The organism is Pseudomonas sp. M5 (assembly GCF_016907075.1).
Taxonomy (GTDB): Bacteria; Pseudomonadota; Gammaproteobacteria; order Pseudomonadales; family Pseudomonadaceae; genus Aquipseudomonas; species Aquipseudomonas putida_E.
Map to the genome: position 1 here is coordinate 670,686 of NZ_JAFBBH010000001.1, position 57,671 is coordinate 728,356.

Annotated in this window: 50 protein-coding genes (2 of these 50 cut by a window edge); 34 read left to right on the forward strand and 16 right to left on the reverse strand. The window is 63.7% G+C overall.

Annotated features, from left to right (window positions below):
• The 4 genes in view from lexA to JOE27_RS03175 are tightly spaced (at most 6 nt apart) and all read left to right on the forward strand, a layout consistent with a single transcriptional unit that may run on beyond the window.
• Positions 1-400, forward strand: the 3' portion of a protein-coding gene (gene lexA / locus JOE27_RS03160) for a transcriptional repressor LexA (RefSeq protein ID WP_174141489.1). The gene continues 218 nt to the left of window position 1, outside the view; only the last 400 of its 618 coding nucleotides appear in the window; its start codon lies off the left edge, out of view; its stop codon occupies positions 398-400.
• Positions 400-1,020: a translesion DNA synthesis-associated protein ImuA gene (gene imuA / locus JOE27_RS03165; RefSeq protein ID WP_046787694.1), complete on the forward strand. Its 621-nt coding sequence runs from the start codon at positions 400-402 to the stop codon at positions 1,018-1,020. Before lexA ends, imuA begins: the two co-directional genes overlap by 1 nt.
• A 6-nt stretch (positions 1,021-1,026) precedes the next feature.
• Positions 1,027-2,445 (forward strand): DNA polymerase Y family protein, encoded by a 1,419-nt coding sequence (locus tag JOE27_RS03170; RefSeq protein WP_115275014.1) that lies wholly within the window; start codon positions 1,027-1,029, stop codon positions 2,443-2,445.
• A complete protein-coding gene (locus tag JOE27_RS03175; RefSeq protein WP_204917837.1) occupies positions 2,442-5,522 on the forward strand; it encodes an error-prone DNA polymerase in 3,081 nt (1,026 codons plus the stop codon). The genes JOE27_RS03170 and JOE27_RS03175 overlap by 4 nt, the downstream gene beginning before the upstream one ends.
• A 55-nt stretch (positions 5,523-5,577) precedes the next feature.
• Here the strand turns inward: JOE27_RS03175 and JOE27_RS03180 are convergent, their stop codons facing one another.
• Both JOE27_RS03180 and JOE27_RS03185 read right to left on the reverse strand, forming a co-directional pair.
• A complete protein-coding gene (locus JOE27_RS03180) occupies positions 5,578-6,399 on the reverse strand; it encodes an aldo/keto reductase (RefSeq protein WP_115275012.1) in 822 nt (273 codons plus the stop codon).
• A complete protein-coding gene (locus JOE27_RS03185) occupies positions 6,387-7,292 on the reverse strand; it encodes a LysR family transcriptional regulator (protein WP_204917840.1) in 906 nt (301 codons plus the stop codon). The genes JOE27_RS03180 and JOE27_RS03185 overlap by 13 nt, the downstream gene beginning before the upstream one ends.
• A 139-nt stretch (positions 7,293-7,431) precedes the next feature.
• Here JOE27_RS03185 and JOE27_RS03190 point away from each other — a divergent pair, with 139 nt between their 5' ends.
• The 4 genes from JOE27_RS03190 (at position 7,432) to JOE27_RS03205 (ending at position 11,309) form a co-directional block, all read left to right on the forward strand.
• Entirely contained in the window at positions 7,432-8,130 is a 699-nt protein-coding gene (locus JOE27_RS03190) for a CoA transferase subunit A (RefSeq protein ID WP_046787715.1), read from the forward strand.
• 35 nt (positions 8,131-8,165) lie between these two features.
• Positions 8,166-8,822 (forward strand): CoA transferase subunit B, encoded by a 657-nt coding sequence (locus tag JOE27_RS03195; protein WP_046787689.1) that lies wholly within the window; start codon positions 8,166-8,168, stop codon positions 8,820-8,822.
• A gap of 147 nt (positions 8,823-8,969) precedes the next feature.
• Positions 8,970-10,388, forward strand: coding sequence for a TIGR00366 family protein (locus JOE27_RS03200; RefSeq protein WP_012314293.1), 1,419 nt, complete (start codon positions 8,970-8,972; stop codon positions 10,386-10,388).
• Positions 10,389-10,532: 144 nt separating this feature from the next.
• The gene (locus JOE27_RS03205) at positions 10,533-11,309 is read left to right on the forward strand and encodes an AraC family transcriptional regulator (RefSeq protein ID WP_046787688.1); all 777 of its coding nucleotides are present in this window, start codon (positions 10,533-10,535) and stop codon (positions 11,307-11,309) included.
• A gap of 19 nt (positions 11,310-11,328) precedes the next feature.
• On the opposite strand, the gene JOE27_RS03210 is transcribed toward JOE27_RS03205, so the two are convergent.
• A complete protein-coding gene (locus JOE27_RS03210; protein WP_125923049.1) occupies positions 11,329-11,910 on the reverse strand; it encodes a LysE family translocator in 582 nt (193 codons plus the stop codon).
• A 256-nt stretch (positions 11,911-12,166) separates the two neighbouring features.
• Here JOE27_RS03210 and JOE27_RS03215 point away from each other — a divergent pair, with 256 nt between their 5' ends.
• Positions 12,167-13,738, forward strand: a complete 1,572-nt coding sequence (locus JOE27_RS03215; RefSeq protein WP_046787686.1) for a TerC family protein — start codon at positions 12,167-12,169, stop codon at positions 13,736-13,738.
• Here JOE27_RS03215 and rarD read toward each other — a convergent pair.
• Both rarD and JOE27_RS03225 read right to left on the reverse strand, forming a co-directional pair.
• Positions 13,701-14,588, reverse strand: a complete 888-nt coding sequence (gene rarD, locus JOE27_RS03220; protein ID WP_115275009.1) for an EamA family transporter RarD — start codon at positions 14,586-14,588, stop codon at positions 13,701-13,703. The genes JOE27_RS03215 and rarD overlap by 38 nt on opposite strands.
• Positions 14,589-14,620: 32 nt before the next feature.
• Positions 14,621-16,207 (reverse strand): EAL domain-containing protein, encoded by a 1,587-nt coding sequence (locus tag JOE27_RS03225; RefSeq protein WP_196998084.1) that lies wholly within the window; start codon positions 16,205-16,207, stop codon positions 14,621-14,623.
• Between the two features lie 297 nt (positions 16,208-16,504).
• On the opposite strand from JOE27_RS03225, the gene hppD reads away from it, so the two are divergent.
• Complete coding sequence (gene hppD, locus JOE27_RS03230) at positions 16,505-17,581, forward strand: 4-hydroxyphenylpyruvate dioxygenase (RefSeq protein WP_046787683.1); 1,077 nt, start codon at positions 16,505-16,507, stop codon at positions 17,579-17,581.
• A gap of 16 nt (positions 17,582-17,597) precedes the next feature.
• Here the strand turns inward: hppD and JOE27_RS03235 are convergent, their stop codons facing one another.
• Together JOE27_RS03235 and JOE27_RS03240 are read right to left on the reverse strand one after the other, a co-directional pair.
• Positions 17,598-18,404, reverse strand: coding sequence for a CSS-motif domain-containing protein (locus JOE27_RS03235; RefSeq protein ID WP_115275007.1), 807 nt, complete (start codon positions 18,402-18,404; stop codon positions 17,598-17,600).
• A 134-nt stretch (positions 18,405-18,538) separates the two neighbouring features.
• Complete coding sequence (locus JOE27_RS03240; protein WP_204917842.1) at positions 18,539-19,222, reverse strand: type 1 glutamine amidotransferase domain-containing protein; 684 nt, start codon at positions 19,220-19,222, stop codon at positions 18,539-18,541.
• Positions 19,223-19,556: 334 nt separating this feature from the next.
• Here JOE27_RS03240 and JOE27_RS03245 point away from each other — a divergent pair, with 334 nt between their 5' ends.
• On the forward strand, positions 19,557-21,545 hold the full coding sequence (locus JOE27_RS03245; RefSeq protein ID WP_204917844.1) for an ATP-binding protein: 1,989 nt from the start codon (positions 19,557-19,559) through the stop codon (positions 21,543-21,545).
• Between the two features lie 5 nt (positions 21,546-21,550).
• Here JOE27_RS03245 and JOE27_RS03250 read toward each other — a convergent pair whose 3' ends face one another.
• The 5 genes from JOE27_RS03250 to mexE form a co-directional block, all read right to left on the reverse strand.
• On the reverse strand, positions 21,551-23,164 hold the full coding sequence (locus JOE27_RS03250; protein WP_119688950.1) for a response regulator: 1,614 nt from the start codon (positions 23,162-23,164) through the stop codon (positions 21,551-21,553).
• A 92-nt stretch (positions 23,165-23,256) separates the two neighbouring features.
• Complete coding sequence (locus JOE27_RS03255; protein WP_204917846.1) at positions 23,257-24,312, reverse strand: tetratricopeptide repeat protein; 1,056 nt, start codon at positions 24,310-24,312, stop codon at positions 23,257-23,259.
• 200 nt (positions 24,313-24,512) lie between these two features.
• Positions 24,513-25,928 carry a TolC family protein gene (locus JOE27_RS03260; RefSeq protein WP_115275002.1) on the reverse strand — a complete coding sequence of 472 codons (1,416 nt, stop codon included), beginning with the start codon at positions 25,926-25,928 and terminating at the stop codon, positions 24,513-24,515.
• Complete coding sequence (locus JOE27_RS03265; protein ID WP_012314307.1) at positions 25,925-29,104, reverse strand: efflux RND transporter permease subunit; 3,180 nt, start codon at positions 29,102-29,104, stop codon at positions 25,925-25,927. The genes JOE27_RS03260 and JOE27_RS03265 overlap by 4 nt, the downstream gene beginning before the upstream one ends.
• Positions 29,105-29,116: 12 nt before the next feature.
• Positions 29,117-30,358: a multidrug efflux RND transporter periplasmic adaptor subunit MexE gene (gene mexE / locus JOE27_RS03270; protein ID WP_115275000.1), complete on the reverse strand. Its 1,242-nt coding sequence runs from the start codon at positions 30,356-30,358 to the stop codon at positions 29,117-29,119.
• 230 nt (positions 30,359-30,588) lie between these two features.
• Between mexE and JOE27_RS03275 the strand changes: the two genes are divergently transcribed.
• Positions 30,589-31,710 carry an MFS transporter gene (locus JOE27_RS03275; RefSeq protein WP_204920610.1) on the forward strand — a complete coding sequence of 374 codons (1,122 nt, stop codon included), beginning with the start codon at positions 30,589-30,591 and terminating at the stop codon, positions 31,708-31,710.
• Between the two features lie 139 nt (positions 31,711-31,849).
• Here the strand turns inward: JOE27_RS03275 and JOE27_RS03280 are convergent, their stop codons facing one another.
• A complete protein-coding gene (locus tag JOE27_RS03280) occupies positions 31,850-32,329 on the reverse strand; it encodes a GNAT family N-acetyltransferase (protein WP_204917848.1) in 480 nt (159 codons plus the stop codon).
• 128 nt (positions 32,330-32,457) lie between these two features.
• On the opposite strand from JOE27_RS03280, the gene JOE27_RS03285 reads away from it, so the two are divergent.
• From JOE27_RS03285 to JOE27_RS03295, 3 genes are all read left to right on the forward strand, one after another.
• Positions 32,458-33,087: a LysE family translocator gene (locus tag JOE27_RS03285; RefSeq protein ID WP_174141504.1), complete on the forward strand. Its 630-nt coding sequence runs from the start codon at positions 32,458-32,460 to the stop codon at positions 33,085-33,087.
• A gap of 21 nt (positions 33,088-33,108) precedes the next feature.
• Positions 33,109-33,981, forward strand: a complete 873-nt coding sequence (locus tag JOE27_RS03290; RefSeq protein ID WP_204917850.1) for an alpha/beta hydrolase — start codon at positions 33,109-33,111, stop codon at positions 33,979-33,981.
• 281 nt (positions 33,982-34,262) lie between these two features.
• Positions 34,263-34,523 carry a DUF1652 domain-containing protein gene (locus JOE27_RS03295; RefSeq protein ID WP_046787672.1) on the forward strand — a complete coding sequence of 87 codons (261 nt, stop codon included), beginning with the start codon at positions 34,263-34,265 and terminating at the stop codon, positions 34,521-34,523.
• 79 nt (positions 34,524-34,602) lie between these two features.
• Here the strand turns inward: JOE27_RS03295 and JOE27_RS03300 are convergent, their stop codons facing one another.
• On the reverse strand, positions 34,603-34,890 hold the full coding sequence (locus tag JOE27_RS03300) for a hypothetical protein (protein ID WP_161871970.1): 288 nt from the start codon (positions 34,888-34,890) through the stop codon (positions 34,603-34,605).
• A 312-nt stretch (positions 34,891-35,202) separates the two neighbouring features.
• Here JOE27_RS03300 and mnxG point away from each other — a divergent pair, with 312 nt between their 5' ends.
• The 19 genes from mnxG (at position 35,203) to JOE27_RS03395 (ending at position 56,536) form a co-directional block, all read left to right on the forward strand.
• A complete protein-coding gene (mnxG, locus tag JOE27_RS03305) occupies positions 35,203-41,100 on the forward strand; it encodes a manganese-oxidizing multicopper oxidase MnxG (protein WP_204917851.1) in 5,898 nt (1,965 codons plus the stop codon).
• A gap of 18 nt (positions 41,101-41,118) precedes the next feature.
• Positions 41,119-43,101: a cytochrome D1 domain-containing protein gene (locus JOE27_RS03310; RefSeq protein ID WP_204917853.1), complete on the forward strand. Its 1,983-nt coding sequence runs from the start codon at positions 41,119-41,121 to the stop codon at positions 43,099-43,101.
• The gene (locus JOE27_RS03315; protein WP_204917855.1) at positions 43,098-43,754 is read left to right on the forward strand and encodes an SCO family protein; all 657 of its coding nucleotides are present in this window, start codon (positions 43,098-43,100) and stop codon (positions 43,752-43,754) included. Before JOE27_RS03310 ends, JOE27_RS03315 begins: the two co-directional genes overlap by 4 nt.
• Complete coding sequence (locus tag JOE27_RS03320; protein WP_046787667.1) at positions 43,751-44,416, forward strand: SCO family protein; 666 nt, start codon at positions 43,751-43,753, stop codon at positions 44,414-44,416. The genes JOE27_RS03315 and JOE27_RS03320 overlap by 4 nt, the downstream gene beginning before the upstream one ends.
• 110 nt (positions 44,417-44,526) lie before the next feature.
• Complete coding sequence (locus JOE27_RS03325) at positions 44,527-46,053, forward strand: ABC transporter substrate-binding protein (protein WP_204917857.1); 1,527 nt, start codon at positions 44,527-44,529, stop codon at positions 46,051-46,053.
• Between the two features lie 12 nt (positions 46,054-46,065).
• Entirely contained in the window at positions 46,066-46,707 is a 642-nt protein-coding gene (locus tag JOE27_RS03330) for a SurA N-terminal domain-containing protein (protein ID WP_204917859.1), read from the forward strand.
• Between the two features lie 237 nt (positions 46,708-46,944).
• Positions 46,945-47,478: a response regulator gene (locus tag JOE27_RS03335; RefSeq protein WP_204917861.1), complete on the forward strand. Its 534-nt coding sequence runs from the start codon at positions 46,945-46,947 to the stop codon at positions 47,476-47,478.
• A 57-nt stretch (positions 47,479-47,535) separates the two neighbouring features.
• A complete protein-coding gene (locus JOE27_RS03340) occupies positions 47,536-49,245 on the forward strand; it encodes a GspE/PulE family protein (protein WP_080952182.1) in 1,710 nt (569 codons plus the stop codon).
• The gene (locus JOE27_RS03345) at positions 49,226-50,020 is read left to right on the forward strand and encodes a hypothetical protein (protein ID WP_046787663.1); all 795 of its coding nucleotides are present in this window, start codon (positions 49,226-49,228) and stop codon (positions 50,018-50,020) included. The genes JOE27_RS03340 and JOE27_RS03345 overlap by 20 nt, the downstream gene beginning before the upstream one ends.
• 1 nt (position 50,021) lies before the next feature.
• Positions 50,022-50,564: a PilN domain-containing protein gene (locus tag JOE27_RS03350; protein ID WP_012314325.1), complete on the forward strand. Its 543-nt coding sequence runs from the start codon at positions 50,022-50,024 to the stop codon at positions 50,562-50,564.
• Positions 50,551-51,114 (forward strand): type 4a pilus biogenesis protein PilO, encoded by a 564-nt coding sequence (gene pilO / locus JOE27_RS03355; RefSeq protein ID WP_046787662.1) that lies wholly within the window; start codon positions 50,551-50,553, stop codon positions 51,112-51,114. The genes JOE27_RS03350 and pilO overlap by 14 nt, the downstream gene beginning before the upstream one ends.
• Positions 51,114-51,611, forward strand: coding sequence for a hypothetical protein (locus JOE27_RS03360; RefSeq protein ID WP_204917863.1), 498 nt, complete (start codon positions 51,114-51,116; stop codon positions 51,609-51,611). The genes pilO and JOE27_RS03360 overlap by 1 nt, the downstream gene beginning before the upstream one ends.
• On the forward strand, positions 51,608-53,485 hold the full coding sequence (locus tag JOE27_RS03365; RefSeq protein WP_115274983.1) for a secretin N-terminal domain-containing protein: 1,878 nt from the start codon (positions 51,608-51,610) through the stop codon (positions 53,483-53,485). The genes JOE27_RS03360 and JOE27_RS03365 overlap by 4 nt, the downstream gene beginning before the upstream one ends.
• Entirely contained in the window at positions 53,482-53,955 is a 474-nt protein-coding gene (locus JOE27_RS03370) for a type II secretion system protein (protein WP_039601768.1), read from the forward strand. Before JOE27_RS03365 ends, JOE27_RS03370 begins: the two co-directional genes overlap by 4 nt.
• A 5-nt stretch (positions 53,956-53,960) precedes the next feature.
• On the forward strand, positions 53,961-54,335 hold the full coding sequence (locus tag JOE27_RS03375; protein WP_039601767.1) for a type II secretion system protein: 375 nt from the start codon (positions 53,961-53,963) through the stop codon (positions 54,333-54,335).
• Positions 54,310-54,837 (forward strand): type II secretion system protein, encoded by a 528-nt coding sequence (locus tag JOE27_RS03380; RefSeq protein WP_046787659.1) that lies wholly within the window; start codon positions 54,310-54,312, stop codon positions 54,835-54,837. Before JOE27_RS03375 ends, JOE27_RS03380 begins: the two co-directional genes overlap by 26 nt.
• Positions 54,834-55,241: a curli production assembly/transport protein CsgE gene (gene csgE / locus JOE27_RS03385; protein ID WP_046787658.1), complete on the forward strand. Its 408-nt coding sequence runs from the start codon at positions 54,834-54,836 to the stop codon at positions 55,239-55,241. The genes JOE27_RS03380 and csgE overlap by 4 nt, the downstream gene beginning before the upstream one ends.
• Entirely contained in the window at positions 55,238-55,651 is a 414-nt protein-coding gene (locus tag JOE27_RS03390; RefSeq protein WP_012314333.1) for a curli assembly protein CsgF, read from the forward strand. Before csgE ends, JOE27_RS03390 begins: the two co-directional genes overlap by 4 nt.
• Before the next feature lie 33 nt (positions 55,652-55,684).
• Positions 55,685-56,536 (forward strand): CsgG/HfaB family protein, encoded by an 852-nt coding sequence (locus JOE27_RS03395; RefSeq protein WP_046787657.1) that lies wholly within the window; start codon positions 55,685-55,687, stop codon positions 56,534-56,536.
• A gap of 90 nt (positions 56,537-56,626) precedes the next feature.
• Here the strand turns inward: JOE27_RS03395 and JOE27_RS03400 are convergent, their stop codons facing one another.
• Together JOE27_RS03400 and alkB are read right to left on the reverse strand one after the other, a co-directional pair.
• Positions 56,627-57,349 (reverse strand): ribonuclease, encoded by a 723-nt coding sequence (locus JOE27_RS03400; protein WP_115274981.1) that lies wholly within the window; start codon positions 57,347-57,349, stop codon positions 56,627-56,629.
• Between the two features lie 113 nt (positions 57,350-57,462).
• Positions 57,463-57,671: the 3' end of a DNA oxidative demethylase AlkB gene (alkB, locus tag JOE27_RS03405; RefSeq protein WP_046787656.1), read on the reverse strand. It continues 436 nt past the right edge of the window; the window shows 209 of its 645 coding nt (coding positions 437-645); its start codon lies off the right edge, out of view — the gene reads right to left on this strand; it ends in the stop codon at positions 57,463-57,465.

The following is a 57,671-nucleotide window of genomic DNA, read 5'->3' on the forward strand; positions in this document are numbered from 1 at the left end:
ACCCTTGCGCCGCCCGGAAATTCTCGAAGTGCCCGTGTTGGGCCAGGTGGCTGCAGGCGCGCCGATTGGCCCCGACCTTGGCATTCACGAGCAGTTGCTGATTGACCCCAGCCTGTTCCGACGCACACCGGACTACCTGCTCAAGGTGCGCGGCGACTCCATGATCGATGACGGTATCTTCGACGGTGACCTGGTGGGCATCCGCCAGCAAGGCGAGGCCCGTGATGGCCAGATCGTGGTCGCCCGCCTCGACGGTGAGGTCACCATCAAACGCCTGCAACGCCAAGCGGGCGGCTACCGGCTGCTGCCACGCAACCCTGCCTATGCGCCGATCGATGTGGGGCCTGAGCGCGAATTCTTCATCGAAGGCGTGTTCTGCGGCCTGTTGAGGCGCGACTGATGGGCGCGGTGGTCGATCTTGACCGGTTGCTGGACCAGCGCCAGGTCTGGCGCGGCCGGCAGGCCCGGGTACGGCCGACCGGGTTGCAGCCCACTGGCCATGCGGCGCTTGATCAACGGTTGCCGGAGGGTGGCTGGCCCGCGGCTGCGCTGAGCGAGTTGCTGCTGGCCAGCCCCGGGTGTGGCGAACTGCAACTGCTGTGGCCCTCGTTGGCCCGGCTGACCGCCGATAGCGGGCGAGTGGTGCTGGTGGCGCCCCCTTTCATTCCCTACGCACCGGCCTGGCAAGCGGCCGGGGTGGACTTGCGCTGGCTGGTCCAGGTCGATGCCGAACAGGCCGACGCGCTCTGGGCTGCCGAGCAGTGCCTGCGCTCTGGCAGTTGCGCCGCCGTGCTGTGCTGGCCGGAGCGTGCCGATGACCGTGCGCTGCGGCGCTTGCAGGTGGCGGCAGAAACCGGGCAGGCGCTGGCTTTTGCCTGCAGGCCGCAACAGGCCGCGCACAATCCATCACCGGCCGCGGTGCGCATCGCCATCGACGCGCGGCCCGCACAATGGCGTGTGCTCAAGTGCCGGGGCGGTTTACCGCCGGCTGCAGCCATAGCCTGTGCCGGGCAGGGTTGATGCAACATGCTCTGGGCCTGCATCTTATTGCCACAGTTGGCGCTGGACTCGATCCTGCGTGAACGCGATGACGCCGATGCGCCACTGGTGCTGATTGGCGGGCCTGTGCAGCGGCGTGTGGTGCAAGCCGTAAACCCCGCTGCGGCGGCGCTCGGTCTGCGCGCTGGGCTAACCCTGACGGCCGCCCGCGCCTTGGCCGACGGTTTCACCTGTGTTGAAGCAGACCCGGCGCGCATCGAGCAACTGCAGCAATTGCTGGCGGCCTGGGCCTACCGCTTCAGTGCCCAGGTCAGCCTGCACTACCCGCGTGCCTTGTTGCTGGAAGTGGGCTCCAGCCTGCAACTGTTCGGCCCCTGGCCGGTATTCGAGGCGCGCCTGCGCGGGGAACTCGCAGCCCTGGGGCTGCGTCAGCGGATTGTCCTGGCCACCAACCCGGTGGCGGCGCGCATGCTTGCCAACGGCCATGACGGGCTGGCATTGAGCTGCCCGCAAGAAACCCGGGCGGCGCTTGCGCGCATGCCCATTGCGCGGGTGGGTTTACCGCAGGACGCCGCCGAAGCGTTCGCCCGCATGGGGCTGCATCAGCTCGGCCAGGTACTGGCCTTGCCGCGTGATGCATTGGCCAGGCGCTTCAGTGCCCAGGTCCAGTTGCACCTGGACCAGTTGCTGGGCCTGCGTACGCTTGGCTTGGGTTTCTATCAGCCGCCGGACCGTTTCGAAACGCGACTGGAGCTCAACTTCGACGTCGAATCGCACCAGGCGTTGCTGTTCCCGTTGCGGCGCATGCTCAACGACCTGGCCGCTTTCCTCGCCGGGCGAGACTGCGGTGTACAGCGGTTTTGCCTGTACCTGGAGCACGCCGAGGGGCCGGACACGCAACTGCAGGTCGGCTTACTGGCTGCAGAACGTGATGCGGCAATGCTCTTCGAGCTGGCGCGCGGGCGCCTGGAGCCTCTGCGCATTCCGGCACCGGTGCGTAAACTGCGCCTGGTGGCCGATGACTTGCCGGCTTTCGTGCCCCAGCACCACGCGCTGTTCGACCCACGCGCCCAGCAGGCCCAACCCTGGGAGCAACTGCGTGAGCGCTTGCGTGCCCGGCTTGGCGACGACGCGGTCAAGGGCCTGCGCGCTGAAGCCGACCACCGCCCCGAATGTGCCTGGCAGTCCGCCGAGCAAGGCGGGCAGGGCAGCCTGCCCGCCTTGCCTGGGAGCCGCCCAGGCTGGCTGTTGCCCCAGCCAATGGCACTGGACGCCAGCGTTCACAGGGTGCTGGGCCAGGCCGAGCGTATCGAGTCGGGCTGGTGGGATGGCGGTGATGTGCGCCGCGACTATTACCGCATCGAAACCCGAGAAGGCCTGCGCGGCTGGGCCTATCGCGACCTGGCCCAGCCCGGCCCCTTGTGGCTGCAGGGCTGGTTCGCATGAGCGCACCGGGCTACGCCGAACTGCATTGCCTGTCCAACTTCAGCTTCCAGCGCGGTGCATCCAGCGCCGAAGAGCTGCTGCGCCGGGCTCGGGAACAGGGTTACCAAGCCCTGGCGATTACCGATGAGTGCACCCTGGCCGGCATCGTGCGTGCCTGGCAGGCTGCCAAAGCGCAGCAGATACGCTTGATCGTCGGCAGTGAAGTGCGCCTGCACGACGGCCCGAAGCTTGTGTTGCTGGTACAGGACCTTAGTGGTTACCAGAACCTGTGCGCCTTGATTACCCGCGCCCGTCGGCGAGCGGAGAAGGGCAGCTACCAATTGTTCCGTGACGACCTGCGCGAACTGCACCAAGGGCTGCTGGCGTTATGGCTTGCCGAGGACTCCAGCGACCTGGTCACCGGCCAGTGGCTGCATGCCCTGTTCGGCGAACGCTTGTGGCTGGGTGTGCACCTGCATCGGGGCAGCGATGACCAGGCCCGCCTGGCCCGGCTGCGCGGCCTGGCTGGGCAACTGGGCATTCGCGCCGTGGCCTGCGGTGATGTACACATGCACATACGCGGCCGGCGGGCCTTGCAGGATTGCATGACCGCTATCGGCCAGCATTGCAGCGTCGCCGAGGCAGGTCGGTTTCTCTTCGCCAATGGCGAGCGTCACCTGCGTACGCTCGAGCAACTGGCCGAGCTTTATCCGCCCGACCTGCTGAGCGAAACACTCTGCATTGCCGAACGCTGTCAGTTCGACCTCGGTGAATTGCGCTACCAGTATCCGCGTGAACTGGTGCCCGAGGGGCAAACCCCGGCCAGTTGGTTGCGCCAGCTGTGCGAGCGTGGCCTGGCGCAACGCTGGCCGTCGGGGCCGAGCGACAAGGTGCGCGAGGTGCTGGCCAAGGAGCTGGCCTTGATCGCAGAGCTTGGCTACGAAAGCTACTTTTTGACCGTGCACGATATCGTCGCCTTTGCCCGCAGCCAGCACATCCTTTGCCAGGGCCGCGGTTCGGCAGCCAACTCGGTGGTGTGTTTCGTGCTGGGTATCACCGAGCTCGACCCGATGAAGCATCGTCTGCTGTTCGAGCGTTTTCTGTCACGCGAGCGCAACGAGCCACCGGACATCGACGTCGACTTCGAGCACGATCGTCGCGAAGAAGTGATCCAGTACGTGTTCCGGCGTTATGGCCGGCACCGCGCAGCGCTCACCGCAGTGGTCAACACCTATCACGCCGCTGGCGCGGTGCGTGATGTCGCCCGTGTGCTGGGTTTGCCTGCCGATCAGGTCGATGCCCTGGCCAAGTGCTGTGGCCGCTGGAGCGATCGCATCCCGGACGAGCAACGCCTGGCCGAGGCCGGCTTCGAGCCCGGCAGCCCTTCGTTGCGGCGCATTCTGGTGCTGGCCGCGCAGCTGATAGGTTTTCCCCGTCATCTGTCTCAGCACCCAGGCGGCTTCGTCATTTCCGAGCAACCGCTGGACCACCTGGTGCCGGTCGAAAACGCCGCCATGGCTGAACGCACGGTCATCCAGTGGGACAAGGACGACCTGGACATGGTCGGCCTGCTCAAGGTCGACGTGCTCGCCCTGGGTATGCTCAGTGCCTTGCGCCGCTGTTTCGACCTGCTGCAGCAGCACCGGGGCCGGCACCTGACCCTGGCGACGATCCCCCCCGAAGACCCGGCCACCTACGCGATGATCAGCCGCGCTGAGACCATGGGCGTGTTCCAGATCGAATCACGCGCTCAGATGGCCATGCTGCCGCGGCTCAAGCCCACCACCTTCTATGACCTGGTAATCGAAGTCGCGATCGTGCGCCCGGGGCCGATTCAGGGCGACATGGTCCACCCCTACTTGCGCAGGCGCTTGAAGCAGGAGCCGGTGACCTACCCATCGCTCAAGCTCAAGGAAGTCTTCGAGCGCACCTTGGGCGTGCCGCTGTTCCAGGAGCAGGTCATGGAACTGGCCATGGTGGCGGCAGACTACAGCCCCGGCGAGGCTGACCAGTTACGCCGCAGCATGGCCGCCTGGAAGCGCCATGGCGGCCTGGAGCCACACCGCGAACGGCTGGTGCAGGGCATGCTGCGCAACGGCTACGACCTTGCGTTTGCCGAGCGCATATTCGAGCAGATCAAGGGTTTTGGCAGTTATGGCTTCCCGGAATCGCACGCGGCCAGTTTCGCCTTGCTGTGCTATGCCAGCAGTTGGCTCAAATGCCATGAGCCGGCGATTTTCACCTGTGCGCTGGTCAATAGCTGGCCGATGGGCTTCTACAGCCCCGACCAACTGTTGCAGGAGGCACGCCGCCAAGGGATCGAGGTACGGCCGGTGGATGTAGGCCACAGCCAGTGGGATTGCACACTGGAGCCAGTCGCCGAGGGTGCCTTGGCCATCCGCCTGGGGTTGCGGCAGATCCGCGGTTTCGCCGAAGCCGATGCTCGGCGGCTCGAAGCGGCGAGGGCGGTCAGGCCGTGGCGCGATGTCGAGGACCTGTGCTTGCGTGCCGGCCTCGACAGCAAAGCCCGCGCCCGGCTGGCCGATGCCGGTGCGTTGCGCGCCCTGGCACATGATCGCCACCAGGCACGCTGGCAGGTCGCGGCGGTGCAGCCGCAACTGCCCCTGTTCGCCGAACTGCAGGCAACGCCCGAAGCCGCGGTGGCATTGCCTGTGCCTACTGTCGGCGAAGACCTGGTGGCCGACTACGCCACCTTGGGCACCACGCTGGGGCCCCACCCGCTGACGTTGCTGCGCCAGCGCCTTCGGGTGCTGGGCTGTCGCAGCTCGCAGGAACTGGCGGGCGTTGAGCATGGCGATGCAGTCGCCGTGGCTGGGCTGGTGGTGGGGCGGCAACGGCCACAGACCGCCAGCGGGGTGACGTTCGTGACCCTTGAGGATGAATTCGGCATGGTCAATGTGGTGGTTTGGCGCGAGCTAGCCGAACGGCAGCGGCGCGCGCTGGTGGGGTCTCAATTGCTCAAGGTGAGTGGCCGCCTGGAACAGGCGAACGGGGTGCGGCACCTGATTGCACGGCGGTTGGAGGATGTCAGTGTGTTGCTGCAGGGGCTGGATGTGAGGAGCCGGGACTTCCATTGATTTGGCCGGCGAACGGGCTGCAAAGCAGCCGCAGTCGCCGTTGTTGGCCGAGTTGTCAGACCATTGCCAGGTGCTGTTTGCGTGTTGGCGCCGGGAATGCCCTGTCAATGGCCCGCAAGTCCTCACTGGTCAAAGTCAAGCCTGCGGCGGCCGCATTCAACCGTACGTGCTCCGGCGACACCGCCTTGGGAATCGCTATGACCCCGTCTTCGCGCGTCACCCAGGCCAGGCAGACCTGCGCCGGGGTGGCGCCATGGCGCTCTGCAATCTCGTGCAATAGCGGATGCTGCAGCAGCTGCCCGGCCTGGGCCAACGGGCAGTAAGCCATGGTCGGCAGCCCGCGTTGCCGGCTCCAGGGCAGCAGGTCGAACTCGATGCCACGCTGCACCGGGTTGTACAGCACCTGGTTGGTGGCGCAATCAGGGTTGTCCAGCTCGCGCAGGTCGTCGACATCGAAGTTGGAAACACCCCAGTGGCGAATCTTGCCCTGTTCGCGCAAGCGCTCGAACGCCTCGACGGTTTCTTCCAGCGGGTATTGGCCACGCCAGTGCAGCAGGTACAAGTCGATGACATCGGTGCCCAAGCGAGTGAGGCTGCGGTCACAGGCAGCGGGTACGCCGCGCCGGCTGGCATTGTGCGGGTACACCTTGCTGACCAGAAAGACCTGATCGCGCCGCCCGGCAATGGCCTGCCCGACCACTTCCTCGGCGCCACCTTCGGCATACATCTCGGCAGTATCGATCAGGTTCATGCCCAGGTCGATGCCTTGTTGCAGGGCGGCCACCTCGTCAGCCCTGCGTGCCGGGTCTTCGCCCATGTACCAGGTGCCCTGGCCAATGGCCGGCACATTGCAACCTGCCAGTTTCATGTAACGCATGTCACCTCCGGAGTCTGTGTGTGGGAAAGCAGTACCTCGAGCAGCGCCTGAGCTGCAGTGGAAAGTTTATGGTCGCTCAAGGCAATTACGCCGATCCGCCGTTCTACGGTGGGCGCTACCAGGGTAATGCAACGCGCGCCAAGCTCCTGCATCTGGTTGATGCACAGCGCCGGCACCGCACTCACGCCCAGCCCACTGGCGACCATGCGGCCAATGGTCGAGAGCTGGTGGCTTTCGAACGCCACCGCCAGCTTGCCGTGCAGTGCCGCCACGTTCTGTTCCAGCAGCAGGCGCACGGCCGAAGGGCGCTGCAGGGCGATGAAATCCTCGGCCAGCAACTGCGCCCAGCTGATTTCGGCCAGCTCGGCTAACGGGGAGTCGGTGGGCACCACGGCAACGAAACGGTCCAGGTACAGCGGGTGGAAGCGCAGGCCGTCGGTGTTTTCCGGTTCGAAGCCGATGCCCAGTTCGACGCGGCGGTGGCGCACCAGTTCCAGTACCTGCTCGTTGATCACGTCGTGCACCGTGACGTTGACCTTCGGGTAACGTTGGCGAAACACCTTGAGTGAGTGGGGCAGCAGGTTGCCGGCAAAAGCCGGCATGGCCGCCACCGACACCCGCCCCAATTGCAGGGTGAAACGCTGGCGCAGCATCTCCTCGGTGTCGTCCCAGTCGGCCAGCAGGCGCCGGGCCAGTGGCAGCAGTACCTCACCTTCGGCCGTAAGGCTGACGCTGCGCGTGGTACGGGTGAGCAGGGCGCCGCCAAGGTTGTCCTCCAGCGCCTTGATGGTCAGGCTCAATGCCGGTTGCGAGACATGCAGGTGTTCGCCGGCCTGGGCAAAACTCTGGTACTTGGCCACGGCGACGAAGGCGCGCAGTTGCTTGACGTTCATGGCGGGCTCACAGGTTGTTTTGAAAAAGTTATCAATCGATGACGAAAACAAAATTAACAAATCAGTCGCCAACGGTGAAGATGCCTGCACACGCTCACCGACAGCCTCGTCGGTCAACAACTACAAAAGGCGGATCAGCATGGCCGGACTGGACAAGCGCGTAGCAACCTATGAACAGGCCCTTGAAGGCCTGACCGACAACATGACGGTACTGGCCGGCGGCTTCGGCCTGTGCGGCATCCCGGAAAACCTCATCGCCGAAATCAAGCGCCGTGGCGTCAAGGGCCTCACCGTGGTTTCCAACAACTGCGGCGTCGATGGCTTCGGCCTGGGCGTACTGCTGGAAGAGCGGCAGATCCGCAAGATGATTGCCTCCTACGTAGGCGAGAATGCCGAGTTCGAGCGCCAGTTGCTCAGTGGCGAGCTGGAAGTGGAACTGACCCCGCAAGGCACCCTTGCCGAAAAAATGCGCGCCGGCGGCGCCGGCATTCCGGCCTTCTATACCGCCACCGGCTATGGCACGCCAGTTGCCGAAGGCAAGGAAGTGCGCGAGTTCAAGGGCCGCAAATACATCCTGGAAGAATCGATCACCGGTGACTTCGCCATCGTCAAAGGCTGGAAGGCTGACCACTACGGCAACGTGGTTTACCGCAACACTGCTCAAAACTTCAACCCGCTGGCTGCCACCGCCGGCAAGATCACCGTGGTCGAAGTGGAAGAGATCGTCGAGCCAGGCGTGCTGCTGCCCAGCGAGATCCACACCCCCGGCATCTTCGTCGACCGGGTCATTGTGGGCACCTTCGAAAAACGCATCGAAAAGCGCACCGTCAAGGCCTGAGCGCCGTCCTCCAGAACAACAAAGAGATTCTCACCATGGCACTGACCCGCGAACAGATGGCACAACGCGTCGCACGTGAACTGAAGGACGGCTTTTACGTCAACCTCGGCATCGGCATCCCCACCCTGGTGGCCAACTACGTCCCTGCTGACATGGATGTGATGCTGCAGTCGGAAAATGGCCTGCTGGGCATGGGCGAATTCCCCACCGAGAGCACGATCGACGCCGACATGATCAACGCCGGCAAGCAGACCGTCACCGCCCGCCGCGGCGCCTCGATCTTCGATTCGGCACAATCGTTCGCCATGATCCGTGGCGGCCATGTCGACCTCACCGTGCTCGGGGCCTTCGAAGTGGACGTCGAGGGCAACATCGCCTCGTGGATGATCCCGGGCAAGCTGGTCAAGGGCATGGGCGGCGCCATGGACCTGGTAGCCGGGGCCGAGAACATCATCGTCACCATGACCCACGCCTCTAAGGATGGCGAGTCCAAGCTGCTGCCGCGCTGCAGCCTGCCGCTGACCGGTGCCGGCTGCATCCGCAAGGTGCTCACCGACCTGGCCTACCTGGAAATCGACAACGGCGCCTTCATCCTGCGCGAAACCGCGCCCGGGGTGAGTGTTGAAGAAATCATCGCGAAAACCGCCGGCAAGCTGATCGTGCCGGATGATGTGAAGGAAATGACCTTCTGATACACCCCCCAGCCCTGTGGCAGCGGCGGCAGCTACGAATGCGATGGTCAATGCACCAACGCTTTCGCCGGAGCCGTCGTTGCCACAGGGTTTTGTGCGTTGTGCTTGAAACGTAGCCCCCCATAAAACCAATAAAAGGAAGTTACCGTGGCCGCTGAAATCCAAGACAGCCGCTCCGCCCGCTTTGCCCTGCGTTGCTCCAACTGGGCCGAGCGCTGGTTCCCTGATTCCTGGGTGTTCGCTGCCCTGGCAGTGGTGCTGGTATGCCTCGGCGCCATGGTCATGGGCGCCAAACCTACCGATACCGCCAAGGCCTTTGGCGATGGCTTCTGGAGCCTGATCCCTTTCACCATGCAAATGGCCTTCGTGGTCATCGGCGGCTACGTGGTGGCCAGCTCACCCCCTGCCGCACGGTTGATCGACCGCCTGGCGCGGGTGCCGAAGAACGGCCGTTCGGCGGTGTGCTGGGTGGCGCTGATCTCGATGCTGGCATCCTTGCTCAACTGGGGCCTGTCCTTGGTGTTCGGTGGCCTGCTGGTGCGCGCGCTGGCACGGCGCAGTGACCTGAAGATGGACTACCGCGCCGCCGGTGCCGCTGCTTACCTGGGCCTGGGGGCGGTCTGGGCCTTGGGCCTGTCGTCTTCAGCGGCGCAGTTGCAGGCCAACCCGGCCAGCCTGCCGCCGTCCATTCTGTCGATAACCGGCGTGATCCCGTTCACCGAGACCATCTTCCTCTGGCAGTCCGGGGTGTTGCTGGCCGCGCTGGTCATCGTCTCGCTGGTGATCGCCTACGCGACCGCACCCGGCCCGAACAGTGCGCGCAGTGCCGAAGACTGCGGCGTCGACCCCAGCTTTACCGCGCCGCCCGCACCCCAGCGCACTCGCCCGGGTGAATGGCTGGAATACAGCCCGATCCTGATCCTGCTGATGGTGGCACTGGCCGGCGGCTGGCTGTACCAGGAGTTCGCCACCAAACCGGCCATTACTGCAATCTCCGGGCTCAATACCTACAACCTGCTGTTCATCATGCTCGGTGCCTTGCTGCACTGGCGCCCACGCAGCTTCCTCGACGCCGTGGCGCGTGCGGTGCCGACCACCACCGGTGTGTTGATCCAGTTCCCGCTGTACGGCTCGATCGCCGCCATCCTCACCCAGGTGAAGGGGGTCGACGAGCAGACCCTGGCCCACCACATCTCGTTGTTCTTCACCCAGATCGCCACCCATGACACCTATGCCGTGCTCATGGGCGTGTACTCGGCGGTGCTGGGGTTCTTCATCCCCTCGGGCGGTGGCAAGTGGATCATCGAGGCGCCCTACGTGATGCTGGTGGCCAACGACCTGCAGTACCACCTGGGCTGGGCAGTGCAGATCTACAACGCCGCCGAAGCGCTGCCGAACCTGATCAACCCGTTCTACATGCTGCCGCTGCTGGGGGTGCTGGGCCTGAAGGCACGTGACCTGATCGGCTTTTCGTTCGTGCAACTGCTGGTGCATGTGCCGCTGGTGCTGGTGCTGCTGTGGGCGTTGGGTACGACTTTGCAGTACGTGCCGCCGGTGATGCCTTGAGCTGAACTTTCATAGAAGGCGCGGCTGAACACACCTTTTACGGGTGTGTATCATGGCGAGCCGGGTACGAAGCGTGGCTCTTGTCGCGCAGGCGTTAGCGTCTGAGCACAGGCCCGGCTACAGCAGCAGGTGAGGGCAGGGGCGATGATTGAGGTGTCGCGGTTCTGGCGGGATTCGGCGTTGCCTTTTGTAGAAGCAAGGCGCGTTGGGGATGGGCGTCAGGTGTGCTATGCCGCCCATTCCCATGAGAGCTTTTCGCTCGGTGTGATCACCGGGGGGCGCAGCACCTACCTGAGTGGGACCAGCCAAGTCGAAGTGGGCGCTGGTACCACGGTGCTCATGAACCCCGGTGTGGTCCACACGTGCAATCCGATTGCAGGGCAGGGGTGGTCGTACCTGATGCTGTTCGTCGACATGCCGTGGCTGAAGGCGCTGGGTTTCAACTTGCCGGCGCAAACCTGCAGTACCTCGCCGGCACTGTACAGTGCCGTGCTGCAAGTGTTTGCCGACCTGTTCGACGGCAACCTGGATGACCGAGAGGCCCGGCTTGCGTGTTTTTTCAATGCACTGCCAGACTACCTGCAGGCTGCTACCGGCAAAACGCAAGCCCATCACCCGCAGCTGGAGGCGGCAGCTGCGTTCATCCGGGCCCACCGCACCGACCCGCTGACGCTGCAAGACATCTGTGCCGCCAGCGGGTTGTCCCGCTCTTATCTGATCCGTGCCTTTGCCCAGCGTTTCGGCTTGACGCCGCATGGCTACCTGCTGGATCAGCGCGTGCAGTATGCCCGCGCGCAACTGCGCACGGGGCGGGCGATTGCCGAGGTGGCACTGGAGGCAGGGTTTGCCGACCAGGCGCATCTGCAGCGTGCGTTCAAGCAACATCTGGCGGCGACACCCGGGCATTATCGCAAGGCCTGAAGGCCCGGCTCAGCGAGCATCAAGCGAGCAGATACAGCGCACTGATCACCAGCAGTAACGCCAAGCCTCGGTTGAACATCTGCAGGTAGCGCGGCTTGCGCAAGTACTGCTGAATCATGCTGCCTGCCCAAGCCCAGCTGGCCACCGAAACAAAACAGATCGGCCCATAGATCCAGGTGAACAGCCACAGCATCTGCTGCTCGCCACCGGTATAGGCAGCCACGCCCGCCACCGCCGCCAGCCAGGCCTTGGGGTTCAGCCACTGCATGGCTGCGCCCTCCCAGGCCGAAGGTGCACGTTGCTGCTGCTCACCACCCAACTGGCCGTCATCACTGGCCAGCTTCCACGCCAGGTACAGCAGAAACGCCACGCCGCCCCAGTGCAGCGCCACGCCCAGCAACGGCCAGCGCAACAACAGGGCGTGCAAGCCCAGGCCCACCAGCACCAGCAGCAGGCAAAAGCCCAAGGTCGCCCCGGCAACATGCGCGAGGCTGGCGCGCAGGCCGTGACGTGCGCCGCTGCCAAGGGCGACGATGTTGACAGGGCCGGGCGAAATCGATGCTGCTAGCGCGAAAGCAGCCATTGAAAGGTACAGGCTCATCGGGAATGTCCGTGTGAAGGGGTGTTTGCCATGCTGCCCAGAAGCCAAACCAAGATATTGAAGAAAAGTCCCCCAAAACTGCGTACAGGTTTTGTAATAGTTTGGCGCTATCAGAATATTGTTCTGCTCTTGTAGGATCATTTTCCCTATTTTCTATCCAGGTCCCCATGAGCACCTTCGCGGAACCCCCCAGTTTTCGGCCGTCCTGGCCATCCTTTCCCCGTCTTCGTGACGCTTGCTTCGTGAGTACCCGCTAATGGAATGGCTAGCCGACCCTACGGCCTGGCTGGGCCTGTTGACGCTTATCGTCCTCGAGCTGGTACTGGGTATCGACAACCTGGTGTTCATCGCCATTCTGGCCGACAAACTGCCGCCGCATCAGCGCGATCGCGCGCGTGTGATCGGTCTGAGCCTGGCGCTGATCATGCGCCTGGGCTTGCTGGCGAGTATCTCGTGGATGGTCACCCTGACCGCGCCGTTGTTAGAGGTGTTCGGCAAGAGCTTCTCCGGCCGCGACCTGATCATGCTGTTCGGCGGTGTGTTCCTGCTGTTCAAGGCCACCATGGAATTGCACGAACGCCTCGAAGGCCATGTCACGCAGGCCAGTGGCGCGGTGCGCCATGCCGCGTTCTGGCCCATCGTGGCGCAGATCGTGGTGCTCGACGCCGTATTCTCGCTGGATGCGGTGATTACTGCCGTCGGCATGGTCGAACACCTGTCGGTGATGATGATCGCAGTGATCTTCTCGATCGGTATCATGATCGTCGCCAGCAAGCCGCTGACCCGCTTCGTCAATGCCCACCCGACGGTCATCATGCTGTGCCTGGGCTTTTTGATGATGATCGGCTTCAGCCTGACCGCCGAAGGCTTGGGCTTCCATATCCCCAAAGGCTATCTGTATGCGGCCATTGGTTTCTCGATCCTCATCGAGCTGTTCAACCAGCTCGCCCGTGCCCGCCGCAAGCAAAGCCTGCAGCAGCATCGGCCATTGCGTGAGCGTACCGCGCACGCCGTGCTGCGCTTGCTCGGCGGGCGCAGGGTGGAGGCTGACGAGGTCGGCGAGGAGATCGCTGACCTGGTCGCCGGTGGTGAAGAGCATGTGCTGTTCGACCGCCGCGAACGGGTGATGATCAGTGGGGTGCTGAACCTGGCCGAGCGGCCGATCCGCACGGTAATGACTGCCCGTACCGAAGTCGACGTCCTCGACCTGGCGCAGCCTGCTGCAACCATTACCGAGGCGTTGGCCAACTCACCTTACTCGCGCCTGCCGCTGATTCGTGACGGCCGCATCGATGAGCCGCTGGGCTTCGTGCACAAGAAGGAACTGCTCAAGGAGCTGCTCTCGGGCAACCAGCCGGACCTGGAGCGCATGGCCCGGGCGCCGCTGAACCTGCTGGAGAGCTTCAGCATTCTCAATGCGCTGGAGCAGATGCGCGGGCAGTCGACGCACATCGCCTTCGTGGTGAACGAGTTCGGTGACTTCACCGGCCTGCTGACTATGACCGATATCCTCGAGTCGATCGCCGGTGAGCTGCCTGATGCCAGCGAGGTGGAAGGCCCGGCGATCGTCGAGGACGGTGATGGCTTCGTCGTCAGCGGTGCGCTGAACCTCAGCCAGGTGCAGGCGCGCACCGGCTTCAGCGCGCGTGCCACCGAAGACTATCAGACCCTTGCCGGCCTGGTGATGAGCCTGCTCGACCGCCTGCCGGTGGTCGGTGACCACCTGGCCTGGAACGGCTGGAGCATGACTGTGGTGGCGGTGGAGGAACGGCGGGTGCGCCAGGTGCGGCTCAAACCGAACGGCGACGTTGGCGCAGCAGGTGCCTGAAACCCTCAAGCACCAGCACCAGGACCGCGGCCCAGATCGGCAGGTAAGTCAGCCACTGATCCGGGCCGATGGTTTCGCCCAGCAGCAGCGCAACGCCCACCAGCAGCACCGGTTCGACATAACTGAGCAGGCCGAACAGGCTGAACGGCAGCAGTCGGCTGGCCAGCACGTAGGCGATCAGGGCTGACGCGCTGATCGCACCCAGCAGCGGAATCAGGCCGTAAAGGCCTGGGTGCGTGAGCAGGTCAGCGCTGGACAACGGCCCCTGGATGACGAAGTACAGGGCCCAGGGCAGCAACAGGCACATGTCGCACCACAAACCGCCCAGGTGGTCGGTGCGGCAGCGTCGGCGCAGCACGAAGTAGACGGGGTAGCCGACCATCACCAGCATGGTTTCCCAGGCAAAGCTGCCGTGCTGGTAAAGCTCATGCGCCACGCCCAACGCAGCGCAGGCCACTGCCACTTTTTGCAGGCGTGACAGGCGTTCGCCGTAAACCAGGCGGCCCGTCAGCACCATCGCCAGCGGCAGCAGGAAGTAGCCCATCGATACCTCGAGGCTGCGCCCGTGCAGGGGCGCCCAGAGGAACAGCCACAGTTGCACGCCCATCAGCCAAGAGGTGCCGACCATGCCCAGCAGCAGCACTGGGGTCTGGCGCACGCGCGCCAGCAAGTCACCGACCCGTTTCCAGTCTTTGCTGGCCAGCATGAACAGCGTCAGGCAGGGCAGCGTCAGCAGCGTGCGCCAGCCGAAGATCTCTTCGCCATCGAGCGGGGTGAGCAGGGAGGTATAGAAGTACATCACGGCGAACAGGCAGGAGGCCATGACCGAACAGAGAATGCCTTTTGACACGAATGCCTCGAATAGCGGGATGGGCGGCTGGATCAGCCGCGCATGATCTCAGGGGCCGCGTCATGCGGCAACTGTCTCACGCCGGGGCGCGTGGCCAGTGCCTGAAGAAATTGCGCGGCCGGCATTGGCCTGGCGAACAGATAGCCTTGCTGAAAATCCACGCCATAACGGGCCAGATAGTCGCGCTGCACTTCGCTTTCCACGCCTTCGGCGACGATGCCCAGGCCTAGCTTCGCCGACAGCTCGATGATGCTGTCAAGGATGTGTTGCGACAGTGCATCACCTCCGATCATTGCCACGAAGCTCTGGTCGATTTTCAGGTAGTCGACCTTGAACTGGCGCAGATAACTGAGGCTGGACTGGCCGGTGCCGAAGTCATCCAGTGCGATCATCACGCCCATTTCGTGGAGTTTTTCGAACAGTTCGAGGGTTACCCCGGTGGCCTCGATCAGTTTGCGTTCAGTCAGCTCCAGCGTCAGCACCACGCGCCCGGGGGGGAAGTGCTCGAGGAATGAGCGGCAGTCGTCGATCAGGGCGAGGTCACGGCAGTGATCGGCCGTAATGTTGATGCCGATATGGAAGCCGTCTTCCAGCAACGCAGCGTAAGGCGCCAGGCTGTGCGCCGTGTGCTGCATCAGCGCACGGGTCATGTCGACGATCTGGCCACTGTGTTCGGCATAGGGAATGAACAGGTCGGGGCGCACCAGGCCCTCGTGCGGGTGGTTCCAGCGCATCAGCACTTCGGCGCCAGCCCAGCGATAATCGCCTTTGCGCACCACCGGCTGGAAGTACGGCAGGAACTCGTCAGCTTCCAGCGCACGGCGCAGTTCGGCGCGTGGTGAGTTGGCGCGGCGGATCTGCCAGCGGCATGCGCAACCTGCCGCCATGCCGAGCAACAGCAGCAAGCTGAGCAGTGCCGGGTAGCGGCTGCGCAGCACTTCGCCTCGCTTGTCGGCGGCATAACCGCCGTGAACGCTGAAAGGGTAGTGCGTCGATCCGAGCGTCACGTCGCCAATGGCTGCGGTGGGCGGTAGGCCTTGATGCACCACGCCATCCTTGCCCATCCACGCCGTGCCGACACGCAATTGCAGCGCCTCGCTGGGGCCGATAAGGCGCAGTGCGGTCAGCAGATGGTCGCCATCCACGGTGGTGATGGCGCCTCGGTCGCCGTCACTGGCCCGATACACCAGCAACGGGTGCCCGGGTGTCACCGAATTGCCGTCCATCAGCCACAGCTTGCCATCGGTGTAGTCGCGGGCGTCTACCGGCTCGTCGAACTCGCCGAACAGAGAGGTGCAGTACAGCGTGTCTTGCCGGAACAGGTTGGTCGAACGCACAAAGGCGTTGCGCGTCACTTGCCCACGCAAGGCCAGTTCGACTTGCCCGCACGGGCTGCCAGCCAACGGCAGCAAGGCCTGAGCGGCACCGGAAAGGCTGTCGAGAATATGCTCGACCTGTTCGACCACTTGCCGCGTGGTGGCCTGGCTGCTGGCGCGCAGTTCGCGCTCGATTTGCCAGTTCATCACGATCAGGCCGAACGCCAGAGGCAAGATGCCAACGCCCCAGGGGAGAAGGGTGCGCCAGCTCCAGCGGGCGGGACTTTTACTGCGCAGGGGCATGTTGGCGTAATCTTTACATGAAATGACTGAGGATAGCCGTTTGTCGGCGCGGGCGGAGAACTAATGCGCGACAAAGAAATTTACGCACTGTAGAATCGGTTTACGATTACAACAATAAGGTCTTTCTTCATTGAAGGATCAACCCCACCGAGAATGGGACTATATGACAAACCAAGGGTTCAAGCTGATCATTGGTGACTTCCTCGCCAGAAGCGTGCGCGGCATCCCCTGCTCGCCGCCATTTTCGTACCACATCCCACGCACTCAATAATTTTCGCTGCAGATGAGGACACGAACATGGCTGATATCTTCGACAATCCTATGGGCCTGATGGGCTTTGAATTCATTGAACTGGCTTCGCCAACCCCTGGCGTTCTGGAGCCGGTGTTCCAGATGCTCGGTTTCACCAAGGTGGCGACACACCGCTCCAAGGACGTGCACCTTTATCGTCAAGGTGGCATCAACCTTATTCTCAATAACGAGCCGAAAAGCATCGCCTCCTACTTTGCAGCCGAGCATGGTCCGTCGGTGTGCGGTATGGCGTTCCGGGTACGCAACGCTCATGAAGCCTATGCCCGTGCCCTGGAGTTGGGCGCCCAGCCAGTCGAGATCGAAACCGGCCCGATGGAACTGCGCCTGCCGGCGATCAAGGGCATCGGCGGCGCTCCGCTGTACCTGATCGACCGCTTCGAAGAAGGCAGCTCGATCTACGACATCGATTTCAACTTCATCGAAGGCGTCGACCGCCACCCGGCGGGCGCAGGCCTGAAGATCATCGATCACCTGACCCACAACGTGTATCGCGGCCGTATGGCTTACTGGGCCGGCTTCTACGAAAAACTCTTCAACTTCCGAGAGATTCGTTACTTCGACATCAAGGGCGAGTACACCGGCCTGACCTCCAAGGCCATGACCGCTCCGGATGGCATGATCCGCATCCCGCTCAATGAAGAATCGTCCAAAGGGGCGGGGCAGATCGAAGAATTCCTGATGCAGTTCAACGGTGAGGGCATCCAGCATGTGGCCTTCCTCACCGATGACCTGCTCAAGACCTGGGATGCGCTCAAGGGCTACGGCATGCGCTTCATGACTGCGCCGCCGCAGACCTATTACGAAATGCTCGAAGAGCGCCTGCCAGGGCACGGTGAACCGGTCGACCAATTGCAGGCTCGCGGCATTCTCCTGGACGGCGCTTCCGAGGCAGGCGACAAGCGCCTGCTGCTGCAGATTTTCTCTGAAACCCTGCTCGGGCCGGTATTCTTCGAGTTCATCCAGCGCAAAGGCGATGACGGCTTTGGCGAAGGCAACTTCAAGGCGCTGTTCGAGTCGATCGAACGCGACCAGGTTCGCCGAGGCGTGCTCGACGTTCAATAAGTGAAGTGTACCGCCGTCATGCTTTTCGGGCGGCGGTACAGTCACGCTTACCCCATTGCCTGAACAGCCCCCAGTAGAAGATCGAACCGGTGATGATGCCGATCAACGCAAGTGACGGCAGGATCTGCATCAGCATCTGGCGCCTTTCATCAGCGGCAAAGCCGTCGGGATAGCCGACCTTCACGGTGTAGCCGTACTTGTCCGATTTCCCGCTCATGAAGAACTCGGATTGAGAGGGGCGGGCAGGGTCTCGGCTGTCGCCATCTGCCCAGATGTAAAAATCTTGGAACTCCAGCAGCAACACCAGCCCGGTTTGAAATGCACGCAGTTCGTTGCGCAGCTCCATGCCGTAGGTTGACGCTATCACACCCAGATTTTCGCGGCGAAGCTGGTAGGCGACAAGCACTGCATTGGGCGCTGCAGGAGAATCGAAGATCAGTTGTACCGGTGCCTCGGAGCCAGTCGCAAACCTGTTTTTCGCACGGGGAGGAACCAGAGTGTCACAGTAGATACGGGCATCGGTGGTCAATGCCAGCGCTCGCAGGTAACGGACGTCTTGAACCTGTTTCAACAGGTGCGCCTTGGCTGTCTCGCAAGCGCTGCCAGCCAGCGGCATTGCCACCAAAGCAGCGTCGTGCAAGCGGTTAAGGGACATATCAATGGAAAAGATGGCTTCCTTCAACGATACGCGAGCCGTCTCTTTGAGCTTGTTGTCATGCTGATAGACCATCACCATCAAGCCTGACGCAACAGGTATCAAACTGATCGCCAGTGTCAGCAGCAGCGCCATCATGCTGCGACCGAGAACCCTGAATTTTGACATGGGACTGCAGCCCTCCTGATCCGAGTTGTCCGGGATGGACAGTTGACCGAAGAGCCTATGTATTCAGGGGTGCCCCTACTGTAATCCGCAACCGTGTCTGACTGAGGATTTGCATTGTCGAGACGTAAGAAGGATTACCCATTGAGCGTCTGAATTACCTTCTCTGCCAGTAAACGCGTAGAGGCGGGGTTTTGTCCCGTGATCAGGCGGCCGTCACAGACTACAAAAGGCTTCCAGGGATCATCATGCTTGCTGTAAATACCCCCTCGTGCTCCCAGTTCGTTCTCGGTGAGAAACGGCACCACCTCCTCGAGTTCGGCAAGCTTTTCTTCAGTATTGGAAAAACCGGTGACCTGGCTGTCCTTGAGCAGCAACTTGTTATCGCTGAGCTTGATGTTCAGCAGGCCTGCCACCCCGTGGCAGACAGCGGCCACAACGCCATTCTTTTCGTATATCTTGCGCGCCAGCTCCTGCAATTTCGGGTTGTCAGGGAAGTCCCACATAACGCCATGGCCACCGGTGTAATAGATGGCACAGTATTCGTCTGCTGTGACCTGGCCGGGGCTTAGCGAGGCGCCCAGCCGGTTCATGAAGGCCTTGTCGTTGTAATAGCTCCAATCCAACTCGGGGGCCATCTGCAGGCTGTGCGGATCGATTGGCACGTAGCCGCCGCCGGGGCTGACGTAGTCGACCGTAAAACCTGCCTGCTGAACCACATCGACAAAATGCACGGCTTCACCCAGCCATAAACCGGTTGCCCTGCTCAGGGTCGGATATTTGGCGGTATTGGTCAGCACCACCAGAATTTTCTTGCTCATTACTACACTCCTGCCTGTAATCAAACGGGAAGTCAGCTCATGGCACGCAAAGCCTATAGAGCATAGCTGGCGTTTGCGGGCAAGCGTATGGGGAGTGGCCTTGTGCTGCTTCCTGCGCTGGCCGATGTTGTTTGCACTGCCCGCTCTTGGGTGCCAGAGTGCAGGCGTGGTGCCAAAGGCCTATTGCAGCAGTTAACCGGGGAGCCGATGATGCAGGATCACTTCGTCAGTCTTGAGCAACAGTGGAACCATCACCTTGGTCGCTAACAGCACACCTTACGATCCCTCGCCGAACGGCGTATTACTGACCCCTACAAAAGAGTCGGCTGGTGGCATGAGGGAGAGGATCGTGCAGTTCGACTGGCGGCATACGGACCTTGGGCCCTTGCCGCACTGGGAGCCTTCGTTGCGCATTGCGATCGACATGATGCTCCTTTCCTCTTTCCCCAGTGCCGTGGTCTGGGGGCCCAATATGACCGTTGTTCACAACGATTCCTATGTGGCGCTGCTGGGTGGCCTGGATCAGGCACTGGGCAGGCGCTTCGATTCGTTGTGGAGCAACGTTTGGGACGATATCGGTCCATGGGTGTTCAAGGCACTGCAGGGTGGTACCAGTTTTGTCGATGATCAGCCTTATGAGATCAAGTGCGCAAAGACGGGGGGGCAGGCGTGGTACGTCTTCAGTTATGCGCCAATCCGTGACGAGCACCATGAAGTTGTAGGTATGCTTCACACCGTGATCCAGAGCTCCGCCGGTGTGACCGCACATGGCAAGTGGCGCGAGCAGGCGCAGACATTCGAGCGTCAGATAGCGCGATACATGGCTGACCGCGACTACATGTGGCGCCTGTCGCGCGATGCCATGATCACCGTGAGCCTGGACCTGAAGATGCTGGCAGCCAACCCGGCCTGGCATCGCGCCCTGGGCTGGAGCGAGGTTGAGGTGCGGGGCATGTCGATCCTGGAACTGGTTCATCCGGCCGACAGGGATGAAGTTGAAGCGGCTGCAATCGATTTCGTCAACGACAGAGGGCCTGCAGAGCTCGAAACACGTGTGCGCCATGTCGACGGGCATTACCGCTGGTTCCACTGGAGTGGCAGCTTCGACGGCTCGGTGCTGACTGCCGTTGGGCGAGACATTACAGGCGACCGTGAGGCGGCCATGCGTCAGTCTCAGGTCCTGCTGCGCAACACCCAGAGGCTGGAGGTGGTCGGTCATCTGGCCGGGGGCATGGCCCATGAGATGAACAACCTGTTGTCGGGTATTGGCGGCAGCCTTGAATTGTTGCAGCGGCGTTTGAGCCAGGGGCGCATGGAGCGTATTGACAGTTACGTGGCGTTGGCGCGCGACTCGGTGCAGCGGGCCATGAACCTGACCCACCGCCTGTTGGTTTTCTCCCGCCATCAGCCTTTGGCCCCGGCACCGCTGGACATGAACCGCCACCTGGCTGCCATGGAACCGATGTTGCGCCATGCAGTTGGCACTGAAATGAGTTTGTCCTGGGAACTGGATGTCGACCCATGGACCGTGTGTCTGGATGTCGGCCAATTGGAAAGCAGCCTGATCAACCTGTGCGCCAATGCGCGAGAAGCCTGCCTGGGCCGCGGCAACGTTGCGATTCGCACGATCAACACCAGGCTGGCCTCGGCCTTCCCTGAAGAGGGCGGTCTGGCGCCAGGTGACTATCTTGGCTTGCAGATCATGGACGATGGCCATGGCATGCCGGCCAAGGATGTGGCCAAGGCCTTCGAGCCATTTTTTACCACCAAGCCCACTGGGCGCGGCTCAGGGATGGGGCTGGCGATGGTGCATGGCTTCGTCGGCCAATCTGGCGGTTACGTATGGATCGAGTCGTCACCGGGCCAAGGTACGAAGGTCTGCATGCTCTTCCCCCGATGCCTGGAAGCGATACCGCAAACGCCTGCTGCGGCGATGCCCCAGGTTTCCCTGGCCAGTGGGCGGCGTGTGTTGTTGATCGACGACGAGCATAACCTGCGCACGGTCATGGGCGAGTATCTGCGCGAGCGAGGTTTTACGGTGAGTGATGTGGCCGACGCCAATACCGCGATGGAGCGCTTTCGTCACGATGGCCCGTACGATCTGGTCATCACCGACATCGGGCTACCTGAAGGCTTCAGTGGGCAGCAATTGGCCAAGGTCATGCGTACGGTCAACCCTTGCCAGAAGATGCTGTTCATCACCGGCTATACCGATCAACCGCTGGAACCTGGCCTGTTGCAAGTGCCAGGCACGGCGCTGCTGATCAAACCCTTTGAATTGTCGACCTTGGCCAACCAGGCACTGCTGTTGCTGGACGACTGAGCCCGTCAGGTCTCACCGAGAATCTGCATTACTCGGGCATGAAATTGCGCCAGTTCGAATGGTTTGCACATCAGTTGCATGCCGGCACCGAGAAAACCCTCCCGGGCCATTGCCGTTTCGGTGTAGCCAGTGATGAACAATATGGGCAGGTGAGGGTGCAAGGTACGGGCGATCTCTGCCAGTTGCCGCCCGTTCATCCCCGGCAGGCCAACGTCACTGACCAGCAGGTCGATTGCCTTGGATGAGCGCAATACCTGCAGGGCCTCACTGGCATTGCAGGCACTGCAACACGGGAAACCCTGCTCCTGCAGGGTCTGGCACAACAACTGGCGCACATCCGGATCATCCTCGACCACCAGTACCGTGCGGCCGCCACCCTGTGAACGTGGTGGGGCTGCTTGCACCTGGGTTTGCTCCTGCTCCAGGTGGCGCGGCAGGTAAAGGTCCACGCGGGTACCTTGGCCTATCTGGCTATGCAGTACCACATGCCCCTGGGACTGTTTGCTGAAGCCGTAGACCATCGAAAGGCCCAGGCCGATACCTTGGCCCACCGGCTTGGTGCTGAAGAACGGCTCGAAGGCATGTTCGAGCGTGCTCTGCGACATGCCTTGGCCTTCGTCAGTGACGCTCAGGCACGTATAGTCGCCCACCGCCAGGCTGCCATCGGCGAACTGCGTCGCTGCTACCTCTCGATTGCTGGCTTCTACACGCACCTTGCCACCGTTGGGCATGGCTTCGCAGGCATTGAGCAGCAGGTTGTCCACGGCTTCTTGCAATTGTGTGTCGTCGCCGGCCACTGGCCAGGTGTGTTCAGGTATTTGCAGTTGCAGTAATACGCCATGCTGCAGTACGGCCTCCAGCCGTTGTGGCTGCAGCAGCGCCCGTAAGTCGATGCGACGGCTGTGCAGCGATTGTCGGGACGAAAACGCCAACAGCCGATGGGTGAGGCGCGCTGCACGCGAAACGGCTTCCTGCCCCCTGCTGAGCAGGCCTTCCAGCCCCTTGGTGCTGCCTTGTTTCAACCGCCTGTCGATCAGTTCGAAGCTCCCCCCGATACTGGTCAGCAGATTATTGAAATCGTGAGCCACCCCCCCGGCCAATTGCCCGATGGCGTCCATCTTGCGGGTCTGGTGCATAGCCTGCTCGGTGCTGTGCTGTGCCTCGCTGTGTCCATCCAGGCGTTGCTGCAGATCGACTAACTGGTCGCGAGCCAGGTATTGCCGGCGACGTTGACGCAGCGCCAACTTGATCAGTTCAAGCAACTGTTCATCTTCGAACGGAATAGCCAGCAGTGTCAGGTTACCCAGTGGATGGTCGGCGGGCGTACAGGGGCTGGCTGAGGCTTGTGGGGTTTGCGTGAGCAGCACGATGGGGAGGTCCGACCAGGGCGGTTGCTGGTCGATAAAAGCCTGCAGCAGTTCATTTTGGCTGCTGTTGAGCGTGTGTTCGTCGACGACCAGCAAGCCTGCGCCTCTGTCCAGCCCGTCCCGCAGATGGGTGATGTCGCGCGAACACACGCAATCGATGCCAGCGCTCGTCAGAAACGTCGAGGTGTGCGTGGCAAGTTGCCTGGGTGCCAGAATCAAGGCACGTTCGTCCAGCGACAGCGAGCTGGCCAATGTGATTCTCCTTAAGGGCTGCCATGCCTGGCCAAGCCGTGAGTGGTCCGTTACCCACTGGACCGCAGGCAAACCCCCAGGGTTCAACGTATCTAAAGTCCTTGCTGCAGAAATGGGTCATCCGGGTTTTGCCGCTCCAGTTCGGCAAGCAGCACCTGAACGTTCTGCAATTGACCTGTTTCTTTCCAGTATCGAATCAGCAACACCCGTGCCCGCCGGTTGGCCGGTTGCCGGCTGAGCAGGGTTTCAAGCTGCTTTTGCGCTGCATCGGACTGTTCCAGGTCGTGCAGGGTCACTGCCAGGTTATAGCGATAGTCGGCATTGTCCGGCTCCAGCTCGACCGCGCGGGACAACGCGAGCAGGGCGAATTCGCGCTGGCCATGGCGGATCAGCCAGCGCCCCAGTTCGTGTTGCAGGAAGGCCGAATCCGGTCGCAGCGCCAGTGCCTGGGCCAGTACCTGCCGGGACTGGTCGTGATGGCCTTGACGTTCGAGCAAGCGTACCTGGGTCGCCAGGGCGTCGAGGTTGTCCGGATTTGATGCAAGGCTGCGGTGCAGGGCGGCTGCGGCCTCGGTGTAGTCATTCTCATGCAGATACAGGCGTGCCAGGTGCACCTGGGCCGCCGCATCCTCAGGTTGTTTTTCCAGCGTTTGCTGGTATTGCTCCAGTGCCGCCTGCAGTGGGCCGAAGTACAGACCAATGGCGTCGGGGTCCAGGCCAAGCAAGGCATCGACGGCGGCAAAGCGTACGCTTTGCTCGTCATCATCGAGCAGGGGGCCAAGAACCAGGCTGCGTTGTGCGGCGGGCAGCAGGCGGCGGATGCTGGCGATGGCCGCGCGACGGACCAAGGGCTCATCGTTTTCCAGGTCCATGCGGGCCAGTTTCAGCGCTTGTGGCGAGGGGTAGTTGGGCAGCTCTGCGTACAGGGCTGCGCGGCGGATCGGCGCCAGGTCGTTGCGTTGCAGTTGCTGGTAGAGCACCCGCGCAGCGCCCGGTTGGCCTTCATGCGCCTGGCGCAGGGCTTTGGCGTAGCTGTGCGGGGGTAGTGTCGGTTGTGCTGGCGGGGTATCGCGGCGCAGGTAGGTGATGCCGACTGATACCAGAATCAGCAGTAAAGCAGCGATCAGGTAGCGGTGGCGTGTGGGCATCGGAGGGGGCCATGGCAGGGGAAGTGGAAGCTTGGGGCAGATTGGCGTGGGCTGCAAGGGCAGCACAGCAATCAAGGCATGCGCCCGGCCGCACCATCAGCGACCTGTAAACAAACCAAAAAAAGCCCCGCAAGCCAAGGCCAGCGGGGCAAACGGTTGGGGGAGGAGCCAACCAAAGGAGTCGTTTAAAAAGTGGGAAATCAGCGCACGCTGGCCACCGAGTCCGGCTGCCAGCCGCCGCCCAGCGCCTTGTAGATCGAGACAATGCCGCGATACAGGTCAACCTCGCCCTGCGCCTGTGCATCTTCGGCGCTCAGCCGCTCACGCTCGGCATCGAGCAGCACCAGATAATCCACCGTACCTTCGCGGTAACGCACCGAAGCCAGGTCAGCCGCCTTGCGGCTGGCCTCGCTCTGGCGCATCAGCGACAGCAGCCGCTGCTGGGTCTTGTCATAGTCGCTGAAGGCGTTGGCCGACTCTTCCAAGGCCAGCAGTACCTGTTGCTCATAGTTGGCCAAGGCCCCTTCGGCATCGGCTTTGGCACCGCGCAGTCGGGCCCGCACGCTGCCCAGATCGAACGCAGCCCAAGTGATGCTTGGCCCCAGCCCCCAGGCGTTGGCTGCCGACGAACCGATCTGCGAACCGCGCGCCGCGGTAAAGCCTAAAAAGCCGCTCAGGCTCACCCGCGGGAACAGGTCGGCAGTCGCCACGCCCACATTGGCGGTGGCTGCGGCCAGTTGGCGCTCGGCACTACGGATATCCGGGCGGCGGCGCAGCAGCTCCCCCGGATCGCCCACCGGCAGGGCCTTGGCGATAGCCGGCAAGGCCTTGGGCGAGAGGTCCACGCTCAGGGCATCCGGGCGCTGGCCGAGCAGGGTGGCAATCCGGTGGCGAGCCCGTGCCTGCTCGGCCTGCAGTTGTGGCACGGTGGCTTCGACCCCGGCCAGGCGGGCGTCGGCGCGCACCACATCGAGCTCGTTGCCGACCCCGGCGTCGCGCAGGGTCACCGTGATGCTGCGCGACTCCTGCTGGGTCTTGAGGTTGGCCACGGCGATCTTCTCGCGCAGTTGTGCACCCCGCAGTTGGCCATAGGCATCGACCAGTTCGGCGATCAGGCTGACCTGCAGCTGTTGCAGGTCGGCCTGGGCGGCCGCTGCCTGAGCGTCGCTGGCCTCGATCTGGCGCTGGATACGGCCGAACAGGTCGAGCTCCCAGGCCATGTCCAGGCCCAGGTCGTAACGCTCGCTGTTGACCCGTTGATCGGTCTGGCCGGGTACCTGGCCCTTGCCGATCTCACTGCTGGCGCGGCTGGTGACCACCGGCAACTGGTCATTGGCGGCATCATCGCGGATCGCCCGCGCCGACTTGAGCCGTGCAAAGGCCACGCGCAGGTCGCGGTTGCCGTCCAGCGAAGCCTGCACCAACTGGTTGAGTACCGGGTCATCGAACTGCTTCCACCACACGCTTTCGAAGCGGCTACGGTCGAAGGCCTTGGCCTGCACGTCGCTGGCCAAACGCGCAGGCTCAGTGTCCGGCGCTTTGTAGTCCGGGCCTACCGCGCAGGCCGCCAGGGCCAGGGCCAGCAGGCTCGGGGTCAGGGGTTTGAGCAGCTTCATGCGTGGTTCTCCAGCGATTGAACGCGTTCGGCCTTGCGGGCCTGGCGACGTTCGACGAAACGGCGAATCAGGAAGAAGAACACCGGTGTCAGGAACAGGCCGAACACGGTCACGCCGATCATCCCCGAGAACACCGCGACGCCCATCGCATGGCGCATTTCCGAGCCGGCACCGGAGGAGAACACTAGCGGCACCACGCCCATGATGAACGCAATCGAGGTCATCAGGATCGGCCGCAGGCGCAGGCGGCAGGCTTCCAGCACCGCAGCCAGCGGGTCGAGGCCCTTGGCCTGTTCGTCCTTGGCGAACTCGACGATAAGGATGGCGTTCTTGCACGCCAGGCCCACCAGTACGATCAAACCGATCTGGGTGAAGATGTTGTTGTCGCCACCGGAGACGATCACTCCGGTAATCGCCGACAGCAAGGTCATCGGCACGATCAGGATCACCGCCAGCGGCAGGCTCCAGCTTTCGTATTGGGCCGCCAGCACCAGGAACGCCAGCAGCACGCACAGCGGGAACACCAGCAGCGCGGTGTTGCCGGAGAGGATCTGCTGGTAGGTCAGGTCGGTCCACTCGAAGGTCATGCCGTTGGGCAGTTCCTCGTTCAGCAGTTTCTCGATGGCCGCTTCGGCCTGGCCGGAACTGTAGCCCGGGGCAGCCGCGCCGTTGATTTCCGCAGTGATGAAGCCGTTGTAGTGCATCACGCGATCAGGCCCGGAGGTGTCGCTGACCTTCAGGAAGGTCGCCAGCGGGATCATCTCGCCCAGGTTGTTGCGCACCTTCAACTGGCCGATCTGCTCGGCATCGAGGCGGAACTGCTGCTCAGCCTGGACGTTGACCTGGTAGGTGCGGCCGAAGCGGTTGAAGTCGTTGGTGTACAGCGAGCCCAGGTAAACCTGCAGGGTGTCGAAGATGTCGGTGATCGCCACGCCGTGGGTCTTGGCCTTTTCCCGGTCGATGGCCGCATCGACCTGCGGCACGTTCACCTGGTAACTGGTGAACAGGCCAGCCAGCTCCGGCACGTTGTGGCTCTTGGCGATGATGTTCTGGGTTTCCTTGTACAGCGCTTCGTAGCCCAGGTTGCCACGGTCTTCGATCTGCAGGCGGAAGCCGCCGATGGTGCCCAGGCCTTGTACTGGCGGTGGGGGGAAGATCGCGATGTAGGCATCCTGGATGTCGGCGAACTGGGCGTTCAACGCCGCAGCGATGGCCGCTGCCGACTGGCTCGGGTCCTTGCGCTCATCGAACGGCTTGAGCGGGGTGAACACGATGCCGCTGTTGGGGCTGTTGGTGAAACCGTTGATCGACAGGCCCGGGAAGGCTACCGAGTCGGCCACGCCGGGTTGCTTCAGGGCGATTTCGCTCATGCGCTTGATCACCGCCTCGGTGCGGTCGAGGCTGGCGGCGTCAGGCAACTGGGCGAACGCCACCAGGTACTGCTTGTCCTGCGCTGGCACGAAACCGGTCGGGGTGGACGAGAAACCCAGGTAGGTCAGGCCCATCAGACCGGCATAGACGAACAGGGCGATGCCGCTTGAGCGGATGACCCGGCGCACGCCACCGACGTAACTGTGGCTGGCGCGGTCGAAGAAGCGGTTGAACGGGGCGAACAGCCAGCTGCCCAGCAGTTTTTCCAGCAGCCGCGAGAAGCGATCCTTAGGTGCGTGGTGGTCCTTGAGCAGCACGGCGGCCAGGGCCGGCGACAGGGTCAGCGAGTTGAACGCCGAAATCACGGTCGAGATGGCGATGGTCAGGGCGAACTGTTTGTAGAACTGCCCGGTAAGCCCGGAGATGAACGCGGCGGGCACGAACACTGCGCACAGCACCAGGGCGGTGGCGATGATCGGCCCGGTCACTTCGCCCATTGCCTTTTGCGTGGCCTCCAGCGGTTTGAGGCCCAGCCCGATGTTGCGTTCGACGTTCTCCACCACGACGATGGCGTCGTCCACCACGATACCGATGGCCAATACCAGCCCGAACAGCGACAGGGCGTTGAGCGAGAAGCCGAACAGGTGCATCACCGCGAAGGTACCGATCAGCGATACCGGCACAGCCAGCAGCGGGATGATCGAGGCGCGCCAGGTCTGCAGGAACAGGATCACCACCAGCACCACCAGCACCAGCGCTTCGAACAGGGTGTGCACCACCGCTTCGATGGAGCCGCGCACGAAGATGGTCGGGTCATAGACGATGCTGTAGTCCATGCCTTCAGGGAAGTCTTTCTTCAGCTCGGCCATCTTCGCCCGTACTTCGTCGGAGATCTCGATGGCATTTGAGCCCGGGCGCTGGAAGATCGGAATGGCCACCGCCGGCTGGTTGTTCAGCAGCGAGCGCAGGGCGTACTGGCTGGAGCCCAGCTCGACCCGGGCGATGTCCTTCAGGCGAGTGATTTCGCCATCGGCACCGGCGCGGATGATGATGTTCTCGAACTCTTCCTCGTTCACCAGCCGGCCCTGGGTGTTGATCGACAGCTGGAAGCTGGTCGAACCGGGGGCGGGCGGGGCACCCAGCTGGCCCGCGGCAACCTGGCGGTTCTGTTCGCGGATGGCCGCGACCACGTCACCGGCGGTCAGGTTGCGCGAAGCGGTCTTGTTCGGGTCGAGCCACACCCGCAGCGAGTAGTCGCCCATGCCGAACAGTTGCACATCGCCCACGCCGCCCAGGCGCGCCAGTTCATCCTTGATGTTGAGGATGGCGTAGTTGGACAGGTAGAGCATGTCGTAGCGGTTGTCCGGCGAAGTCAGGTGCACCACCATGGTCAGGTCGGGCGAAGCCTTGTCGACGGTGATACCGATACGGGTCACTTCTTCCGGCAGCTTGGGCTGGGTGCGCGTGACACGGTTCTGTACCTGCACCTGCGCGTTGTCCAGGTCGGTGCCCAGGGCGAAGGTGATGGTCAGGGTGAGCTTGCCATCGGCAGTGGATTGCGAGGACATGTACAACATGTTCTCGACACCGGTGATGGCCTGCTCCAGCGGTGCGGCGACGGTTTCGCCGATCACCTTGGGGTTGGCACCCGGGAAGTTGGCGCGCACCACCACGGTAGGCGGCACCACTTCCGGGTATTCACTGATCGGCAACTGGAACAGCGAGATGGAACCCGCGATCAGCAGCACCAGCGACAGCACCGCGGCGAAGATCGGCCGGGTAATGAAGAATTTCGAAAAGTTCATCGGTGTTGTCCCTTAACCGCGCGGCGCTTGGGCGCCGGCGACTTTTGCATGGGTGCCGGCAACCTTCGGCGCCGGGTTGCTGGCTTCCAGAGCCTGGCGCTGCTGGGCGAGGGCGGCGAGGGTCTGCTCGCTGGCCATGGGCGTTTCTTGCGGGGTGACTGGCGAGCCAGGGCGTACCCGCTGCAGGCCCTTGACCACGATGCGGTCATCCTTGCCCAGGCCGCTGCGTACGATACGCAGGCCTTCGAGCTTGGGCCCCAGTTCCACGGTGCGGTAGGTCGCCTTGTTGTCCTTGTCCATGACCAGTACGAACTTCTTGCCAAGGTCAGTGCCCACGGCTTCATCGTTGATCAGTACCGCGTCGTACTGGGCGCTGCCCACCAGTTTCAGGCGGGCATACAGGCCAGGGGTGAACTGGCCGTCGCGGTTGTCGAACACGGCGCGGCCACGGATGGTGCCGGTGCGCGGGTTGACCTGGTTGTCGACGAAGTTCATGTGGCCCAGATGCGGGTTGCCGGTTTCGTTGGTCAGGCCCAGGTAGACCGGGGTGGCCTGGCCGCGCTGGCCTTCACGCGCCAGCTGGGTGTACTTGAGGTACACGCGCTCGTCGGTATCGAAGTAGGCATAGACCTTGTCGGTGGAGACCACGCTGGTCAGTGGCGTGACATCGGCAGTGACGATGTTGCCGGCGGTGTACTGGGCGCGGCTGACACGGCCGCTGATCGGCGCGGTGACGCGGGTGAAGCTGAGGTTCAGGCGGGCCAGGTCAAGCTCGGCCTGGATCGCATCGACCCCGGCGCGGGCCTCGGCGGCAGCGCTGCTGCGCGACTCGGCAAGCTCGGCGGAGATGGCGTTGCTGTCACGCAGACGCTCGCCACGGCGAGCTTCATTGGCGCTGCGGATGGCGGTCGCCTTGGCCTGTTGCAACTGGGCTTCGAGGCGGCGCACTTCAGCCTGGAACGGGCGTGGATCGATCTGGAACAGCAGGTCGCCTTTCTTGACCTGGGCGCCTTCGGTGAAGCCCACCAGGTCGATCTGGCCGGACACGCGCGGGCGCACTTCGACGGTTTCCGGGGCCTCGAGGCGGCCAGTGAATTCGTCCCATTCGTTGATCGGCTGCTCGATCACCTTGGCGACGGTGACCTTGGGCGCGGCGGGAGCCTGCACGGCATCTGGGGTGCGGCCACAAGCGCTGAGCACCACCACTGCCAGGGCAGCGAGGGGGAAGCGCAAGGGTTTGAGTGAGTGGTCCATGGAGAACTCCGCCAAAGTATTAGTAGTGGGCGGAGTGTGAGTGCCTTGCGCGTGACGCACGAATCGAACGCAGCGAAGGTTATTATCACGCGCAATGATATGTCGGGATATTTCATCGATGGCGGGCATGGTAGGGTGCCAGCTTTGATCCTCCCGCGCATGTGACCCAAGGCCCGATAGTGAACAGCTCCCCTCAACTCCCCGGGCCCTTTGGCATCGTCTGCCTAGGCATCCTGCAAATACTGGTCTGGGGCGGTTCGTTCTTCCTCATGGCTGTGATGGCCGAGCCCATCAGCCGCGACACTGGATGGCCCAGCCAGTGGGTGTACGGTGCGCTATCGCTGAGCTTGATGGTCTCGGCGCTGCTTGCCCCGCTGTCCAGCCGCCTGGTTGCACGCTACGGTGGCCGTCCGCAGATGGCCGCCAGTGGCGCCGTGGTCGCGATTGGCTTGCTGCTCATGGCCGTCAGCCAAGGGCTGGGGCTGTTCCTGCTGGCCTGGGCGGTGATCGGGGTCGGCATGGCAATGGGGCTGTACGAGGCACTGTTCGCCACCCTTGGCGGGTTGTATGGCGAGGGTGCGGGCAAGGCAATCACGGGCATCACCCTGATCGCCGGCTTCGCTTCGACCCTGTCCTGGCCGACAGTGGCCTTGGCCATCGAACACCTGGGCTGGCGCACCACCTGCGCCTGCTATGCGCTCGTGCTGCTGGTGGTGGTGGCGCCTTTGTATTGGCGAGTGTTGCCGGCCGGGGGGCGGGTGGAGGTGCGCAAGGCACAGGATCAAGGCAACGCGATCGGGGTCGATCGCCAGCTTTATCTGCTGTTGACCAGCATGTTCGCTATTGGCGCGATCATCATGACAGTAATTGCCGTGCAACTGGTGGCTGTGCTCCAGGGCCTTGGGCACTCGCTGCCGGTGGCAATTGGCCTGGCGGCGATGCTCGGCCCCAGCCAGGTGGCCTCCAGGGTGTTGCAGATTCTGGCCGGCCAGCGCCATCCGGTCTGGACGGCCTTGGCTTGGGTCAGCCTGGTGCTGGTCGGCCTGCTGCTGGTCACGCTGGTGCCGGCGGCCACGGCCGTGGGCCTGCTGGTGTTCGGTTGTGGTAATGGCTTGCGGGCGATCGTGCGCGGGCTGTTGCCCTTGGCGATGATGCCGCCTGCGCAATACGTGCTGTTGATGGGGCGCATGTCGCGGCCATCGCTGATCGGCCAAGCGTTGACGCCGCTGGTGGGGGGCTACCTGTTCGAGCACTTTGGCGCGATGGGGGTGCTGGTGACCTTGTGCCTGTTGGCGCTGGTCAATGTGGTGCTGGTGGGCGCGGTGATGCAACGGGTGCGCAGCGGCGCGTGACGGGCGGCTCCCACTGGGTTTGCGCTGAGCTTGAGAGCAGCGGGGTACCTGTAGGAGCCGGCTTGCCGGCGATCACCGGCGAAGCCGGTGCCCTGCACCGCAGCGTCTGCATCGCCGGCAAGCCCACACAGGTTACCGATCAACCGCGGGCAAACTGCAGCAGTTTGTCCCCATCCAGCCGGTACCGCACCCATTCATCCTGCGGCTCGGCCCCGAGCGATTTGTAGAAGCCGATCGCCGGTTCATTCCAGTCCAGCACACTCCACTCCAGCCGCCCGCAGCGGTTCTCCACGGCTTCGCGGGCAATATGCCGCAGCAGGTCGCGGCCCGCGCCGCCACCGCGCTGCTCAGGCGTGATGTACAGGTCTTCCAGGTAAATACCGTTGCGCCCCAGCCACGTCGAATAGCTGTAGAAATACACGGCAAACCCCACTGCCTGGCCATCGCGTTCGCAGATCAGGCTGTGGACCGTACTGCCTTCATCGAACAGGCTGTGCTCGATATCGGCAAGGGTGGCGATCACTTCATGGCGCGCACGCTCGTACTCGGCCAGTTCGGTGATGAATGCAAGGATCTGTGCGGCGTCAGCGCGTACTGCGGGGCGAATGATAAGGCTCATGCTGGGCTTCCTTGGAAAGCAGTGCGTCGTATCGATACAGTCATGTGTATCTGCGTAATTTAATGTAACTGTACCGGTTGTGCGGAAGGCGACTGCCGTAGTGTGACAGCACTAATAACGATTCTGGAATGCCTGCCATGCTCGCCTCTTTCGACCTGCTGATGGCCTTTATGCTGTTTGCCTTCGTTTCCTCGATAACCCCAGGCCCCAACAACACCATGCTGTTGGCATCAGGGGTGAACTTTGGCGTGCGTCGCTCCATCCCTCACGCCCTGGGCATCAGCATCGGTTTCATGGTCCTGGTCCTGGCCGTTGGCCTGGGCCTTGGCGAGGTGTTCAAGGCCTGGCCTGCGTTGTACACCGTGCTGCGTTACGTGGGCGCCGCCTATTTGCTCTACCTGGCTTGGAAGATCGCCACCTCCGGGCCGTTGAGCGCCGATTCGTCCAATGCCCGCAAGCCTCTGGGCTTCTGGGGGGCAGCAGCGTTCCAGTGGGTCAACCCCAAAGCGTGGGTGATGGCGGTAGGGGCGATCACCACCTACACACCGGCCCAGGGCTATGTGATGAACGTGATCGTCATCGCGGCTGTGTTCGCCTTGGTCAATCTGCCCAGCGTCGGCGTGTGGGTGATGTTTGGCAGTGCGCTGCGCAACCTGCTGCAGAACCCGCGTTGGCTGATGCTGTTCAATGTCCTGATGGCCTTGCTGCTAGTGATATCGCTTTACCCGCTGCTGTTTGTAGAATCGGCGTTTTCGTAACGCGTAGAGTACGGCAAACCGATGCAGTTGATTCCCTGGTCTCACCAATGCTCCGAAGGTTTCACCTTGCGCGGCTGGCGCTCGCCGGCCAGCGGCAAGCCGCTGCTGCATTTCTTGCACGGCAATGGCTTCTGCTGCCTGGCCTACCAGCCGCTGCTGGCGCGCCTTGGCGAGCACTTCGACCTGTGGCTCAGTGATGTTCAGGGGCATGGCGACAGTGACCATGGCGGTGTGTTCCGCGGCTGGAACCGCACGGCTGAGTTGGCAGTGGAGGCTTTCGAAGCGGGCCGTGGCGAGTATGGCGACGTACCTCGCTATGCACTGGGGCACAGCTTTGGCGGCGTGCTCACCGGGCTGATCCTGGCCAGCAGGCCTGGGTTGTTCGAGCGCGCCGTATTGCTTGACCCGGTATTGTTCAGCCGGCGCATGATCGGGGTCATGGGGGCTGCTGCGCTGGTGGGCCTGCACCGCCAGCATGCCCTGGCGCGCAAGGCCGCCAACCGCCGCAGCCATTGGCCCGACCGCGAAGCGGCAACGGCTTCGCTGCAGGGGCGGGGCATCTTCAAGGGCTGGAGCGATGCGGCGCTGCAGGCCTACATCGAGCATGCCATCGGCGATTGCGGTGAGGGCGTGGTGCTCAAGTGCCGGCCCAGCCGTGAAGTTGAGATTTTCAGTTCCTTCCCGACGCGCATGTGGGCGCATCTTGCCGCCATTCAGGCGCCAACCCGGGTGCTGTATGGCGAACAGACCTATCCCTTCGTGCCACATTCGGTGCAGCGGCTGGCCGCGATCAACCCCAGGGTCCAGGCTCGTCAGGTCGCCGGAGGTCACTGCTTCATGCAGGAGGATCCGGCCGCGGCGGCGCAACAGGTACTGGACCACCTCAAAGGCTGAGCAACGATCACATGGGCGGGGGCGCTCGACGTCATTGGCACTGTTTATGCGCTACCCGCCACGCGGTCGCCAGCGCTGACCGCCTGTCGTGAAGTGCCTCGATTGGATCGAACGGTAAGAGGGCTTGCCGGTTCTTCCACTAAGGTGCTAGTTGATCTTGCGCATCATCAATTGCCCCGGCGCATGGACGGCCGCCCGGGCATGGGCATTATCAATTGGCACCCTGCCTGCCAAAGGCGTACTCCGATAAACAGGCCATCCACTCAAGAGAGGGTCTTAACATGTCGTTGATAGGTGTTTCGATGCTGGAAATGCGCCAACTGATCGAACAGGCCTGCCTGCCTGATCTTTGTGAAGTGAGTTGCCTGGATGGCACAAGCCTGACCATTCGCTTGGGTCAGGGGCCAAACATGGAGCAGGGTGTGACGCTTACAGGCGTTCCATTGCAGAACCTGAACAGTTGCCGTGACGTGGTGAAACTGGTTGACCAGTTGCATGCGCTGCGTGATAGCCAGCCAGCGTCGCTGAAGGCGATCGCCTGACCACCCAGGGGTACCGGTCAGCCGAAGCTGGCCGGGCGCCATATTCTGCCGTCAGCCGACCTCGCCGTCGTTGATCGGCTCATTGCAGCTCCACCAGCAGGTTCAGCCCGCCATCACCACACTTGCCTTGGTCACGGACCACACCATGGTAACTGCGGCCATCCCACACGAAGGCCACGCTGTGCGCCCGCTCGACTTTGTCCGGAAGCGGCGGGCAGATGTGCAGGCGCAGGGCAGGGCGCCCCTGCACGTTCAGTGCAGCGAGTTGGCACTGGCATTCAACGCTCATGGCAATCGGGCCGAACAGCGTGTCGCGCACATAGTCCAGTTGCACGTTGGCGTTGGGGGCACGGCCGGGCATCTTCATCGTTGCGGGGCTCCTGGAAGTTGACGTCGATCAGCATGTGGAAAGCAACTGAGTGCGGACGTTCAACTTTTTATGGGGCCTGTTTACAGGTCGTTCACCCACCCCTGCGGCAAACCATGAATACCCCATTTTCTGGTGACCCACACCCCCCGCAATGACAACGAATACCATCCCCTGATGTGGGGGCGCAGCGGGGAATCCACCCCAATCCGGTTCGATTGATCGCCCAATCCATTGAATAAAAAGGATATTTGCTTCTGGCATACACCTTGCTGACCCTCTTGCACAGTTCCTGTGTCCCGGAGGTGCAGCATGTCGACCCCCAACAAAGGCCCCGTCCTCACATCACTTGTACTCGCCCTGCTGGGCTGGACAGCGACCAGCGAGGCGGCTGTGCAATGCCAGCGCACCTTGGTGGCCAACGTGATCGCCCTGGACCAGCCACTGATGTTCAACCGCCTTGGCGCGCAAAACGCCAACGGCATGATGTTCGCCCTGCGTCAGGATGTGGTGGACGAGCACTTGGTACCCTTGAGCAAGGGGGGCGCCGCAGTGCCGGGCAAGGTGACCCTGCGCCCGGACAAACGCCCACGTCCCATCGTGCTGCGGGTTGCCGCCGGTGATTGCCTGACGGTCAACCTGACCAACCTGTTGGCTTATCAGGCCAATCCCAACAAACACGGTATCGACCATGATGAGAACGAGTTCGAAGGTGTAGAGGGAGAAGAGGCCGAAGAAGGCGATGAAGCCGAAGAAGCCGAAGAAGCTGCAGAAGTGGAGAATGACGGGGGCGAGCACTTCGTCGCCGACGAGCAGGTCACTGATCGCCACGTCGGCTTTCAGGTCAACGGCCTTCAGGCCGTCAACAGCATCGGCGACATTGCCGCCAACACCGGCCGCAATGGCAACTTCCTGATCGCCCCGGGCGCTACCCGCAGCTACACCCTCTACGCCGAGCGCGAAGGTGCCTTCGCCGCCACCAGCCAGGGTGCCACGTTCGGCGGCCAGGGCAACGCCGGCAACGTAGCCAATGGCCTTTTTGGCCAGGTGGTGGTGGTGCCCAAAGGTGGGCGCACCTATCGAAACACCCTGACCGAAGAGGAAATGCGCCTGGCCAGTACCGGCCGTGCCGCCACCGGCCAGCCCGTGGTCGACTACGAGGCCCGCTACCCACAAGTTGAGCCGTGGATAGCCGAAGGCAAGGCCGGCAAGCCGATCATCGCGATGGTCGACGGCAACGAAATCCTCAGCAGTGAAACCGACGCCATTGTCATGGGGCCCAACCCGGACGGCAGCTTCCCGCGTTCCACCTACCCACTGGAAAGCATCAACAAGCGCAACCCGGCCTTGCCCAACCGCTTGGAAGCGTTCCGCGATTTCGCCTCCCAGTTCGCTGATGAAGTGGCGGCCACCCAGGCCTTCCCCGGCTACTGGGCCGACCCGGTGATGGGGCATGTGCTGGAGCCTGCGCGCGACGCGTTCATGATCAACTACGGCTCGGGGGGCATGGGCGCGGAAGTCGTGGCAAACCGCCTGGGGGTCGGGCCGATGCATGATTGCCTGTCCTGCGCCTATGAAGAGTTCTTCCTCAGCGCGCACACCGTGGGTGATATCGGCACCCTGGTGGATGTGCCGGCCAACATCGGCCTGGAACACATTCGCCCAGGCGAAACCCCACCGGCAAACGCCATTGGCGTCAAGGCCAGCATGGCCCTGTACCCGTCGGAGCCTGCCAACGTGCACCACAGCTACATTGGCGACTTCACCAAGTTCCGCAACACCCACAACGGCCATGAGCAACACATTTTCCACCTGCACGGCCACCAGTGGCTGTTCAACCCCAATGACGACAACTCCGACTACATCGACGCCCAGGGCATAGGCCCAGGTGTGGGGTACACCTACGAGATCGCCAATGGTGGCTCGGGTAACCGTAACCGTGTGGCGGGTGATGCCATCTACCATTGCCACTTCTATCCGCACTTCGCCCAAGGCATGTGGGCCATGTGGCGGGTGCACGATGTGTTCGAAGAGGGCACCCGCCTGGAAGTCAGCGGGCAGGGTGAGAATGGCTTCCATGACACGCCATTCGCCTTGCGCAGCGGCAAGCCGGCGGCCGGCGCACGGGCGCTGCCGGACGGCGAAATCATCGCAGGTACGCCGATCCCGGCGATCGTGCCGCTGCCAGGCAAAGCCATGGCGCCGATGCCGGGCAAGGTCGTGGTCGTGCCGAAACTGGCTCAAGAGCTGATCGCCGAAGATGAAGATGATCACGAAGACCCAGAGCACGGCGATGACGATCACAGCGATGCGCCAGGCGCAGCCAAGGCTGTAGGCTCGCTGGCGCTGGTCGACCGCAGCGAAACCAACCGCAACGCTGACGGCACCCTGAAAAACCCAGGTTACCCCTTCTGGATCGGCGGTATGGAAAGCAGTGTCGGCCAGCGTCCGCCGACCCCGCCGCTGGATATGCTCGACCCGGCCATGGCACGCCAGCTCAAGGACAGCGGCGCAGCACTGTGGGCCAACCTCGATGGCAACCAGGTCGACGGTTGGGACGGCGGCTTGGGCCGCCATGCGCTCGATGGTGTGTCCGCTGGGGGTGAGGCCGTGACCACCACCACCAAACTTGATTTTTCCAAGGTGGTAGAAAAGGCCAAGCCGATCTACCTACCCGAAGAGGGCACCGACGTCGAGCAGGCTGCCATGCAGTTCCACGCCAAGGCCGAGCACCCAAGCTTTGCCCTGATCCCTGGCAGCCAACCGGTGGCCAAGGCGTTTCGCACCAATGGTGCACTGCCAACCGCCGGCGCCCCCTTCTTCGAACCCTGCATGGACGACCGCGGCAAACGCCTTACCCAGGCCTCGTCCACGGGCGAATATTTCAGCGGCGAGAGCCTGAGTGGTATCAACTTCCGCGGTGCCTCCACGTTCACTGCCGACCGCCCTCGCATCTACAAGGCGGCCAACATCCAGTTCGACGCGGTGTACAACAAGGTCGGCTATCACTTCCCGCAGGCGCGCATCCTTGCGCTGTGGGAAGACGCCTGGCCGGTGATCACCAAGCAGCGCCCGCCAGAGCCGCTGGTGATGCGCATGAACACCTTCGACTGCACCATGTACCAGCAGACCAACCTGATCCCGGCGTTCTACGAAATGGACGACTACCAGGTGCGTACACCGACCGATGTGATCGGCCAGCACATCCACCTGCCCAAGTGGGACCTGACCGCAGCCGACGGTTCGGCCAACGGCTGGAACTACGAGGACGGTGTCCTCTCGCCCGGCAGCGTGGTGGAACGTGTGAACGCCATCCGTGCTTTCAATGGCTGTTCACAGGGCGACAGCCGCGACGGCACTGCCGCCTGCCCGACGGCCAAGCTGCACCCGTACTTCGGCCGCTTTGGCCGGGCCGACTGGGTGGGCGCGCGCACAGCCATGCAGCGCTGGTTCGCTGACCCGCTGGTCAACGTGCACAACGTCGACCGCGGCCTCGGCACCATCTTCACCCATGACCACTTCGGCCCATCGACCCACCAGCAGTTGGGCCTGTATGCCACTGTACTGGCCGAGCCTGCCGGCTCCACCTGGCACCACGCCGAAACCGGCGAGCAGCTGTACAACCCTGCACTGCGCCAGGACGGTGGCCCGACCTCGTGGCAGGCGGTGATCAGTACCGGCGACAACGACGGTGATGGCAAGAACGACAGCTATCGCGAGTTCTTCCTTGAGTACAGCGACTTCCAGCATGCCTATGAAGCCGGCGTGTATGTGGGCGCCGGTCCCGATGGGGTGCCCAACGCCCAGGCCTATCCAGCCACGGCCGACAGCTTCCGCTACGCCATCAACCCACCCGTGCGGCAGAAGGCCTCGAACCTGCTGGAGTCGATCGTCGAATCGCGCGGTGGCCTCAATCCCGGTTGCCCGACCCGGCCATGCCCACAGGCGATCTCCGTGGATGATCCGGGCATGTTCGTCGTCAACTACCGCAACGAGCCGTTGGCCTTGCGCGTGTTCGACCCGAACAAGGTCGCGCCGGACGGCAAACGCGGCATGCAGGCCGACGGCCTCGGTGGCGACCTGGGATATGCCCTGCAGAGCCGGACCGACCGTGCCATCCCGGCCATGAACCTGGCGCCCTCGGCGATCAACTCCGCGGTCGGCCCGACGGGTGGCACCACCTTGTTCCCGCCGCACATCAACACGGCAGGCAGCGAGCCAGGCGACCCGTTCACCCCGATGCTGCGCACCTACTCTGGCGACAACGTGCGGTTGCGTATGCACGCTGGCGGCTACGAGGAGGAGCACAACGTCACGATGCACGGCGTCAAATGGCTGCAGAACGGTACCGGCTACGGCAGTAGCTCCAACTCGGGGTGGAAGGCCTCGCAGATGATCGGCATATCCGAGCAGCTGGGCTTCCTGGCGCCGGTGTCGATGATCTCCAGCTCCGCGGCCACCAATGGCGACTACCTGTATTCGCTGGACGCGGCCCTGGAAGGCTACTGGAACGGTATCTGGGGCGTCATGCGCAACTACACCACGCAACGTGCCGACCTGTTCGCGCTGCCGAACAACCCGCAGCCGGTGGCCATGCGCAACACCATCAACTTCGATGGCATCTGCCCGAGAACCACGGCCAATCCCAGCGGCGTCGGCAGCCGGCCAACGGTCAAGCGCAACTACGAAATCGTTGCCGCGCTGGCCAACGACATCCTCGAAAACCGCAACGGTGTCAGCATCAACGATCCGGCCGGTATCGGCCAGCACGTCGGCGGCCCGCTGAAGGCCAATGGCGGCACCCTGGTGTTCAACAGCCGTACCACCAGCATCCCGCAGGTGACGGTGACCGACGAGGAGGATGGCACCACCTTCACCGTTGGCGGGCACAGCGCGCCACTGCACGACCCGACCGCAGTGCTGTACGTGCGCAAGGCCGACCTGGATACCAGCACCGGCAAGCTCAAGGCCGGGGTGCCGGTCGAGCCTCTGGTGCTGCGCGCCAATGCCGGCGACTGCATAAGCATCACCCTGGAGAACCGCCTGCCGCTGGTGATGCCGGACCTGCCCAGCACGGCGGTGATGCAGAACGTGGTCAAGCGCGACCGCAATGACAGCGAAGGCGCTACCGCCTTCAACAACAACCTGATACGGCCCTCCAGCCACGTTGGCCTGCACGCACAGCTGCTGGCCTATGACATCACCAAGTCCGATGGCGTCAACGTCGGCCTCAACCCGGAGCAGACCGTACCGCCGCGCAGCGGTAACAGTGGTGCCTACCCGACCAGGGTGTACCAGTACTATGCCGGGCACCTGGAGCGTGAAGGCAAGCCGGTGCTGCAACTGGGCCGCACGGTGGACAACATCCGCACCACGGCAATCGAGTTCGGCGCCCTCAACCTCACCCCGGCGGATGTCATCAAGCAACCGCAGAAAGGCCTGGTGGGCGCCATGAGCATCCTGCCGCAGACCGCGACCTTCACCGAGGACGCGGCCAGCCGGGCCCAGGCCACGGTCAAGGTCAGTGGCCAGCCGGACTACCGCGACTTCGTCACCGTCTGGCAGCGTGCGCTGAACATGCGTTGGGCCGACGGCCGCCCGGTGGAGGGTATCGCCACCGAAGGCAACGGTGTGCCAGGTGACCCCAAAGACAACGGCAACATGGCCATCAACTACAAGACCGAGCCGCTGTGGTTGCGCTTCGGCCTGGCACCGGACGCTCCGTTTGGCCGTGCCGATGGCTTTGGCTTCGCTGATGTACCCAACGCGCACATGGCCTACAGCAATGCCCTGGTGGGCAGCGACCCGCAAACTCCGGTGCTGTATGCCAAACCCGGTCAACCCGTGCGCAACCATGTGGTGATGCCCAGTGGCGGCAGCCGTGGCATCACCTACCAGCTTGACGGGCACCTGTGGCCACTGCATGCCTACCAGGCCGAGAAAAACGACCTCGACGGCTACCCGATGAAGCAGCCTGGTATCGGGTCGGTGCGCTTTGGCTACAACCCGATGTCGATGTACATCGGTGCCCAGGAGAGCGTGCTGCCCGCCGCGCACTTCAGCTTCATGTTGCCCAGCGCCGGGGGCGCCAACGCGGTGCCGGGCGACTATCTGTTCCGAGACTACGCCGCCTACGGCAATACCTCGGGGCTGTGGGGGATTCTGCGGGTTACCGACGACGCACCGCCGGCAACGGCGCCGGCACAATAAGAAAAGGGGCGCACCAATATGCATAACAGGAAAATCCGCCCCGCCGTGCTGGGGGTATTGCTGGGCACGGCGTTGATCGGCCTGGGCGTGGCGTACGAGGAGCTCTGGTGCGACCCGCGCGAGCTGCTGCAGGAGCCTGCCGACCCGCAGGCGCTGCACCGGCTCAGCCGGGATGGGGTGACCGTGGAGTTCGAAGCCCGGCCCCTGGCCGGCAGCGAGCTGCGCGAAGGCGCCTTCGCCAATATCCGCTTCAAGGTCACCGACCAGAACAGCGGCCAACCGCTGTCGGGGATGGCGCCAGGGGCGTGGATCGACCCGGCGCAATCGGCCCCGCTGGAAAGCAGCCGTGACCAGAGCTGCAAGGCCCGGGTGGCGCTGTTTCTCAAGAGCAGCATCGGTGCCAGGCCGCTGCTGGACCTGAACAGCTACTTCCTTTTGGTGCTGAACAAGGATGCCAGCCTGACCGTGATCGACCCGACAGTCTCGGTGGGCGGTGTTACCAGCACCCTGGCACGCATCGATTTGCCGGGTCGGCCCATGGACTGGGTGGCTACCGGCGATGACAAGCAGGTATTCGTGTCGATACCCGAGCGCGGCGAGGTCGCGGTGATCGACACCGAAACTTTTACCCGCGTGGCCACCCTGGAGGCCGGCGAGATGCCGTTGCGCGTGGCCCTGCAGCCGGACCAGCGCCGCTTGTGGGTTGGCAACAACAGCGATGACCCGGCCAAGGGCGGGGTGACGGTGATCGATGTGCACAGCCGCAGCACGCTGAAAAGCTTCGCCACCGGCTCCGGGCACCACGAAATCGCCTTCAGCGCCGATTCGCGCTACGCCTACGTCAGCAACCGAGACGGCGGCACCCTGAGCATCATCGACATCCCCGAGATGCGCCTGGTGAAAACCCTCGAAGTTGGCCCGCATCCGTTGGCAGTGGCCTACTCGGCGCTGTCCCAGGCGGTGTACGTGAGCGATGGTTCAGAAGGCACGGTGCGTGTGTACGATGCCCGCAGCCATCAGTTGCGCCATACCGTCCAGGCCGAGCAGGGCCTGGGGCCGATGCGCTTCAGCAGCGATGGCCGTTACGGCATCGTCCTCAACACCCTGGAAAACCAGGCCCTGGTGATCGATGCCAGTACCGACAGGTTGATCCACCGCATCCCGGTGGCGGCCGAGCCGTACCAACTGACGTTCACCAAAGGTTATGCCTACGTGCGCGGCCTGGCGTCTTCGAAGGTCAGCATGATCAACCTCAGCAGCCTGGGCGAAGGCCGCCAGCCGATCATCCAGGGCTTCGATGCCGGCCCCGCCGCGCCGCGCCAGGCCGGGGACCTGCCATTGGCCCAGGGGTTGTCGGTGTCACGGGACGACAATTCGGTATTCGTGGTCAATCCGGTGGACAACACCACGTACTTCTATACCGAAGGCATGAATGCCCCGATGTCGGGTTACAACAACCGCGGCCACCAGGCCCGCGCCGCCATCGTCATCGACCGCAGCCTGCGCGAACTGGCCCCGGGGGTGTATGGCTCGACGGTGAAAATGCCGGCGTCGGGCAAGTTCGACGTGGCGTTCCTGCTCAACCAGCCGCAGATCATCCACTGTTTCAGCACCGACGTGGCTGCCGCCCCGGATGCGGTCAAGCGCAAGGGCGCGCATGCCGAGTTCATCGGCCTGGACCAGCCCTTGCCACAGCACCGCGCCATCACCGCCAAAGTGCGCATCCTCGGTGACGACGGCCGCCCGCGCCTTGGCCTGGACGACCTGACCCTGCGCTACTTCCTGGCGCCGTCATCGATGCCGCGCAACCTGCGCCTGGAAGAGGTGGGCGAGGGTATTTACCAGGCTGCACTGATGCTGCCTGAAGCCGGCGCGTGGTACCTGCATGTGCAGTCGCCGTCGCTGGGGCACAAGTTCGCCGAAGAAAACTACACCAGCCTGCGTGTCCTGCCGGCTGCAGCGTCTACTGCTTCCCAGACTGAAGTGAGGAATGTGCAATGAACGCCAGACATTCTTGCAAGCTGCTCGCACTTTCCATGGCCATGGCCAGCCAGCTCGCCCTGGCCCACGCGGGCCATGACCACAGTGGGCATGCTCCGCAGCCGCCAGCGGCACATCAGGAGAAAGCCAGTGTGCGCTTTGCCGATGTTTCACTGCTCGATCAGGATGGCATGCCGGTGCGCCTGGAAAAGGACCTGGTCGGCGATCATCTGGTGGTGATGGGCTTCATTTACACCAGTTGCACCACGGTGTGCCCGGTAGTGTCTTCGATCATGGGCAAGGTCCAGCGGCAACTGGGTGGCCGGGTAGGCGAGGAAGTCCGCCTGGTGTCGATCAGCGTGGATCCGCAGCGTGACGACTTCAAACGCTTGCAGAGTTACGCCAAGGCCTTCCAGCATGGCCCCGGCTGGAGCTGGCTGACCGGCTCGCCCTATGCCATCACCGAGACCCTCAAAGGCCTGGGCAGCTTCAGTGCCGACCTCAGCCAGCACCCCCCGATGATCATGGTGGGTGACGGGCACAGCGGCCACTGGACGCGTTATTACGGCTTCACCGACCCGGCCGTGCTGATCGACGAGATCAACCGCCTCAGCGCCCGTCGGGTGCATGCCAAGAGTACGGCCATAGCCGAGCACCAGGAGGTGCAACCATGAGCAGCCAAGCGTCCTGTCGCGTCGGCATGCGCAGCTTCGACTGGCTGGCCCTGGCCGGTTGCCTGTGGATCTTCGCGTCGGTCGCCATGGCCCACGAAGGCCATGCACCGAGCGCTCCCAGCCCGCAGCCTTCGCCCCCGGTGATGGCCAGTGGCGAAGGCACCCGCGATGCGCACACCTGGTTCACCGACACCGTGCTCCAGGACCAGAATGGCCGCGCGCTGCGCTTTTACAGTGATGTGCTCAAAGACAAAGTGGTGATGCTCAACGTCATCTTTACCCACTGCACCGATGCCTGCCCGCTGATCACCCGCAAGCTGCGTGAGGTGCGCGAGGCCATGGGCCCGGAGCTGGCCAGCCAGGTGACCTTCGTGTCCATCAGCAGCGATCCGCTCAACGACACCCCGGCAGCGCTCAAGGCCTTTGCTGAAAAACAGGGGGTGGACAGCGCCAACTGGCTGTTCCTGACCGGCGACAAGGCCAGCGTCGATCTGGTGCTGGGGCGTATCGGCCAGTTCCTGCCCAGCCCCGAGCAGCACTCGACCCAACTGATAGCCGGTGACGTGGCGGGCAAGCGCTGGAGCAAGATCCGCCCCGATGCACCGCCAGCGGCCATTGCCCAGCGCATGCAGTTGCTGACCCAGCCGTTGGCCGGACGATAAATGCACTCACAGGATCTGCGCAGCTGCGCAGAACACAGTGGCAGCACTGACAGGATCTGCGCAGCGGCGCAGAACACAGTGGGAGCCGGCTTGCCGGCGATGAGGCCAGAATGAACACAGCGAGATTACTTTGCTTGGCGCTGGGCCTGACCTGCTGCGTTCAGGCGCTTGCCCTGGACCTCACCGCCCACGAGCAAGCCGGTAAACGCCTGTACCGCCAAGGCCTATCCAGCAGCGACGCACAATTACTGGCCCGCGTAGGTGCCAGCGACATGCGCGTGCCCGCCAGCGTGTTGCCCTGCGCCAGTTGCCACGGCAATGATGGCCGTGGCCGCGCCGAAGGCGGGGTGCGCCCGCCCAGCCTCGACTGGCAGCGCCTGGCCCAGGGCCAGGGCGCACGCCAGAGCAACGGGCGCAGCTACCCGGCTTACACCGACAACAGCCTGGCCCGCGCCATCCAGCACGGCCTGGACCCGGCCGGCAACCGCCTGGACCCGGCCATGCCTCGCTTTGAACTGACCCTGGCCGACCAGCGCAACCTCACCGCCTACCTCAAACGCCTGGCTGATGAGCGCGACCCTGGCGTGGAAGAAGGGGTGCTACGCCTGGGTACCCTGTTGCCCGCCAGCGGGCCGTTGGCCGAGGCCGGGCAGGTGGTGCGCGCGGTGCTCGAGGACGGGGTGGCCCAGCTCAATCAGCAGGGCGGCGTTCATGGCCGGCGCCTGGAACTGGTGGTGATCGACCCCGGCAGCGACCTGGCCAGTGCCGAGCATGCGCTGCAGCAGTTGCTCGAGCAGCAGCGGGTATTTGCGCTGATCAGCCCGCTGGCACCGATGCTCGACCCGCGCCTGGCCCTGCTGCTCGAACAGCACGGCGTGCCACTGGTTGGCAGTACACCGCGCGGTGGCGGCAGTGCGCAGATATTCGACCCCATGCCAGGTATCGCCACGCAATTGCTGAGCCTGGCCGTGCATGCCCGCGATACCTTGGGCCTGGCGCCAGATGGCTTGCGTGTGGTGTATGCCGGCGATGACCAGGCGGCGCAAGCCGAACAGGTGCGCGAGCGCCTGCAGCAGCTGGGTTGGGCGCCAGCACCGGTCGAGGCCTTCAAAGGCCAGCCGGTGCAGGGGCAGGGCATTGTTTTTCTAGGCCGCGCCCAGGCCTTTGCCGAGCTGGCCACGGCGTTGCAGGCGGCAGGCCGTGCCCCCTATCTGTTCGCCACCTCCAGCCAGGTGGCCGGTGCCGTGGCCTCGCTACCGGCCCAGTGGTCGCAGCGGGTGTTCCTGGCCTATCCGTTCGTGCCCGCCGACTGGACCGAACAGGGCATGGCGACCTTGGCCGGCCTGCAGCAGCGTCAAGGCCTCGACACGCGTCAGGCCTCGCTGCAAGTCAACACCCTATGTGCCCTGCGCCTGCTTGGCGAAGCCCTCAAACAGATCGGCCGTGACGCCAGCCGCGAGCGCCTGGTTGCGGCGCTGGAGGGCCTGCATGGCGTCGATACCGGCCTGACCCCGCCGCTGGGCTTCGGGCCGGGCCAGCGCCAGGGCCTGGCCGGCGCCCATGTGGTCGCGGTGGCGCTGCCTGGGCCACGCTTTACAGCTGTCGCCCCGTATCGGCCTGTACCGGTCAGCCCTTGAGTGGAGGTTGCCATGCGTATCCTGTTGCTGTGCCTGTTGCTGCTGGTCGCCAAGGCGGGCTGGGCCGATAGCCCGGCGGCGCGGGTCAATGGTGTGGACATCGGGCTGCTGCGCCTGGAGCGCTATTTCAGCGAGTATCTGCAGGCACAGGGGCGGGCGGTGACCAGTATCCGCAACCCTGCGCTGTACAAACGTCTGCGCAGCCAGGCCCTGGACGAACTGATCGACAAGGAGTTGCTGTGGCAAGAAGCCCAGCGCCGCGGTATCGCCATCAGCGATGAACAGGTGTCAGCACAGCTCGGCGAAGTCGAGGCGGCATTCTCTAGCCCGGCGCTGTTTGAAAGACGGCTTGCAGAGGCAGGGTTCGACCGCGCAGCATACGCTGACTACCTGCACCGGGAGCTGGCAGCGCAACAGGTGTATGCCCAGCTCAGCGCGGTAGCCGAACCCACCCAGGCCGAGGTGGAAGCGTTTTATCAGGCCAACCAACAGAGACTGCAAGGAGCGCAGAACCAAAGTGATAATTCTTCGGTCATACGCGAACAGAGCCTGGTGCTGGCCAGGGCCTCGCTCATCAGCCAATTGCAGGCACAGTCCCGGCAAGCGGCGCGCCAACGTTTGCGCGAATCCGCTAAAGTGGAAATCGCTGACTGAAGCCTGCGATGGCGTTTCCCCAAAGCTGGGGAATAACGGCTTGGCAAAGTGCCATCAGGTGCCCCGGATGTGGGGCAGCGAGCCTGAGCCTGTTCGTAGGGCTATCAAAGGTGCCAGCAAAATCAATAACTTGACGTGGTGCAACATGACTATTCATGCCTGGCACGAAGCCTGCTCAAGCCTTACCAAGGCCGCACTTCGCAGACCGGGGAACCGGGCAGTTCTTGGGAGTCGACCTTGGTGAACAGAGTATTGGTAGTCGATGACGAACAGACCCTTGCGCAAAACCTGCAAGCGTACCTGCAGGCGCAAGGCCTGGAAGTCCATGTTGCCCACGACGGTGCCAGTGGTATCGGCCTGGCTGAGTGCCTGGCACCGGATGTGATCGTGCTGGATTACCGCTTGCCCGATATGGAGGGTTTTCAGGTCCTGGAGACTGTGCGCAAGAACAGGCAGTGCCACTTCGTGCTGATCACCGCCCACCCGACCGCCGAGGTCCGTGAGCGAGCCGCCGAACTTGGCGTGACCCATGTCCTGTTCAAGCCGTTCCCGCTGTCGGAACTGGCGCGCCCGATCTTCGACCTGATGGGCATCGAGCGCCGGCGCAGGGCCACGGACAACCCGGCAGAAGGGTTCGTCGAACGACGCCAGAACAGGAACGAATCGTTCCCCTTGCAGTTGTTCGATGGTAGCTGGGTACTGGCCGACCGCCGCCGTAATGGCGCCAAGCCCCCTGGACCCGACGACGACCAACTGCTCACCGGGGAATAGCGGCGCCCGCAGCCCTCACCGAGCCTGCGACGCGCCCCCTGAGCGGAGTCGCAGGCCATGTCAGATGTATTCGACCACAGCGTTTCGGCCTCATCGCCGGTACAGGCTCCGCCAGCCTCAAGCTACCCCCGCGATCTCATGGCCCAGGCCCGCCTGCAAGCCAGCGGCGAGCGCCTGCTCAACTGCCTCGAACGCCTCGCCTGCGACACCCCCGACACCTTCATCCGCCGCCTGGGCAGCACCCTGCATTACCCGGTACTGGACAGCCAGAGCCTGTTGGCCAGCACCCCTCGTTTCGACAAGATCAGCCTGGCCCAATGCCTGAAGCGCGAGTTCGTGCTGATAGAGCAGGGCGGTGAACTGCGGGGTGTGTTCGCCGACCCCTTCGACCACGCCCGCCTGGCCTGGATCGACGATGTGCTGCAAGGCGCGCCTTTGTACCTGGCCCACGCCGCCGACCTTGCCACCTTCCTGGCCCGCCACGAAGAAAGCTTTCACGCCGTCGATGCCCTCGATCACGACGCCGAAGCCAGCAGCGAAAGCGACCCGCTGCAACGGCTGTCGCTGACCAGCATCAGCGAAGACCAGAGCAAGGTGGTCAAGCTGGTCAACTCAACCCTTTACGACGCCCTCAAGCAGCATGCCAGCGATATCCACCTGGGCATGACCGGCCAGGGCCTGACCATCAAATACCGCATCGACGGCGTGCTCAACGCGGCCGGCAAAGCCAGTGGCAGCGCCTTCGCCGACCAGGTGATTTCGCGCATCAAGGTCATGGCCGAGCTGGACATCGGTGAAAAGCGCGTGCCCCAGGATGGCCGCTTCAAGGTTGCCGTAGGCGAGCGCCAGATCGACTTCCGGGTGTCGATCATGCCCAGCATCTTCGGTGAAGACGCCGTGCTGCGGGTGCTCGACAAACAGGACCTGTCCGACCGTGTCAGCGGCGTGCAGCTGCAGGCCCTGGGCTTTGCCGATGAAACCCTGCGCGCCCTGCGCCGCCTGGCCGCCGAGCCCTACGGCATGATCCTGGTCACCGGCCCCACCGGCAGCGGCAAGACCACCACCCTCTACGCCATGATCAGCGAGATCAACCACGGTGTGGACAAGATCATCACCATCGAAGACCCGGTCGAGTACCAGTTGCCCGGCGTGCTGCAGATCCCGGTCAACGAGAAGAAGGGTTTGACCTTCGCCCGTGGCCTGCGCTCGATCCTGCGCCACGACCCGGACAAGATCCTGGTCGGCGAAATCCGCGACCCCGACACCGCGCAGATCGCCGTGCAGTCGGCACTTACCGGCCACCTGGTGTTCACCACCATCCACGCCAACAACGTTTTCGATGTGATCGGCCGCTTCAGCCAGATGCAGGTCGACCCCTACAGCTTCGTCTCCGCCCTCAACGCTGTGCTGGCCCAACGCCTGATCCGCCTGGCCTGCCCGCATTGCTGCACGCCGTGCGAGGCCGATGACGAAACCCTGGCCGCCTCCGGCCTTACCCGTGACGCCGTGCAGGGCTGGACGTTCGTCCGCGCCCAGGGCTGTGGCCAGTGCCGCGGCAGTGGCTACCGCGGCCGCAGCGCCATCGCCGAACTGCTGCACCTGGACGACGACCTGCGGCAGATGATCGTCGAACGACGCCCGCTGGCGCAGATCAAGGCGCTGGCCTGCCAGCGCGGCCTGCGTCTGCTGCGCGCATCCGCCCTGGACCTGGTCCGTGAGGGCCGTACCACGCTTGAGGAGATCAACCGTGTCACATTCATTGCGTGATCATGCCTCTACCCGTTACTGCGCCGTGCTCGGCGCCGAAGGCGTCGGCCTGGGCCGCTGGCACGGCAACCAGCACCAATGGCTGGGCAGCCGCGCCTTCACCGGTGACGCCGGGCAACCGGCCTGGGATGCTGCCCTGCAGGCCCTGGCCGCGCTGCTGGGCGAGCATGCCGTGCGCGGTGGCCAGTGCCAGGTGCTGCTGTCGGCGCGCTACAGCCGGTTCTGCCTGGTGCCTTGGAGCGCTGCCATCAGCCATCCACGCGAGCTTGAGGCCTACGCCCGGGCCTGCTTCGAGAACCTCTATGCCCAGCCGCTCGACGACTGGCGCATCGCCCTTTCGCCAGAGCCGGCCGGCGCTGCGCGTATCGCCACAGCGCTGCCTGAGGCACTGCTGCAGGGGCTGCAGGCACTGGCCCGGGAAAATCGCTTGCGCCTGCGTTCGGTGCAGCCGTACTTGATGGCTGCCTACAACCGCTGCTCATCGCAGCTGCAGGCGGGCGATTTCCTGTTTGTCCTCGCCGAGCCACGGCGCAGCGTGTTGCTGCTGGCCGCCGGTGGCGCCTGGCAGCAGGTGCTGACGCAGGGCTGCGCCGACAGCGACCAAGCCCTGCAGGCGCTGATCGAACGGACCTGCGAGCTGTATGGCGAGCACATGCCGCAGGTCTACCTGCATGCCCCGGGCCGGGGCGACGTGCCGCAACTGGCGGCGGTGCAGCTGTGCCAGCCGGCCAGCGAAGCCGACCCGCTGTGCGCCATGTGGCGGGCGGTGGCCTGACATGCGCCGCCTCGACCTGGAATTCCAGCCCCGGCGCAGCAGCCCGCTGGCCTGGTCGCTGCTGGCCCTGGGCGGCGCGGTGGTGGCCGTGCTGGTACTGCTGCAACAGCACCTGCAAGCCGAGCAGGTCCACCTTGAGGCCCGGCTGCACAGCCTGGAGCTGCAACTGGGCCGCCGCCCGGCCACGGTCGCCCCGCAGAACAGCGCCGCCAGCCGCGAGCAGGCCGAACGCCTGGCGCAGATGCGCAGTGTTTCACAGCAACTGCAACGGCCCTGGCAGCAACTGTTCGCCATGCTTGAAGCGCAACCCCAGGAAGACGTGGCCCTGCTCAGCCTGACGCCCGATGCCCGCAAGGGCCAGGTGCGCATTGCCGCCGAGGCCCGCAACCTGGAAGCGATGCTGCAGTACCACCACCGCCTGGAACAGAGCACCGAGCTCAGCGATGTATCGCTGCTCAACCATGAGGTGGTGGCGGGCCAACCCGAGCACCCGGTGCGCTTCACCCTTACCGCCACCTGGGAGACCGGCCATGCGCGCCCCTGACTCGATAAACAGCCTGATCCTTCAGGAGCAGTTGCGCCGTATCGGCCCGGTCGGCCTGGCCGGCGCCGCAATGGCCGTCCTGGCAGTCGCTGTAGCGCTGGCCGGGGTGCTGCCGCAGTGGCAGGCCCTGCGCGAGCTGCGCGCCAGCGAGGCCGATGCCAGCGCCCAGGTCGAGCGGGTCAGGCGCGGCGAGCTCAAAGTCGCCGTCAAGCCTGAACAGCAAGCGCTGGACAGCCTGCGCCAGCAACTGCCAGGGCAACCTGAAGCCAGCGAGCTGATCGAGCGCCTGTACCACCTGGCCAGCGCCCAACGAATCAGCCTGGCCCGTGGTGAGTACGCCCTGGGTGTCGACCCCAAGACCCAGCTGGCGCGTTACCAGATCGTCCTGCCGGTACGTGGCAGCTATCCGCAGATCCGCGGCTTTGTGCGCGGCCTGCTGGGCCAGTTGCCGACCCTGGTGCTGGAAGACCTGGAGCTGCAGCGCAAGCGCATTGGCGACAGTGAACTCAATGGCCGCCTGCGCATGACCCTTTACCTGTCGAGGTCGTGATGAACACTCAGCGTGCAGTGGTGTGGGCGGGGTTTCTGGGGCTTGCCGGGGCGTTGGCCTGGGCGCCTGGGCACTGGTTCGGCGAGGGCAGCGAGGAGGCCCTGATCGCCGGCAAGCCGGCGTCCACACAAGCGGTTTCTGAGAGTGCCGGCGTACCGGTGATGAAGCCAGAACAGGCCACGCGCGACCTGTTCCCCCGCCAGCAATGGACCAAACCCAAGGCCCTGGCCACGGTCACCGAACAACCTGTGGTCGCCACCTCGGTGGTAGCCGCTGCCCCCGCAGCCCCGGCGCTGCCTTTCCAGTTCGTCGGCCGCCTGGGCGATCGCGATGACCTGCAGGTCTTCCTGCGCAGCGGCGAAAAACTCTACGTCGTGCGTCAGGGCGACGTGATTGACGACACCTACCGCCTCGATCGGGTTTCGGCCAATGAGCTGGGCCTGGTCTACCTGCCTTTGCACCAGTCACAGACTCTGTCTGTCGGGAGCGCACCATGAAGCCATCGAAGTTGTGCAAGCCTGCTCCGTTCATGCTGCTGGCGCTCTGCGTGGCCATTGCCGGCTGCGGTTCGAGCGCGGTGCGCAAAGACAGCCAGGCGCTGATGAAAGAAGGCCAGTACGAGGCCGGTATCGCTCGCCTGGAAGAGGCGCTGCGCGACGACCCGCGTGACACCGACCTGAACATTGCCCTGGCCCAAGGCCGCCAGCACGCGGTCGAGGCGCTGCTTGGCCAGGCCGACAGCGACCGCATCCGCCACGACTTCGCCGGCGCGCGCCTTGGTTATGGCCGCGTGCTCACCCTGGAACCGAACAACCGCCGCGCGCATGAGGGCATCCGCCAGCTGGAACTGATGCGCACCCTCGATGACCGTGTTGCGCTGGGCCAGGCTGCGCTGCGCCAGGGCGACCTGTTCGGTGCCGAGCGTTACATGCGTGAGGTGCTGCGCCTGGACCCGCAAAACCAGAAGGGCATCATGCTGCGCAGCGATATCGAGAACGTCCAGGCCCGCACGGCGCAGCCCTTCCCGCAACTGCGCAGCAAGCTGGAACGCCCGGTGACCCTGGAGTTTCGCGATGCCGAGCTCAAGGTCATTTTCGAAGTGCTGTCCCAGGTGGCCGGCATCAACTTCATTTTCGACAAGGACCTGCGCCCGGACATGAAGGCCACCATCTTCGTACGCGAGGTGCGCATCGAGGATGCCATAGCCCTGTTGCTGGAACAGAACCAGCTGCGCCAGAAGATCGTCAACGACAACACCTTGCTGGTCTACCCCGACTCGCCGCAGAAGACCAAGGACTACCAGGAACTGGTCATGCGCACGTTCTACCTGACCAGCATCGATGCCAACACCGCACTGAACATGGTCAAGACCATGCTAAAGACCCGCGATGTATTCGTTGATGAGCGCCTCAATACCCTGACCATGCGCGACACCCCCGACGCCGTGCGCATGGCCGAGAAGCTGCTGCAGTCGCAGGACCAGTCCAACCCTGAAGTGGTGCTGGAAGTGGAGGTGATGGAGGTGGCCCGCTCGCGCATCCTCGACCTTGGCCTGCAATGGCCCAATACCTTCGGGGTGCTGAGCGATGAGGGCAACCCGGTCAGCGTGCTGGACCAGTTGCGCGGCATCAACTCCGGGCGTATCAGCATCTCGCCGGCGCCCCAGGCCAAGATCAACGCCCAGGACAAGGACATCAACACGTTGGCCAGCCCGGTGATCCGCGTCAGCAACCGCGAGCAGGCGCGCATCCACATCGGCCAGCGTGTGCCGATCATCAGCGCCACCTCGGTACCTTCCACCCAAGGGCCGGTGATCACCGAAAGCGTCACCTACCTGGATGTCGGTCTGAAGCTTGAAGTGCAGCCTACCGTGCACCTGAACAACGAGGTGGCGATCAAGGTGGCGCTCGAGGTCAGCAACGCCACCCCGCTGGAGCCGACCCGCCAGGGCACCATCCCGGTCCAGGTCGACACCCGCAACGCCCAGACCAGCCTGCGCCTGCACGACGGCGAAACCCAGGTGCTGGCGGGGCTGGTGCGCAACGACAAGACCTCCAGCGGCAACAAGATCCCGGGCCTGGGCGACATCCCTGGCCTGGGCCGGCTGTTCGGCAGCAACCGCGATGACATGAGCAAGTCCGAACTGGTACTGGCGATCACCCCGCGGATCGTACGCAACCTGCCTTACCAGAGCCCCTCGGACATGGAGTTCGCCACCGGTACCGAATCGAGCATGCAGGTGCGCCAACTGGCCCTGCCTTTGCCAGCCGGCGCGCTGCCGGCCGATGAGCCGGGCCAGGCGCCTGGCGATGCACCGGTTGTCGACAGCCAGATGGCGGTGGTGCCTGCCAGCAAGGGCCCACGGCCATGAAACGCCGCGTGCAAGGCTTCAGCCTGATCGAGGTGGTGCTGACCCTGGCATTGCTCGGGCTGCTCGCCAGCATGGCTGCACCGCTGACCGAAACCGTGGTGCGCCGCACCAAGGAGCAGCAATTGCGTCAGGCGCTGTACCAGATCCGCGATGCCATCGATGCCTACAAACGGGCCTTCGACGCAGGTTTCATCGAAAAAGGCCTGGATGCCAGTGGCTACCCGCCAAACCTGCAGGTACTGGTCGACGGGGTGCGCGATGTACGCAGCGCCAAGGGCAACAAGTTCTACTTCCTGCGGCGCATCCCGCACGACCCGCTGGTAGCGGCAAAAGACGATGACGGCGGTGGCTGGGGCTTGCGCGCCTATGACAGCGGGCCGGACAACCCGCGTGACGGCGAAGACGTTTACGACGTGTACTCCAAGGCCCGCGGCAAAGGCCTCAACAACATCCCCTACGGGCAATGGTGACGGCCATGAAACGCAGCCGAGGTTTCACCCTGATCGAACTGCTGGTGGTGATGGCGATCATCGCCACGCTGATGACCATTGCCATGCCACGTTACTTCAACAGCCTGGAAAGCTCCCGTGAGGCTGCCCTGCGCCAGAGCCTGGCGGTGCTGCGTGAGGCGCTGGACCACTACTACGGCGACACCGGCCGCTACCCCGACTCGCTGGAACAACTGGTCGAGCAGCGCTACCTGCGCAACACCCCGATCGACCCGATTACCGAACGCGGTGATGCCTGGCAACTGGTGCCGCCGCCAGAAGGGGTGGCCGGAGGCGTGGCCGACATCAAGAGCGGTGCGACAGGGAGGGCACGTGATGGCAGCCACTTCGCACAATGGTAAGGCCTGCAACGGCTTCACCTACCTGGGTGTATTGCTGCTGATCGCAGCCAGCAGCGTGGCCCTGGCGTCCAGCGGCACGCTGTGGTCCAGCGCGGCGCAGCGCGAAAAGGAGCGTCAGTTGCTGTGGGTGGGTGGCCAGTATGCCCAGGCACTGCGCAGCTATTACCGCGCTTCGCCAGGCCTGGCGCAGTACCCGCAGGCGCTGGCCGACCTGCTTGAGGACAACCGTTTTCCCGAGCCGAAACGGCACATCCGCCGGTTGTACCCGGACCCGGTCACCGGCAGTGATGAATGGGGGCTGTTGCGTTCGATCGACGGGCGTATCACCGGGGTGCACAGCCGCTCCGACGCCACCCCGTTCAAACGCAGCGGCTTCGACACGCAGTGGTCCGGCTTCGAAGGCCTCGAGCACTACAGCGACTGGCAGTTCGTCGCCGAGCAGGCTTTCAACGAAAGCGCCAGTGGCGCACAGACCCACAGCAGCCCGGGGGACGCGCCATGAAACGCCTGAACGTGTTTTGCCTGAGCCTTGGCCTGCTGCTGGCCGCCGGGGTATCCGATGTGGCGCAGGCCGATGCCGAAGACGAGATGAAGGGCTTTATCGTCGACAACACCATCTCGCACATCGGCCACGACTTTTACTACTACTTTGCCGACCGCCTGCGCGCCACCAGCCGCTTGGATTTCAACCTGGTGGTGCGCGAACGCCCGGATGCCCGCTGGGGCAGCCTGATCACGGTGGAGTTCGAGCGCGACGTGTTGTACCGCCGCTTTCTGCCACCCAACGTCACCCAACTGAAAGAAGAGGCCGTTGCGGCCGCCGACCTGGTCAAGCAGGAGGTGATTCAACGCAAGCTGCAACGCCTGCTGCAAGACACCACTGATCTGGAGAGGGACGAGCTATGAACACGCGTATACCCCACTGCATCGCCGCCTGTCTCGTGGCCTGCGCCGTTACCGCCCAGGCCACGGAGCTGGTGTACACCCCGGTCAACCCGGCGTTCGGTGGCAACCCGCTCAACGGCACCTGGTTGCTGAACAATGCCCAGGCGCAGAACGACTATGACGACCCCGACCTCAAGGACCGCACCTCCGCCTTTGGCGGTACCTCGGCCCTGGAGCGCTTCAGCAACCAGCTGGAGTCGCGGATGTTGTCGCAGTTGCTGGACAACATCAGCAATGGCCAAACCGGCAGCATGGCCACCGATGCCTTCCTGATCGATGTGATCGATGACTCCGGTGCCCTGAGCATCAAGGTCACCGACCGCGTCACAGGAGAAATTTCGATCATTGAGGTCAGCGGCCTGAACCCCTGAGAGGGACGGGTTGTTATCTGGGGAGAGAACACCATGAAACGTCTGCTGAGCACTTTGCTGATCCTCGCCGCCCTGCAAGGCCTCCAAGGTTGCGGCCTGCGCGAACCGATGTCGGCCGAACAGGACTCGGAAAGCCCGACCCTGACCCCGCGCGCGTCGACTTACTACGACCTGATCAACATGCCACGCCCCAAGGGCCGGCTGATGGCGGTGGTGTATGGCTTCCGCGACCAGACCGGGCAATACAAGCCGACCCCGGCCAGCTCGTTTTCCACCAGTGTCACCCAAGGGGCGGCGAGCATGCTGATGGATGCCCTCAATGCCAGCGGCTGGTTCGTGGTGCTGGAGCGTGAAGGCCTGCAGAACCTGCTGACCGAACGCAAGATCATCCGCGCCTCGCAGAAAAAGGCCGACGTACCGGAGAACATCCAGACCGAGCTGCCGCCGCTGCAAGCGGCCAACCTGATGCTCGAAGGCGGCATCATCGCCTACGACACCAATGTGCGCAGCGGCGGGGAAGGGGCACGCTACCTGGGCATCGACATCTCCCGCGAGTACCGGGTCGATCAGGTCACGGTCAACCTGCGGGCGGTGGACGTACGCACCGGGCAGGTACTGGCCAACGTGATGACCAGCAAGACCATCTACTCGGTGGGGCGTAGCGCCGGGGTGTTCAAGTTCATCGAGTTCAAGAAGCTGCTCGAAGCAGAAGTGGGCTACACCACCAACGAACCCGCGCAGTTGTGCGTGCTGTCGGCTATCGAGTCGGCGGTAGGGCATTTGCTGGCACAGGGGATCGAGCGGCGGTTGTGGCAGGTGGCGGGGGATGCAGGGGATGGCAAGGCTGGGGTGGACAAGTACCTGAGCCAGTCTCAGGCGCAATGACCATGGAGACGAGATCGTCCCTCGCCGGTACAGCGGCGTCCGAGCGCGCTGTACCTCGAGGTGCCATCCTTGTCCACGTACAGCCTGCCTTCAGGACGTCGCCTTGGCAGGCTCCGGGATCCATGTTTTCTGCGCTTCACACTGAACGCCGATCTGCAGGTTGGTTTCGTCCCTATACGGGTTCCCTTTTTCGTCGATCAGGTAGAACACCTCATGCAGGTACTGCTTACCCTGCTTATCCCGGTAACATCTGAACGCCGTGTTCTCAGGGAAGACCTCGCGAATCTTCGAAAACTCGGTAGCGTGCCCTACCATCGCCTGGAACGCGTCATTGTCAAAACTGACCACCTTTCTCAAGTCGACGAAGTCCTGAAAGTACGCCTGCATATCCTTGCCCGAGCAGGTGCCGTGTTTTTGCCATTCATGCGCCAACATACCCTTGGGCTCGCGGGTAACGATGTCCCGCAGGGCTTTGTTGGCAAGCACTGCACTCATCTCATCGGCCCTCATTGCACAGGCTTCGCCGTTGGTGCAGTCAGGGGACTTGGTGCAGTACTGGGGGTGACGATTGGTGAGGTTGCCAATGCTTTCGCTGTAGGGCCAGACACCGTGGGTGAGAAAGCGTTGCGGTGCCTGGTCACAGCCTGGCGTTGAGGGCCGCATGATGCAGAAAGTTGGTTGCCAAGTGACGGAGTAGACCAGGTACTTGGCGGGCGGCGCATCGGCATAGGCCTCTTCATTGGCATCGAGCGCCATGACGCGGCTTGCCCCGAAGAGGGTCAGCACTAGCAGGATTGTGATCAACATGCGCATGGGTTCACTCCCTTGAACGAGGCCGCTCTGGTAGTGGCGGCGTCAGCCCAATTAACCGGGAACAGGAGGGCGCGCGTCTACTGGCAAAAATGTCGGGTGGCTATTTGACTGCATCACCCCGCCTTGCGCAAAGTCAGGTTGATCCGCCGCTCGCCCATCCGCGGATGCACGCCCGGCTTGATCGGCAGTACGCCATGAAAGCGCAACCGGTCCTCACCTCCCCAGACCAGCACATCGCCATGGCTCAACGCTATTCGCCGGGTCTTGTCCGAGCGCTGGAAACCACCCAGCAGGAACACCGCCGGCAACCCCAGAGATACCG

Bases quoted from the DNA above. Each gene is read 5' to 3' on its own strand.
- imuA (WP_046787694.1), top strand. From the start codon at position 400: ATGGGCGCGGTGGTCGATCTTGACCGGTTGCTGGACCAGCGCCAGGTC.
- JOE27_RS03170 (WP_115275014.1), top strand. From the start codon at position 1,027: ATGCTCTGGGCCTGCATCTTATTGCCACAGTTGGCGCTGGACTCGATC.
- JOE27_RS03175 (WP_204917837.1), top strand. From the start codon at position 2,442: ATGAGCGCACCGGGCTACGCCGAACTGCATTGCCTGTCCAACTTCAGC.
- JOE27_RS03180 (WP_115275012.1), bottom strand. From the start codon at position 6,399: ATGCGTTACATGAAACTGGCAGGTTGCAATGTGCCGGCCATTGGCCAG.
- JOE27_RS03185 (WP_204917840.1), bottom strand. From the start codon at position 7,292: ATGAACGTCAAGCAACTGCGCGCCTTCGTCGCCGTGGCCAAGTACCAG.
- JOE27_RS03190 (WP_046787715.1), top strand. From the start codon at position 7,432: ATGGCCGGACTGGACAAGCGCGTAGCAACCTATGAACAGGCCCTTGAA.
- JOE27_RS03195 (WP_046787689.1), top strand. From the start codon at position 8,166: ATGGCACTGACCCGCGAACAGATGGCACAACGCGTCGCACGTGAACTG.
- JOE27_RS03205 (WP_046787688.1), top strand. From the start codon at position 10,533: ATGATTGAGGTGTCGCGGTTCTGGCGGGATTCGGCGTTGCCTTTTGTA.
- JOE27_RS03210 (WP_125923049.1), bottom strand. From the start codon at position 11,910: ATGAGCCTGTACCTTTCAATGGCTGCTTTCGCGCTAGCAGCATCGATT.
- JOE27_RS03215 (WP_046787686.1), top strand. From the start codon at position 12,167: ATGGAATGGCTAGCCGACCCTACGGCCTGGCTGGGCCTGTTGACGCTT.
- JOE27_RS03225 (WP_196998084.1), bottom strand. From the start codon at position 16,207: ATGCCCCTGCGCAGTAAAAGTCCCGCCCGCTGGAGCTGGCGCACCCTT.
- hppD (WP_046787683.1), top strand. From the start codon at position 16,505: ATGGCTGATATCTTCGACAATCCTATGGGCCTGATGGGCTTTGAATTC.
- JOE27_RS03235 (WP_115275007.1), bottom strand. From the start codon at position 18,404: ATGTCAAAATTCAGGGTTCTCGGTCGCAGCATGATGGCGCTGCTGCTG.
- JOE27_RS03240 (WP_204917842.1), bottom strand. From the start codon at position 19,222: ATGAGCAAGAAAATTCTGGTGGTGCTGACCAATACCGCCAAATATCCG.
- JOE27_RS03245 (WP_204917844.1), top strand. From the start codon at position 19,557: ATGAGGGAGAGGATCGTGCAGTTCGACTGGCGGCATACGGACCTTGGG.
- JOE27_RS03255 (WP_204917846.1), bottom strand. From the start codon at position 24,312: ATGCCCACACGCCACCGCTACCTGATCGCTGCTTTACTGCTGATTCTG.
- JOE27_RS03260 (WP_115275002.1), bottom strand. From the start codon at position 25,928: ATGAAGCTGCTCAAACCCCTGACCCCGAGCCTGCTGGCCCTGGCCCTG.
- JOE27_RS03265 (WP_012314307.1), bottom strand. From the start codon at position 29,104: ATGAACTTTTCGAAATTCTTCATTACCCGGCCGATCTTCGCCGCGGTG.
- mexE (WP_115275000.1), bottom strand. From the start codon at position 30,358: ATGGACCACTCACTCAAACCCTTGCGCTTCCCCCTCGCTGCCCTGGCA.
- JOE27_RS03280 (WP_204917848.1), bottom strand. From the start codon at position 32,329: ATGAGCCTTATCATTCGCCCCGCAGTACGCGCTGACGCCGCACAGATC.
- JOE27_RS03285 (WP_174141504.1), top strand. From the start codon at position 32,458: ATGCCTGCCATGCTCGCCTCTTTCGACCTGCTGATGGCCTTTATGCTG.
- JOE27_RS03290 (WP_204917850.1), top strand. From the start codon at position 33,109: ATGCAGTTGATTCCCTGGTCTCACCAATGCTCCGAAGGTTTCACCTTG.
- JOE27_RS03295 (WP_046787672.1), top strand. From the start codon at position 34,263: ATGTCGTTGATAGGTGTTTCGATGCTGGAAATGCGCCAACTGATCGAA.
- JOE27_RS03300 (WP_161871970.1), bottom strand. From the start codon at position 34,890: ATGAAGATGCCCGGCCGTGCCCCCAACGCCAACGTGCAACTGGACTAT.
- mnxG (WP_204917851.1), top strand. From the start codon at position 35,203: ATGTCGACCCCCAACAAAGGCCCCGTCCTCACATCACTTGTACTCGCC.
- JOE27_RS03310 (WP_204917853.1), top strand. From the start codon at position 41,119: ATGCATAACAGGAAAATCCGCCCCGCCGTGCTGGGGGTATTGCTGGGC.
- JOE27_RS03315 (WP_204917855.1), top strand. From the start codon at position 43,098: ATGAACGCCAGACATTCTTGCAAGCTGCTCGCACTTTCCATGGCCATG.
- JOE27_RS03320 (WP_046787667.1), top strand. From the start codon at position 43,751: ATGAGCAGCCAAGCGTCCTGTCGCGTCGGCATGCGCAGCTTCGACTGG.
- JOE27_RS03325 (WP_204917857.1), top strand. From the start codon at position 44,527: ATGAACACAGCGAGATTACTTTGCTTGGCGCTGGGCCTGACCTGCTGC.
- JOE27_RS03330 (WP_204917859.1), top strand. From the start codon at position 46,066: ATGCGTATCCTGTTGCTGTGCCTGTTGCTGCTGGTCGCCAAGGCGGGC.
- JOE27_RS03340 (WP_080952182.1), top strand. From the start codon at position 47,536: ATGTCAGATGTATTCGACCACAGCGTTTCGGCCTCATCGCCGGTACAG.
- JOE27_RS03350 (WP_012314325.1), top strand. From the start codon at position 50,022: ATGCGCCGCCTCGACCTGGAATTCCAGCCCCGGCGCAGCAGCCCGCTG.
- pilO (WP_046787662.1), top strand. From the start codon at position 50,551: ATGCGCGCCCCTGACTCGATAAACAGCCTGATCCTTCAGGAGCAGTTG.
- JOE27_RS03360 (WP_204917863.1), top strand. From the start codon at position 51,114: ATGAACACTCAGCGTGCAGTGGTGTGGGCGGGGTTTCTGGGGCTTGCC.
- JOE27_RS03365 (WP_115274983.1), top strand. From the start codon at position 51,608: ATGAAGCCATCGAAGTTGTGCAAGCCTGCTCCGTTCATGCTGCTGGCG.
- JOE27_RS03370 (WP_039601768.1), top strand. From the start codon at position 53,482: ATGAAACGCCGCGTGCAAGGCTTCAGCCTGATCGAGGTGGTGCTGACC.
- JOE27_RS03375 (WP_039601767.1), top strand. From the start codon at position 53,961: ATGAAACGCAGCCGAGGTTTCACCCTGATCGAACTGCTGGTGGTGATG.
- JOE27_RS03380 (WP_046787659.1), top strand. From the start codon at position 54,310: ATGGCAGCCACTTCGCACAATGGTAAGGCCTGCAACGGCTTCACCTAC.
- csgE (WP_046787658.1), top strand. From the start codon at position 54,834: ATGAAACGCCTGAACGTGTTTTGCCTGAGCCTTGGCCTGCTGCTGGCC.
- JOE27_RS03390 (WP_012314333.1), top strand. From the start codon at position 55,238: ATGAACACGCGTATACCCCACTGCATCGCCGCCTGTCTCGTGGCCTGC.
- JOE27_RS03395 (WP_046787657.1), top strand. From the start codon at position 55,685: ATGAAACGTCTGCTGAGCACTTTGCTGATCCTCGCCGCCCTGCAAGGC.
- JOE27_RS03400 (WP_115274981.1), bottom strand. From the start codon at position 57,349: ATGCGCATGTTGATCACAATCCTGCTAGTGCTGACCCTCTTCGGGGCA.